43 protein-coding genes and 1 pseudogene (1 of these 44 only partly in view) are annotated in these 54,296 nt (G+C 35.0%); 9 read left to right on the top strand and 35 right to left on the bottom strand.

Features of this window, described 5'->3' with window-relative positions; translation table 11 throughout:
• Window positions 1–1,657, top strand: partial view of a molecular chaperone DnaK gene (gene dnaK / locus GWR14_RS20460; RefSeq protein ID WP_163411003.1) — the 3' portion only. It extends 227 nt beyond the left edge of the window; only the last 1,657 of its 1,884 coding nucleotides appear in the window; its start codon lies beyond the left edge, outside the window; its stop codon occupies window positions 1,655–1,657.
• Between the two features lie 79 nt (window positions 1,658–1,736).
• Here the strand turns inward: dnaK and GWR14_RS20465 are convergent, their stop codons facing one another.
• Complete coding sequence (locus tag GWR14_RS20465) at window positions 1,737–2,420, bottom strand: hypothetical protein (RefSeq protein ID WP_163411004.1); 684 nt, start codon at window positions 2,418–2,420, stop codon at window positions 1,737–1,739.
• A gap of 153 nt (window positions 2,421–2,573) precedes the next feature.
• On the opposite strand from GWR14_RS20465, the gene corA reads away from it, so the two are divergent.
• The 7 genes from corA to GWR14_RS20500 all read left to right on the top strand — a co-directional run bounded on the left by corA (window position 2,574) and on the right by GWR14_RS20500 (window position 10,810).
• Window positions 2,574–3,647: a magnesium/cobalt transporter CorA gene (corA, locus tag GWR14_RS20470; protein ID WP_163411005.1), complete on the top strand. Its 1,074-nt coding sequence runs from the start codon at window positions 2,574–2,576 to the stop codon at window positions 3,645–3,647.
• Window positions 3,648–3,694: 47 nt separating this feature from the next.
• On the top strand, window positions 3,695–5,788 hold the full coding sequence (pta, locus tag GWR14_RS20475; protein ID WP_163411006.1) for a phosphate acetyltransferase: 2,094 nt from the start codon (window positions 3,695–3,697) through the stop codon (window positions 5,786–5,788).
• 87 nt (window positions 5,789–5,875) lie between these two features.
• Window positions 5,876–7,063, top strand: a complete 1,188-nt coding sequence (locus GWR14_RS20480) for an acetate/propionate family kinase (RefSeq protein WP_163411007.1) — start codon at window positions 5,876–5,878, stop codon at window positions 7,061–7,063.
• Window positions 7,064–7,077: 14 nt separating this feature from the next.
• Window positions 7,078–7,500, top strand: coding sequence for a DUF3995 domain-containing protein (locus GWR14_RS20485; RefSeq protein WP_163411008.1), 423 nt, complete (start codon window positions 7,078–7,080; stop codon window positions 7,498–7,500).
• Window positions 7,501–7,649: 149 nt separating this feature from the next.
• Complete coding sequence (locus tag GWR14_RS20490; RefSeq protein WP_163411009.1) at window positions 7,650–9,038, top strand: M20/M25/M40 family metallo-hydrolase; 1,389 nt, start codon at window positions 7,650–7,652, stop codon at window positions 9,036–9,038.
• 124 nt (window positions 9,039–9,162) lie between these two features.
• Complete coding sequence (locus GWR14_RS20495; RefSeq protein WP_163411010.1) at window positions 9,163–9,957, top strand: DUF7003 family protein; 795 nt, start codon at window positions 9,163–9,165, stop codon at window positions 9,955–9,957.
• Window positions 9,958–10,081: 124 nt separating this feature from the next.
• The gene (locus GWR14_RS20500) at window positions 10,082–10,810 is read left to right on the top strand and encodes an SH3 domain-containing protein (RefSeq protein ID WP_163411011.1); all 729 of its coding nucleotides are present in this window, start codon (window positions 10,082–10,084) and stop codon (window positions 10,808–10,810) included.
• 43 nt (window positions 10,811–10,853) lie between these two features.
• On the opposite strand, the gene GWR14_RS20505 is transcribed toward GWR14_RS20500, so the two are convergent.
• From GWR14_RS20505 to GWR14_RS20530, 6 genes are all read right to left on the bottom strand, one after another.
• On the bottom strand, window positions 10,854–11,159 hold the full coding sequence (locus GWR14_RS20505; RefSeq protein ID WP_163411012.1) for a hypothetical protein: 306 nt from the start codon (window positions 11,157–11,159) through the stop codon (window positions 10,854–10,856).
• Between the two features lie 4 nt (window positions 11,160–11,163).
• On the bottom strand, window positions 11,164–11,616 hold the full coding sequence (locus tag GWR14_RS20510) for a hypothetical protein (protein ID WP_163411013.1): 453 nt from the start codon (window positions 11,614–11,616) through the stop codon (window positions 11,164–11,166).
• 229 nt (window positions 11,617–11,845) lie between these two features.
• Window positions 11,846–12,523 carry a YiiX family permuted papain-like enzyme gene (locus GWR14_RS20515; protein ID WP_163411014.1) on the bottom strand — a complete coding sequence of 226 codons (678 nt, stop codon included), beginning with the start codon at window positions 12,521–12,523 and terminating at the stop codon, window positions 11,846–11,848.
• Window positions 12,524–12,675: 152 nt separating this feature from the next.
• Entirely contained in the window at window positions 12,676–13,167 is a 492-nt protein-coding gene (locus GWR14_RS20520; protein WP_163411015.1) for a TlpA family protein disulfide reductase, read from the bottom strand.
• Window positions 13,168–13,317: 150 nt separating this feature from the next.
• Window positions 13,318–14,118 carry a polysaccharide deacetylase family protein gene (locus GWR14_RS20525; RefSeq protein WP_163411016.1) on the bottom strand — a complete coding sequence of 267 codons (801 nt, stop codon included), beginning with the start codon at window positions 14,116–14,118 and terminating at the stop codon, window positions 13,318–13,320.
• A gap of 139 nt (window positions 14,119–14,257) precedes the next feature.
• Complete coding sequence (locus GWR14_RS20530) at window positions 14,258–16,876, bottom strand: glycoside hydrolase family 3 C-terminal domain-containing protein (RefSeq protein ID WP_163411017.1); 2,619 nt, start codon at window positions 16,874–16,876, stop codon at window positions 14,258–14,260.
• A 207-nt stretch (window positions 16,877–17,083) separates the two neighbouring features.
• On the opposite strand from GWR14_RS20530, the gene GWR14_RS20535 reads away from it, so the two are divergent.
• Window positions 17,084–18,115 (top strand): LacI family DNA-binding transcriptional regulator, encoded by a 1,032-nt coding sequence (locus GWR14_RS20535; RefSeq protein WP_163411047.1) that lies wholly within the window; start codon window positions 17,084–17,086, stop codon window positions 18,113–18,115.
• A 518-nt stretch (window positions 18,116–18,633) separates the two neighbouring features.
• Here the strand turns inward: GWR14_RS20535 and GWR14_RS20540 are convergent.
• The 28 genes and pseudogenes from GWR14_RS20540 to GWR14_RS20675 form a co-directional block, all read right to left on the bottom strand.
• A complete protein-coding gene (locus tag GWR14_RS20540; RefSeq protein WP_163411018.1) occupies window positions 18,634–19,638 on the bottom strand; it encodes an FAD:protein FMN transferase in 1,005 nt (334 codons plus the stop codon).
• Between the two features lie 13 nt (window positions 19,639–19,651).
• The gene (locus GWR14_RS20545) at window positions 19,652–21,835 is read right to left on the bottom strand and encodes a PepSY domain-containing protein (protein WP_163411019.1); all 2,184 of its coding nucleotides are present in this window, start codon (window positions 21,833–21,835) and stop codon (window positions 19,652–19,654) included.
• Window positions 21,836–21,862: 27 nt separating this feature from the next.
• Window positions 21,863–22,345, bottom strand: a complete 483-nt coding sequence (locus GWR14_RS20550) for a DUF2271 domain-containing protein (protein WP_163411020.1) — start codon at window positions 22,343–22,345, stop codon at window positions 21,863–21,865.
• A gap of 59 nt (window positions 22,346–22,404) precedes the next feature.
• The gene (locus tag GWR14_RS20555) at window positions 22,405–23,913 is read right to left on the bottom strand and encodes an ankyrin repeat domain-containing protein (protein ID WP_163411021.1); all 1,509 of its coding nucleotides are present in this window, start codon (window positions 23,911–23,913) and stop codon (window positions 22,405–22,407) included.
• A 358-nt stretch (window positions 23,914–24,271) separates the two neighbouring features.
• Window positions 24,272–25,177 carry a hypothetical protein gene (locus tag GWR14_RS20560; RefSeq protein ID WP_163411022.1) on the bottom strand — a complete coding sequence of 302 codons (906 nt, stop codon included), beginning with the start codon at window positions 25,175–25,177 and terminating at the stop codon, window positions 24,272–24,274.
• Between the two features lie 39 nt (window positions 25,178–25,216).
• The gene (locus GWR14_RS23750) at window positions 25,217–26,593 is read right to left on the bottom strand and encodes an eCIS core domain-containing protein (protein ID WP_187356552.1); all 1,377 of its coding nucleotides are present in this window, start codon (window positions 26,591–26,593) and stop codon (window positions 25,217–25,219) included.
• A gap of 110 nt (window positions 26,594–26,703) precedes the next feature.
• A complete protein-coding gene (locus GWR14_RS20570; RefSeq protein WP_163411023.1) occupies window positions 26,704–27,135 on the bottom strand; it encodes a hypothetical protein in 432 nt (143 codons plus the stop codon).
• A 17-nt stretch (window positions 27,136–27,152) separates the two neighbouring features.
• Window positions 27,153–27,707: a hypothetical protein gene (locus GWR14_RS20575; RefSeq protein WP_163411024.1), complete on the bottom strand. Its 555-nt coding sequence runs from the start codon at window positions 27,705–27,707 to the stop codon at window positions 27,153–27,155.
• Window positions 27,708–27,709: 2 nt separating this feature from the next.
• Window positions 27,710–29,077 carry an ATP-binding protein gene (locus GWR14_RS20580; RefSeq protein WP_163411025.1) on the bottom strand — a complete coding sequence of 456 codons (1,368 nt, stop codon included), beginning with the start codon at window positions 29,075–29,077 and terminating at the stop codon, window positions 27,710–27,712.
• The gene (locus tag GWR14_RS20585; protein ID WP_163411026.1) at window positions 29,067–29,987 is read right to left on the bottom strand and encodes a hypothetical protein; all 921 of its coding nucleotides are present in this window, start codon (window positions 29,985–29,987) and stop codon (window positions 29,067–29,069) included. Before GWR14_RS20585 ends, GWR14_RS20580 begins: the two co-directional genes overlap by 11 nt.
• A gap of 66 nt (window positions 29,988–30,053) precedes the next feature.
• Window positions 30,054–30,884, bottom strand: a complete 831-nt coding sequence (locus tag GWR14_RS20590) for a hypothetical protein (protein WP_163411027.1) — start codon at window positions 30,882–30,884, stop codon at window positions 30,054–30,056.
• Between the two features lie 25 nt (window positions 30,885–30,909).
• The gene (locus GWR14_RS20595; protein WP_163411028.1) at window positions 30,910–33,405 is read right to left on the bottom strand and encodes a hypothetical protein; all 2,496 of its coding nucleotides are present in this window, start codon (window positions 33,403–33,405) and stop codon (window positions 30,910–30,912) included.
• Window positions 33,406–33,466: 61 nt separating this feature from the next.
• Window positions 33,467–37,192 carry a contractile injection system tape measure protein gene (locus GWR14_RS20600; RefSeq protein ID WP_163411029.1) on the bottom strand — a complete coding sequence of 1,242 codons (3,726 nt, stop codon included), beginning with the start codon at window positions 37,190–37,192 and terminating at the stop codon, window positions 33,467–33,469.
• Window positions 37,179–39,950 (bottom strand): hypothetical protein, encoded by a 2,772-nt coding sequence (locus GWR14_RS20605; RefSeq protein WP_163411030.1) that lies wholly within the window; start codon window positions 39,948–39,950, stop codon window positions 37,179–37,181. Before GWR14_RS20605 ends, GWR14_RS20600 begins: the two co-directional genes overlap by 14 nt.
• Before the next feature lie 6 nt (window positions 39,951–39,956).
• Complete coding sequence (locus GWR14_RS20610; protein ID WP_163411031.1) at window positions 39,957–43,676, bottom strand: hypothetical protein; 3,720 nt, start codon at window positions 43,674–43,676, stop codon at window positions 39,957–39,959.
• Complete coding sequence (locus GWR14_RS20615) at window positions 43,677–44,111, bottom strand: GPW/gp25 family protein (RefSeq protein WP_163411032.1); 435 nt, start codon at window positions 44,109–44,111, stop codon at window positions 43,677–43,679.
• Window positions 44,104–44,403 carry a PAAR domain-containing protein gene (locus GWR14_RS20620; RefSeq protein WP_163411033.1) on the bottom strand — a complete coding sequence of 100 codons (300 nt, stop codon included), beginning with the start codon at window positions 44,401–44,403 and terminating at the stop codon, window positions 44,104–44,106. Before GWR14_RS20620 ends, GWR14_RS20615 begins: the two co-directional genes overlap by 8 nt.
• 127 nt (window positions 44,404–44,530) lie before the next feature.
• The gene (gene vgrG, locus GWR14_RS20625) at window positions 44,531–46,327 is read right to left on the bottom strand and encodes a type VI secretion system tip protein VgrG (protein WP_163411034.1); all 1,797 of its coding nucleotides are present in this window, start codon (window positions 46,325–46,327) and stop codon (window positions 44,531–44,533) included.
• Window positions 46,327–46,998 (bottom strand): CIS tube protein, encoded by a 672-nt coding sequence (locus GWR14_RS20630; protein WP_163411035.1) that lies wholly within the window; start codon window positions 46,996–46,998, stop codon window positions 46,327–46,329. The genes vgrG and GWR14_RS20630 overlap by 1 nt, the downstream gene beginning before the upstream one ends.
• An 11-nt stretch (window positions 46,999–47,009) precedes the next feature.
• Window positions 47,010–47,177 carry a DUF5908 family protein gene (locus GWR14_RS20635; RefSeq protein WP_163411036.1) on the bottom strand — a complete coding sequence of 56 codons (168 nt, stop codon included), beginning with the start codon at window positions 47,175–47,177 and terminating at the stop codon, window positions 47,010–47,012.
• A gap of 2 nt (window positions 47,178–47,179) precedes the next feature.
• Window positions 47,180–47,653: a phage tail protein gene (locus tag GWR14_RS20640; protein ID WP_163411037.1), complete on the bottom strand. Its 474-nt coding sequence runs from the start codon at window positions 47,651–47,653 to the stop codon at window positions 47,180–47,182.
• The gene (locus GWR14_RS20645) at window positions 47,640–48,110 is read right to left on the bottom strand and encodes a phage tail protein (protein WP_163411038.1); all 471 of its coding nucleotides are present in this window, start codon (window positions 48,108–48,110) and stop codon (window positions 47,640–47,642) included. Before GWR14_RS20645 ends, GWR14_RS20640 begins: the two co-directional genes overlap by 14 nt.
• 45 nt (window positions 48,111–48,155) lie before the next feature.
• Window positions 48,156–49,733, bottom strand: coding sequence for a phage tail sheath family protein (locus GWR14_RS20650; RefSeq protein WP_163411039.1), 1,578 nt, complete (start codon window positions 49,731–49,733; stop codon window positions 48,156–48,158).
• A gap of 36 nt (window positions 49,734–49,769) precedes the next feature.
• Window positions 49,770–50,603 carry a hypothetical protein gene (locus tag GWR14_RS20655; RefSeq protein WP_163411040.1) on the bottom strand — a complete coding sequence of 278 codons (834 nt, stop codon included), beginning with the start codon at window positions 50,601–50,603 and terminating at the stop codon, window positions 49,770–49,772.
• Window positions 50,600–51,169, bottom strand: a complete 570-nt coding sequence (locus GWR14_RS20660; protein ID WP_163411041.1) for a DUF4255 domain-containing protein — start codon at window positions 51,167–51,169, stop codon at window positions 50,600–50,602. Before GWR14_RS20660 ends, GWR14_RS20655 begins: the two co-directional genes overlap by 4 nt.
• A gap of 289 nt (window positions 51,170–51,458) precedes the next feature.
• A complete protein-coding gene (locus GWR14_RS20665; RefSeq protein WP_163411042.1) occupies window positions 51,459–52,328 on the bottom strand; it encodes a helix-turn-helix transcriptional regulator in 870 nt (289 codons plus the stop codon).
• A gap of 622 nt (window positions 52,329–52,950) precedes the next feature.
• Window positions 52,951–53,364 (bottom strand): hypothetical protein, encoded by a 414-nt coding sequence (locus GWR14_RS20670; RefSeq protein WP_163411043.1) that lies wholly within the window; start codon window positions 53,362–53,364, stop codon window positions 52,951–52,953.
• A 668-nt stretch (window positions 53,365–54,032) separates the two neighbouring features.
• Window positions 54,033–54,231: pseudogene (locus GWR14_RS20675) on the bottom strand (RHS repeat domain-containing protein); the annotation flags it as partial.
• Window positions 54,232–54,296: the final 65 nt, after the last annotated feature.

Consider the following 54,296-nt stretch of genomic DNA (forward strand, 5'->3'; position numbering starts at 1 on the left):
TTTTGCTGAAACTCAGGAAGAGGCAAAAAGAGTTCCTTACAGTGTTGTAAAAGGTGACAACAATACGCCACGTGTGGATATTGACGGTCGTTTATACACTGCTCAGGAGTTGTCTGCAATGACACTTCAAAAAATGAAAAAAACTGCTGAAGACTATTTAGGTCAAACAGTAACTGAGGCAGTTATTACAGTTCCTGCTTACTTTAACGATGCTCAGCGTCAGGCTACAAAAGAAGCTGGTGAAATCGCTGGTCTTAAAGTTATGCGTATCATCAACGAGCCAACTGCTGCTGCACTTGCTTACGGATTAGATAAAAAAGGAACTGATCAAAAAATTGCTGTTTACGATTTAGGTGGAGGTACTTTTGATATCTCTGTTCTTGAATTAGGAGACGGTGTATTCGAAGTATTATCTACAAATGGTGATACTCACTTAGGAGGTGATGATTTTGACCAGGTTATTATTGACTGGTTAGCTGACGAATTCAAATCTGAAGAAGGAATTGATTTACGTTTAGATCCAATGTCATTACAGCGTTTGAAAGAAGCTGCTGAGAAAGCTAAAATTGAATTATCTGCTTCTGCTGAGACAGAAATCAACTTGCCATACGTTACAGCTACAGCTTCAGGACCAAAACACTTAGTTAAAAAATTAACTCGTTCTCAATTTGAGAAATTAGCAGATTCTTTAGTAAAACGTTCTATGGAGCCAGTTGCTAAAGCTTTAAAAGATGCAGGTTTATCAACTTCTGATATTGACGAAGTTATCTTAGTAGGAGGTTCTACTCGTATCCCAAGAATTGTTGAAGAAGTTGAAAAATTCTTCGGTAAAAAAGCTTCTAAAGGAGTTAATCCTGATGAGGTTGTGGCTATTGGAGCTGCTATTCAGGGAGGTGTATTGTCTGGAGATGTAAAAGATGTATTGTTACTTGACGTTACTCCATTAGCTTTAGGTATCGAAACTATGGGTGGTGTAATGACAACTCTTATCGATGCTAACACTACTATCCCAACTAAAAAATCTCAGGTATTCTCTACAGCTGCTGATTCTCAGCCATCTGTTGAAATCCACGTATTACAAGGGGCTAGAGCAATGGCTGCTGATAACAAAACTATCGGTCGTTTCCACTTAGACGGTATCCCGCCAGCACCAAGAGGAGTTCCTCAAATCGAAGTATCTTTCGATATTGATGCTAACGGTATCATCAAAGTTTCTGCAACTGACAAAGGAACTGGAAAATCTCACGATATCCGTATCGAAGCTTCTTCAGGTTTAACAGCTGAAGAAATCGAGAAAATGAAGAAAGATGCTGAAGCTAATGCTGATGCTGACAAAATCGCTAAAGAAAGAGCTGAAAAATTAAACGAAGCTGACAGTACTATCTTCCAGACTGAATCTCAATTGAAAGAGTTAGGAGATAAAATCTCAGCTGACCACAAAACAGCTATCGAATATGCTTTAACAGAATTGAGAATGGCTCACCAGTCTCAGGATCTTGACGCAATCCAAAAAGGATTAGACAATGTAAATGCAGCATGGAAAACAGCTACAGAAGCAATGTACGCTCAGGGTGGTGAAGGCCAACAAGCAGCTCCACAACAAGAGCAGGCTTCAGGAGACAATGTTGAAGACGTTGAATTCGAAGAGGTAAAATAATTCTTTAGTATTAAGTAATTAGTACAAAGTATTAAGATGAAAAACCGGGTCAGAAAATGACTCGGTTTTTTTTATGATTTTAATTTTTATGAAAAAGACGATACCAAAAACTCCTTTTTACAGCAATAGCTCCACCAACAATAAACTTTTCCTTGCAGTTTTCTTTTTCTAATTCGATGGCACCTATATAGTAGTTATAAACTTTAGTAGAGTAATTTATGTATCCATCTTTGTAAATTGATATTATAGTACCTTTATTTGCCTTTATACAAAATCTTCCTTCTGAATCGGGATGAAATACGGGATTTTTGCCATCAATAAAAATATTAACCTCTTCAAAATTTGGATTTGCTTCTTCAAGAAAAATTCTCCCTTCAATTTCTATTTCTTCATTTTCACTATCTATAGAAGGATTTATTTCACTTGTTTTTTTGGATGTCTGTTCGATTCGTATTTTTCCTTGTGCTTGTGCTGTTTGATTTCCTAATCCTAAAAAAGCAATTAATGAAGCAGCTGCAATTGTACAGATTGATTTTTTTTCTTTTTGGATTACTAAATTTCGATTTATCTGAGAGTTATTGAAACGCCCGCATAATTTATCATTTTCATTAAAAGCCAAAACAATTTCTCTGTCGGATGATTTTGTAAAGTCTATCACATTTTTTTGACAAGCACTGCAAAATTTTCCTTTTTCGGTTTGAGACATATCGAACCAGTTTTCATGGCAAGGTTCCGGAATTGAAATTTTTATTTTGGTTGTCATTTTAATCTTCAATTGGTTAATGAAATTTAGGAATTATAAATTTATAAATGTAATTGTTTTTTTGAATTGCTAACAATATCTTCATGTCAAACTGATATTTGTCATTTCCTATCCCGATTCTTTTTCGTAATATTACTATGTAAATTTTTTTGAATGAGAAAGATCAAATACAAGAAAGGCCGTAAACTGCAGCATACTAGTTTAGAGTATACTGGCTCTCACAAAGATCATGAAACAGAGATGCAGCTTTTTGTATATAACGATACAGATGTTATCGAATATGAAAAGTTTACGGTTTTAGCCTTAAATTCCTGTTTTGATTATACTAAGAATAACTGGCTGAATATTCACGGGCTAAACGATATTAGCCTTATTAAAACTATCGGAGACCATTTTAAGGTAGATGATTTTTTACTCGCTGATATTTTAAATACAACCAAAAGAACCAAACTCGAGGAACAGCCGGATATTTTATTTTTTAATATCAAATCGCTTTTGCCTTCAGAATATTCAGATGATCTTAAAGTAGAGCAGCTTAGTTTTATTTTGAAAGACGGAATTCTGATTTCATTTCAGGAAAAAAGAAGTGATTTTTTTACACACATACGTGAACGTCTGCGTACACATGCCGGAATCGTAAGAACTAAGAAGGTTGATTATCTGCTTTATTTATTATTGGATGCCGTAATGGAAAATTTTTACATTACCATAGAAGATGAAGAAGATAATATTGAAGAGCTAATAGATTTAACTAAAAAAGGGGCAGATCCTGTTATTCTGGAGAAAATTGAAAATCACCGTGATAATTTTAATTTCTTAAAACGTTCTATCGTACCGCTTCGGGATTCTTTATATTATCTGAAAACCATTAAAGATGATAATGAGGCAAATGGTCTTATTCAAAAAGAGACTTTTAATTTCTTTGTCAGATTACATCAAAAAAGTCTCGAACTTTTAGAACAAATCGAATCGGATATGAGTTCTTTGGAAAGTGCCTCAAATTTCTATTTCTCGGAACAAAGCCGGAAAATGAATGAGATTATGAAAACACTGACCATTATTTCGGCCATATTTATTCCGCTTACTTTTATTGTTGGGGTCTACGGAATGAATTTTGAAAACATGCCGGAACTTAAAACCGAGAATGGCTATTTTATCGTTATGGGAACTATGTTTTTATTGGTAATAGCCCTCATTATTTATTTCAAAAAAAGGCGCTGGTTTTAGCTTTTTAAATTAAAAATTACAATATGTTTCGTTTTAAAATATAATTTATGAGTAAAGCAATATACATAGCTACAAGCGATCAGAATAGCGGAAAATCAATTATTACACTCGGTTTAATGAGTCTGTTAATTGGCAAGACCGCAAAAGTGGGCTATTTTAGACCAATTATTGAAGATTTTGTCGATGGCGAATCAGATAATCATATTGAAACTGTTCTTTCGCATTTTAACCTTGATATTGAATTTGAAGATGCTTATGCCATTACCAAAAGCAAATTAATCAAGAAAAAAAATAAAGGTAAAATAGGCGAAGTTTTAGATCTGATTATTGAAAAATATAAAAAACTGGAAGAGCGTCTTGATTTTGTTTTGGTAGAAGGAACCAGTTTTACCGGCGAAGGAACGTCAATCGAATTGGATCTGAATGTTCTAATTGCCAAAAATCTTGGAATTCCGACCATAATCATTGGTTCAGGAGTTGGTAAAACCCTGGATGAATTAGTAGACAGTTTGTACCTGGTCTATGATTCATTTAAACTAAAGGAAGTTGAGGTTTTATCGGTTTTTGCCAATAAAGTGCAGCCTGAAAATATTGAATTGGTTACAAAGGGACTGCAAAAAAGTTTACCTGCGAATGTTTTGGTAAATACGATTCCGCTGATTTCAAGTCTTAATAATCCGACCATGCAGGAAATTGTAAATGCGCTGGATGCCAAAGTTTTATTCGGAGAAAATTACCTGAATAATGAAATTGGTCATTACAGCGTTGGTGCCATGCAGCTGCATAATTATCTGGTTCATCTGCACGATAATGCGCTTGTAATAACTCCGGGAGACCGTTCCGATATTATTTTAGGAGCTTTACAGGCAAATGAATCTGCTAATTATCCTACTATCTCAGGAATTATTCTGACCGGAAATATTTTTCCTGAAGAAAGTATTCTGAAACTTATAGAAGGACTTTCTCCTATCGTCCCGATTATTACAGTTGATGGCGGAACTTATCATATTACCAATAAAATTGGAGCTATTAATTCGGAGATTTATGCCAATAACACTCATAAAATAGAAACGTCCATCAGTACTTTTGAAAAATACGTTGACATTGCACCTTTATCTGAAAGGGTAATTACTTTCGAACCCGAAGGTATGACACCAAAAATGTTTCAGTATAATATGGTAAAACGTGCCAAACAGTATCGCAAACATATTGTTTTGCCGGAAGGAAATGACGATCGAATCATTACGGCCGCTTCAAGATTATTAGCAATGGATGTTGTCGATATTTCAATTATTGGAGATAAAAAACAAATTGAGAATAAAGTTGCCGAACTAGGACTTGCTTTGGATTTTTCAAAAGTAAAAATTATTAATCCGATTGAATCTGAATTTTATGAAGATTATGCCAATACCTATTATGAGCTTCGAAAGGCGAAAAATGTAAGCATTACAATGGCAAGGGATTTAATGGAAGATGTTTCCTATTTTGGAACTATGATGGTCTACAAAGGTCATGCAGACGGAATGGTTTCCGGAGCAGCACATACAACACAGCACACTATTTTACCAGCATTGCAATTCATTAAAACTAAGCCGAATTCATCTGTAGTTTCATCAGTGTTTTTTATGTGTCTGGAAGACAGGGTTTCTGTTTTTGGAGATTGCGCTATTAATCCAAATCCAACAGCTGAGCAATTGGCAGAAATCGCTATTTCATCGGCAGAGTCAAGTGCTGCTTTTGGCATTGAACCAAAAATTGCAATGCTTTCTTATTCATCAGGATCTTCAGGAAAAGGAGATGAGGTAGAAAAAGTAAGGGCTGCAACAGAAATCGTAAAACAAAAACGTCCGGATTTAAAAATTGAAGGACCAATTCAGTACGATGCCGCCGTGGATCGTGCAGTAGGAAAAAGCAAAATGCCGGATTCTGAAGTGGCAGGGCAGGCGAGTGTGCTTATTTTCCCTGATTTGAATACCGGAAATAATACCTACAAAGCCGTTCAGAGAGAAACCGGAGCTTTGGCAATCGGTCCGATGCTGCAGGGATTAAATAAACCTGTAAACGATTTAAGCCGAGGCTGTACCGTAGATGATATTATAAACACAGTCGTAATTACAGCTATTCAGGCGCAGGGATTGTAAATTACAATTAAAAGATTCAAATATTTAAGGATTTAAAAATTAATCTTTTAATATTTAAATCTTTTAATCATTAAATAATTTTTTTAAATGAAAATATTAATAATAAACTCAGGAAGTTCATCAATTAAATATCAATTAATGGTTATGCCGGAAAACGAAGTGATTTGTACCGGTATGATTGACAGAATTGGCTTGGAAAGTTCAAATGTTACTTTTAAGGCTTCGTCTAATTCGTATGAAGAAGTAGTGCCAATTGCAACACATAAAATAGGTTTACAGAAAGTAGCTGATATGCTTTTAGATGCAAAAAAAGGCGTTATCAAATCGACTTCTGAAATTGATGCTGTAGGACATCGTGTAGTGCATGGTGGAAGCGAATTTAGTGAGACGGTAAAAATTAACGAAAAAGTAAAAGCAAAAATCAAACAGCTTTTTGAATTGGCACCATTACATAATCCTGCAAATTTAGAGGGAATCAATGTTGCTGAAGAAATTTTTAATTCTGCAGAACAAATTGCTGTTTTTGATACGGCTTTTCATCAGACAATGCCCGAAGTGGCTTATAAATACGCTATTCCGAATAGTTTTTTAACAGAAAATAAAGTCCGTGTTTATGGTTTTCATGGAACAAGTCATAAGTATGTTTCAGAAAAAGCAATTGAGTTTTTAGAAAACAGTTCTAAAATAATTACCATTCATTTAGGAAACGGATGCAGTATGGCGGCTGTTAAAGACGGAAAATGTATTGACACGACAATGGGGTTTTCACCTTCGAATGGTTTGATAATGGGAACCCGAGCCGGTGATATAGACCAGTCGGTTATTTTTTATATGATTAAAAATTTAAATTATACACCGGATGAAGTAAATGCTGTTTTGTTGAAACAAAGCGGTATGCTTGGTTTGACAGGTTATAGTGATTTGCGTGATATTGAAGCACAAGCCGGAAAAGGAAATAAAGATTGCCAGTTAGCACTTTTAATGAATGCTTACCGAATCAAAAAAACAATTGGGGCTTATGCCGCAGCTTTAAATGGTTTGGACGCTATTATTTTTACTGCCGGAATTGGAGAAAATTCGTCTTATATGCGTCAGTTGGTTTGTACCGATATGGATTATTTTGGAATCGAACTGGATAAGGAAAAAAATCAAATCCGTTCAAAAGAGGTCAGAGAAATCAACCAGGCGAATTCAAAAGCAAAAATTTTGGTGGTACCAACCGATGAAGAATTTGAAATAGCTAATCAGGTATATCATTTATTGCAAGGTAATTAATTGTATTTCGCAAGATGATAAAAGTCACAGCACTTATTTTGTTTCTGGTATTTCTTTTTCTTTCATCTATCCATTTTTATTGGGCTTTTGGAGGAAAAAGGGGATCGCAGGGCGTTTATCCTACAAAAACAGACGGAAGTCCAATGAAACCGCCAGGGATTTTGGCTACATTGATAGTCGCTGTCGGGTTATTGTGTTTTGGTCTTTTTTATTTGATAAAAGGAGGGTTTATTTTAATAGAATTACCCTTATGGCTTAATGAAAAAGGACTTTGGATACTTTCAGGTATATTTATCCTAAGGTCAATAGGAGATTTTAAATATTTAGGTTTTTTCAAAAAGATAAAAAATACCAGATTTGCAATTAACGATACCAAATTTTATTCGCCATTATGTTTAATAATAGGAATACTGACTTTACTAATAATCGCTAATTAAAGAGAACATTATCATAACTAACTCCCGTAATTGGGAGTTTTTTTGTGTCAATATTTAGTTACAAATTATATGTTTTAATGTGTAGAGAACAACATGTTAATTCATTATCTTGCGAATTCATTTTTTGAAACTCCAAATCTTTTATTTTTATGAAAAAAACAAATCTTCTGTCTGTCTTGATTTTAAGCAGTTTAATGGCTTTTGCACAGTCAACTGATGAAAAAAACATTAAATTATTTTATAAAAAAGCTTTAACCGATTCTAAATGTTATACATGGTTAGAGTATTTGTCCAACGATATTGGAGCACGTTTATCAGGTTCTCAGAATGCACAACTGGCGGTTAATTATACCAAGTCACAATTAGAAAGTCTAGGACTTGATAAAGTATATTTGCAGGAAGTTATGGTACCGCATTGGGTACGTGGTGAGAAAGAAACTGCTTTTATCTTAAATGGAAAAGTAAAAACTGCAGTACCAATTTGTGCTTTGGGTGGTTCTGTTGCAACCCCAAAAACCGGACTTACGGCTGAAGTGATAGAAGTGCAGGGTATTGAAGAGTTAAAAATGTTAGGAGATAAAGTAAAAGGCAAAATTGTATTTTTTAACAGACCGATGAATCCTGAAAATATTGAAACCTTTAAATCTTATGGAGCGTGTGTAGACCAGAGATTTGCAGGAGCAAAAGAAGCTGCTAAACTTGGGGCTGTAGGCACAATTGTTCGTTCGATGAATTTGCGTTTAGATGATTTTCCACATACAGGAGCTCAAAGTTATGGTGATTTGCCAAAAGAACAATATATCCCGACAGCGGCCATCAGCACAAATGGAGCTGAATTATTAAGCACAACTTTAAAAAACAATCCTGCTTTAAAATTTTATTTCAAACAATCGTGTGAAACACTGCCGGATGTATTGTCGTACAACGTAATCGGGGAATTGAAAGGAACGGTAACACCTGAAAACATTATGGTTGTCGGAGGACATTTGGATTCCTGGGATTTGGCTGACGGTTCTCACGACGATGGAGCAGGAGTGGTGCAAAGTATGGAAGTGGTTCGCATCCTTAAAAGTTTCAATTACAAACCTAAAAATACAATTCGTGTCGTTTTATTTATGAACGAAGAAAATGGCGGAAAAGGCGGTGCGAAATACGAAGAAGTCTCCAAGCAAAAGAACGAGAATCATATTTTTGCTTTAGAAAGTGACTCAGGCGGATTTACGCCAAGAGGTTTCTCAATTGAAGCCGATGATGCCAATTTGAAAAAAATACAAGGTTATAAAGATCTTTTCGAGCCATATTTAGTACATAGTTTCACCATTGGGCACGCAGGTTCAGATATTGGTCATTTGACATCTAAAGCTATCGTTAAAGCAGGTTTAAAACCAGACTCTCAACGTTATTTTGATTATCATCATGCTGCGAACGATAAATTTGATGCCATCAACAAAAGAGAACTGGAACTTGGTGCGGCTACTATGACGACTTTGCTTTATTTGATTGATCAGGGAGGGATTGTGCTTCCTGTAGTTAATTGATTTTTTAAAGGAATGTAGAAAGCTATGAACTATTTTTGATTGTATGAGACAATTGTCAATAATATTAATCTTTTTAATTGGCTGTTCGAGAACGCTGAAAAATAAAGATATTGAGATAAAAAAAATGACTTTTAACGAAACAGAAATCTTAGAGCAGTTGGATTTAGCAGCTAATGGAACTCCAAGCAAATATTATCCTATTGGACAACCACAAGACATTAAATACAACTTTTTCCTAGACCTTGAACATGGTTATTGTGAAACTGCAGGAAGTAGAATTCATTTGTATGGAGATTCGACAAGATGGGCTGTCGTTTTTGAGAAAAGTGGCTATCAAAATCGTGGAACTTCAGCAGAAATCGAATTAGACTATGTTGGAAACTGTATTGACTATCCTGTAGATAAATATCCCGAAAGAAATTATATAACAAATTCAGGACGTATAATTCTGATTGATTCAGGTGAGTTTGAAAGGATAGAAAACAAAGATGGTGTGGAAATGGAAACATTTGAACTTATTGACAAAGGAATAAAAGATATTAAAATTCGAGATGAATTCATTCCATTTGACAACAACTATAAAAACTATGAAAAAGTGGGAATTCAAATACGGGATTATGACAATCCTAAAAGTCTAATTGGTTTCGGAGATTTAATTCGATACTTACATGAAACAAATCCAAAACTAATTAGTGCTAGAGAAAATGAAATACGAAAACATATTCCTAAAGATATTCCAAAGCTTATGACGATTGACGAATTTCATTTTGTTAGCCCCTACGATAAGGCTAATCTGCCAAGTAAACAAGAAACATACAAATTAATAGCAAAGATTTTGACAACAAGAGATATTACAAATTGGAAGCCGACACAAAAAACTAATAATAGTTGGAAAAATTGGGAATCGGGAAATCTATAACAGCAAAATAGCTAGCACTAACGTCTACAACGGATTTAGGTAATAGGTTTAATTGAAAGTTGGTTTTGCATTTAGGATGATTTGGAAAATATGTAAAACCATATGAAACAGAATAAGAATCCATATGAAAAAAATAATTTTTGAACTAATACTTTTTTTTCCATTATTAGTTTTTACACAGAATGCTAAACGAGGCATTATTGTTCCGGCAATTGACAGTTTGAAAACTTCCGAAAAATATTGTTGTGTTCTTTCTCCAGAACAAGGATTTTCAGTTTATGACAACCCAAAAGGTAAAATTATCGGAACACTAAAAAGAGTAGGTGACATAAAAAAAGATGACCAGGTTCCGTATAAAATCTATTTTGTGACTGGCAGTAAAAAAGTACAAATTGAAAATTATATAGAAATTGGTTATGAAATTTATGCGATAAATTACACCGATTCAATTCAAGGGTTTGTAAAAGTTCTTGACGCATCAAAAAATTATTGGCTAAATATTACTGAAATTAGAAAACAAGGCTTTAAGCCTCTTAGTTGGTTTGATCATTTGATTAAGCAAAGTAAAAATGAGTTAGGCTATTATGCCAATGAGCCAGGGTTGAGGTTACGAAAAGAACCAAAATCTGATAGTGAAATAATTGGTTCTGTCCGGGGAGATTTATTTGAAATTAAACTTACATCAGAAACCGTAGGGCAATGGTGTAAAGTAAATGTCATAAAATATAAAGAACATCCCTGCAACACAGAATTAACTGAGGAGCAAAATTTAGAATACAATACAGAAGGTTGGTTAAAAGTTATTGATGACAATGGAGAACCAAACCTATGGAGTTATACGAGAGGTTGTTAATTCTGCTTTAACATCTGTATTCATAATTTTTGTATTTCAATAATCATGATTTCATCGCAATCACATAATACAAAAAGGCAATAGGAATATTACTCAATAGCAACAAAATTTTTACAGATATATCTTTTCGTTCATTATATAATTTTATAAAACTATCTGTCAGATGAAACAGCATAATTCCGTTTAGAAGCAAAGCTGAAACAACAAACGGAAAAGCAAATACCAGAACATTAGTATTTTTGTTGGTGAACATATAAAAAGCAAATAAGAGAGTACTGATTATAAAAGTTCCAATTACCAATTCAATAGTCCGGGTTTCCTCTGAAAGTTTTTTTTGGATCGTTTGCATAAGGTTAAATATTAAAAATGTGTTGAATCGTTTTAATGGGTACAAAAAGCATATTTGAAAAATTCAGATAATGAAATGAATGTGCTTTTTTGCCTCTTTTGTATTGTTCAATAAAATACTTGATTTGTTTAGGATAGAAGGGAGTTCCCGAAAAGATTACCAAAAACAAATACATACTTCTCTTTCCGTTTCCTAAAAGATAATACTGCATCCCGATTTCATCAATAACTGAAATTCCGGTATTCGTTAAAACATGAATGACATCATGATCTTCTAATTTGGGCTGCATATCAAAATGATTTTTATCAAGAAAGTTTCCTAAGCCAAATCCTAAACTGCCTTCCGGATAGTTTAGGAGCGTTGCTTTGTCAATTTCCCAGGGTTTGTTTCTTTTAAAGTATTTTTGATAAGGTACTTTGGTACATTCATAAAGTTTTTCGATCAGGTAGTCTTTCATGGTTTTATATTTTAAAGCTCTTTGAAATTCAAAGTTAAATAGGGAATAAAAAAGCTAAATTGAAATAGCTTTTAATAGTTATTGGTTTTTGGTTGTTTGTTGTTGGGTTTTGAACATGTCAGACTGAGTCCGTTCGGCTTCGCTCAGGATAAACTCAGTTGAAGCCCTTTAAATTAAAAGCTCTAACTCCCCACAGTATAACATTTCTTTTATAAATTATTAGTGTTTCTTAATAATTATCGAAAACCGTTGTCAAAAGTTTAGAATCGGCAAGGTCAGAAGGGGCAACGACTTTTTCGTTAAGCGGAATCTCATTGCCGTAACGTTCTTTCAATATAGTTTGAACTCTCGGATCGTCTAAACTAAATTCTTTCAGTTCTCTAAGTTGTGAAAGTTCAATTCCGGCTCCGTTTTTATATATTTTCCAGACTAATTCAGAGCAATAGATTCTGTTGTCTGTCCATTCAAAGTAAGCATCGTATTCTTTGCCGATAAATTGATTTCCGTAGGATTTCATTTTTTGAAGCGTTTCTGCATTCAAAACTGCTGAGGCATTTTTTAATCTTTTTACAACATATTTGGAATTTCTTCCATGCCTGATCCAGTTTTCCAATGGTGTTACTTTTACAGGCTGAACAGCTTCAAAGACAAATTGTTTACCGTTTTCAGTAAAAATTATACCACAGTGGGAAAACTTCGATTTTGTTGCAATTCGTACAGCTTCAAATTGAGCTGATTCAGAGGTCTGAAAAATAATATCGCCATCTTTGAATTTGTCTGAAGTAATCTTTTCCGGCTTAGTTCCTGTAAACGGATTATTAGGAAAAACTTTTGTTGCCACAAACAAGGCACATCCAAAACTTAGGATGAAAGTAATAAGCGTAAATAAATATTTCTTGTTTTTCATAAAGTGTAAATTAAAGTACTTTGAGTTACAAAGTAAGTAATAAAAAAAATAGCTGCCAAATAAATCGACAGCTATTTTCGGAAATATAATAAAAGTGGTTTTTCGGGATTAAATTCTTCTGACTGCCTTATTTTGCAAGAGAAGAATAAAGATTAATTACTTGTAAGTTGTTTTACCAGCTCGTTTAGTTTGACACCGTGAATGTTTTTTGCTATGATAATTCCGTTTTTATCCAGTAAAAAGTTATAAGGGAGCGCCTGTACCATATAGTCTGAAACAACTGGCGAACTCCAGTATTTTAAATCACTTACCTGTGTCCACGGAAGTTTCAGTTTTGTAATTGTTCCGGCCCATGTTGGTTTTTTTGAATCTAGAGAAACGCCGTAAATAGAAAGTTTATCAGGATAGGTGTTGTATAATTTTAGTAATTCCGGCTGTTCTTTTATGCAAGGACCACACCATGTAGCCCAGAAGTCAACTAATACCAGTGTCCCTCTTAAAGATGAAAGAGCAACTTTTTCTCCTTTTGTATCCGGAAGGTCAATTTCCGGGGCGATGTCACCAATTTCAAGACCTACAACCTGTGCCTGAGTATTATTGATAAAAAGAGACAATAATAGTGCAGTAAAAAACATTTTTTTCATAATTCAGCGATCAATTTGGGGAATGAATCCTGTTTTTATTTTCGCACAAATATAAATAACAGTATTTAAATTTTCTCAATAAAAGTAAGTATTTCAGGATAATTTGTTTTAAATATCACGAAGACAGAATTTTATTTTTATCTCAGAGCTTTAATTATTTTGATTTTCCCTGATATATTCTGCCACTTCAACCATTGGGGCTGTCCAGATATCTTTTTTTCTTTTCTTTAAATATTCCAGTAATTTTTGATGTTCTTTCAAATCGATATTCAAAGGATGTTCGCCGCCTACGCCATGAAAAAGAAAAACAATAAAAGAGCCTTTTTTCTCCGCTTCTTCAATTTGCGCTATCATTTGTTCGGCGGTACTTCCGTTTTGGAAAAACGAATTTACATTAGAAAAATCAACATCCTTCATGTTTGCATAGCCAGAAACAACGCCTCTGGCAGCCACAAAATCATTTTTTAGAAAATTATAATAAAGTGTATCCTTAATGGTTAAATCTCCGCAAGGATAAGCAAATGTACGTTCAGTTTTACCATCAATTGCATTCAATAAAGTATTTGTAATTCTGATTTCATTGACCGCCCTTGCAACTGTATATTTTGATAAATCAGTTTCTGCGGTAACAAAACCTCTTCCAGGCAAACTGCCGTCACATGGATGGTTGAGAGTATGATTGCCCAGCTCATGTCCCTGTTTTGCAGCAATTCGCCATTCGGGAATTCTTTTTGAAACAACAGGGGAGTTGCCTATCAGATAAAATGTTCCTTTGAACTGATACGAATTCAGCATCGGAATAACCTTGTCAAGATGAATATTTAGGGCATCATCATAAGTCAGTACAACGGCACATTTTTTACCATTCCAGTTTCGGCTTTCTGACTGGGCAAATGCCGAAGTATTTATTAAAGATAGCACTAAGAAAGCGATGCAGTTTTTTAGATTCATATTTTGGTTTAATTGATTAAGTTACCAGATTTTTATTTGTATCGTCGTTTCATTCTTACCATTTTTCAATTGCCATTTTCAATTGCCATTTTCATTTTCATTTTCATTGCCATTGAAATTGTCATTGAAATTGAATTTGTTATTGTATTTCAATAGTTTTAGTTACAATGTTTCCACTGGTTTTATTAGACTCATCGGGCTGATTTCCTCCAACAGCAATTTTTACTTTACCATTGTATTGCTGCTGATTTCCTTCGACGGTAATGTATGAAAGATCTTCAGGTGAAAGTGTAAATGTAACTGTTTTGCTTTCTCCGGCTTCAAGACTGATTCGCTCAAATCCTTTCAAAGTTTTCAAAGGTGCTTTTATCGATGCATTTTCATTAATAACATACAACTGAACGACTTCTTCACCCGAAATTTTACCTGTATTAGTTACTTTAATGGAGACAGGAATAGTTTTGCCTTTTGCTATTGGAGAAGCAATTTTTAAATTATCATACTTAAATGTGGTATAACTAAGTCCGTATCCAAATCCATAAAGAGGAGCTCCTTTAAAATAGCGATACGTTCTGTTATCCATTTTATAATCAACAAAGGAAGCTAAGTCGGCGTCGCTTTTATAAAATGTAACGGGCAATCTTCCCGCCGGATTGTAATCTCCAAAAATAATATCTGCAACAGCGGTTCCGGCTGCTTGTCCGCCATACCAGGAATTTACAATTGCAGGTATATTTTCAGCTTCCCACGGAATGGCAATGGCACTTCCGGTCATCATGACAAAAACGACTGGTTTTCCGGTAGTTTTCAGCGATTTCAACAATTCAGTCTGAATTTCAGGCAATAAAATAGAGGTTCGGTCGCCTCCTTTGAAACCGGGAAAATTAACTTTCATTTCTTCGCCTTCGAGTTGAGGTGATATTCCGCCAACAAAAACAAAAGCATCGGTATCTTTTATACGATTGGTAAGTAAATTGAAATCAGTTTTCTCATAATTTCCTGCGTGTAAGGCTGCATTGGCTTTTCCGTCTCCCTGCCAGTATTCGACCACTAAATTATAAACAGAACCTTTTTTCGTTTTTAGCTGATAGGTTTGCCCTCCCCAGCGATTTTTTTTCCAGGCATTCAAAACTTCTTTTCCGTCAATCAAAAATCGGTAGCCATCATCTGCGGTAAGCTCAAATGTAATACTGCCATCTTGTAACGCTGTAAAATTGGTTGTGTAGCGTGCGGAAAAATTATTGGCTTTTATCGATTTTGTAACTACTTCGCCTTCCTGCCACAGGTTATTGATTTCTGTTTCAGTCCGAATCGTTTCAGGATCACCTGAAAGGTTTGTGTTACTGAAATATTCGGCTTTAAAACCTTGTTTTCCTTCAAACGAATATTGGTTTTTAACATTCGCATAAACCAATAAAGTATCATTCGTAAAATTTACGGCTTTCTCATAAACCACTTCTGTATCTTTCCCTACTTTTTCTTTGATGCCTTGTAAAACGGTTGTCAGTTTAGAGGGGATTCCGTTGTAATTTCCTAAAATAGCAATTGAATTATCTGCATTTGGGCCAAGTACCACAATTTTTTTTAGTTTTTTGCTCAATGGAAGGGTTCTGTTTTCGTTTTTAAGCAACACCATGGATTGTCTTGCCATTTTTAGGGCATGTATTTTATGTTCATCACTTTCTAAGACTGTTGCAGGCGTCTGAGCATATTTTACCATTTCGACAGGATCAAACATTCCTAATCTGAAACGGATCATAAAAAGACGTTTTACGGAAATATCAATTTGTTTTTCAGAGATTTTTCCTGATTTTACGGCCTGTACCAAAGCTTTATAGGCATCAGTTCCGCAATCAATATCGGTTCCGTGGAAAACAGCATCAGCAGAAGCAGATTCAGCATCTGGGTGGGTTTTATGGTTTTTAAAGAAATCGTCAATCGCCCAGCAGTCAGAAGTTACATAACCGTCAAACTTCCATTGTTTTCTTAAAATATCAGTCATTAGAATATCACTCGCACAACAAGGCTGGGTTCTAAAAGCATTGTAAGCACACATAACTCCGGCAACTTTCGATTCGGTTACCAGTTTTTGAAAAGCAGGCAAATAGGTATCCCAAAGTTCATAAGGCGTTACATCAACATCAAAAGTATGGCGCAGAGGTTCCGGACCGCTGTGAACGGCATAATGTTTGGCGCATGCAGCTGCTTTTAGGTATTTTGGATCGTCTCCCTGTAGGCCTTTTACAAATGAATCGCCTAAAACAGCTGTCAAATAAGGGTCTTCACCATAGGTTTCCTGTCCGCGTCCCCATCGTGGATCACGAAAAATATTGATATTGGGTGTCCAGTAAGTAAGTCCGAGGTAACGTTCATTGGTCCGGCCTGATTCGACAGCTTTGTTATAAATAGCTCTTCCTTCGAGCGCAGAATAATCGGCCATTTTAAAAAGTGAATTTTTATCAAAAGTCGCCGCCATGGCAATAGCCTGCGGATAAACAGTGACTTTAAAAGGCGTTCTTGCCACTCCGTGAAGCGTTTCATTCCACCAGTCATACGCAGGAATTTCGAGTCTTGGAATAGCAGGAGAGGAGTTGAGCATTTGTGATACTTTTTCTTCCAGCGTTAGTTGGCTTACAAGATCATCAACTCTTTTTTCAAAACTTAAATTTGGATTCTGAAAAAGAAATTTTTCTTTTTTTTCCTGACTGTTTGCCTGTAAGGCTGTAGCCAAAATTAGAAGACAAAGAAATGGTTTCATATAATTGTAGTTTTCAAAAATGATGGTTAGATAGTTTATTCAGATAAAAAATAAAAATAACACAACCGATTGTATAAAGAAAATATTTTTTAAATAATAAAGTTAAAAAATTAGGGAAAATAGTTACAATCCTAAAAGCTGAAAATGTTTTTGAAGATTGTTTATAGGAGAAATTATTATATTTACACTACAATTATTACTTATTCCATGGAAGAAAATAAATATGTCACAATATACGATATTGCAGAGAGGCTAAATCTGGCTACTTCAACCATTTCAAGAGCTTTAAAAGATCACCACACTATTAGTGAAAAAACGATAAAAAAAGTAAAGAAAACCGCTGAAGAAATGGGTTTTGTGCCTAATACGCTGGCAGCAGGTTTAAGAGGAAATAAAACCAAAACTATAGGTGTTTTGATTCCGACCGTTACGCAGCCTTTCTTGTCTTCGTTAATTAGTGGTATCGAGATTGCTGCTCAAAAATCGGGTTATACCGTAATTATTATGCAGTCACATGACTCTTCAGAAGAGGAGGTAAATATGGCTAAGTCTTTGTATAGTAATCGTGTAAGCGGCGTTATTTGCTCTTTGGCTATGGAAACCAGAGATACCTCGCATTTTTTGCAATTTTCGAACAACAATATTCCGCTTGTTTTTGTCGACAGGGTTCCTAAAGATTTTAATACTTTCAGAGTGGTTATTGATAACTATTCTGCGGGTTATAAAGCTACTAAACACCTTATTGATCAGGGCTGTACCCGAATTGCACATTTAACTGCAGGATCTGAATTTGGTAATCTGTATAACGAAAGAAAAAGAGGTTATACCGAAGCCCTCAGAGACCATAATCTTCCTGTGGATGAAGAATTGATTGTGAACTTAAAGTCGGTTACATATGAAGCGGGCGTAAAGGCAAGCAACAAATTATTTGATTTAAACCCAATCCCGGACGGTATTTTTGCTCCCGGGGATATTATTGCCGTAAGTGCAGTACAGACTGCCAAAAAAAGAGGCCTAAAAGTTCCTGAAGATGTTGCTGTAATTGGGTTTAATAATGACCCAATTTCTGAAATTATTGATCCAAACCTTTCAACCATAACGCACCCTGCTGAAAAAATGGGTAAGGCTGCCGCCGAAATCATCATTAAAAACCTAAAATCTGCTAAACAGGACGAGGTTAAGGAAATTACTTTTCTGAATACTGAAGTTTTGGTTCGGGAGTCTTCGGCAAGGAAATAATTTATTTAATTGTCATTTCTAATTGGTATAAAAGCTTTTATTTTTAAGAAATTTGCATTCAGTTTGTATGACCTTTAGATAATCAAACAATGAAAGAAAAATATTTAAGAAATCTTGTTTATAGTTTGATAATTATAAATGTTTGGACTTTGTACTGTTTATTCAGTTCATATGAAAAACACGTTTTCTATGGATTTATACTCCAGAAATATTTTTTAAAAAGTATTATTTGGGCTATATTTTTTGGAATTTCAATAATTGCGTTGAGATTAATTTTATACAAGTTGGTTAGATTTCAAACCGTCGTGAAAAGCAGCTTTGTCTATTCTTTTTTTGGTGTATTAAATCTTTGGCTTTTTGCAATTTGGTTGATAATTATGTTTATGAGAATTAATACTTTCGGTTTTTTTGATTTATTCGAAATATTAATATTTATATCTCCTTTATTCATTTCGATATTCATATTTACAGACTTGTACATTTTAAAAAAAGTTGAATTATAACACCTTATAACAGAATTATAATTTAGAATTGAATTTACGAATTTTAAAATTTTTAGATTTAATAATTTTACCATCATCCGTAATCATAATACAGCTGTAATCAGGATATTGATTAATCAATTCCATTCCTGATTTTTTTCCTAAAACCATTAAAGAAGTACTGAATCCGTTTGCAGTTTCTGCTTTAGGACCAAAAACGGTTACACTGCAAAGTCCTGTAGCCGGATATCCTGTTGCGGGATTGATAATGTGAGAATACCGTTTGCCATTAAATTCAACAAACTTTTCATAATTGCCGGATGTCGTTACGGCACCTCCGTTTAAAGGAACCACAGCAAAAACAGCATCAGGCTGAAAAGGGTTTGTGATACCGATATTCCAGTCTTTTCCGTTAACCTGTTTGCCCCAGGTGGTCATATCACCAGATGCGTTTACAATTCCGGATTTTATTCCTTTGGCAAGCATCATATCACGACATTTGTCGGTGGCGTATCCTTCTCCCAAAGCTCCAAAACCTATTTTCATTCCTTTTAGTTTTAAGAAAATGGTGGATTGAACACTATCTAAAACAATATTTTTATATCCGACTTTCTCAACCGACTTTTTTATAGCTTCTGCAGAAGGCATTTCGGTCATTGAGCCGTCAAATTTCCAGATTCTGTCCATTGCAGCAAAACTGATATCGAAAGCGCCATTGGTCAGTTGGGATAATTTTATTGCTCTTTGTGTCAATTCAAAAACTTCACGATCCACTTTTACAGGTTTGATTCCCGAATTCTGATTCACTTCAGAAACCTGAGAAGTTGGTTTCCAGTCTGAAATCAGGTTTTCGATACGGCTGATTTCTGCAATTACCTCGTCTATATTTTGTTCAGCTGTCAGGGAATCGTTGGCAACAATGCTGATGTCAAAACGTCCTCCCATCAACAAAGTGGTTCTTTTGCGTAATATCTGTGAATTTCCTGAAATGCTCCAGACAAGAAGAAAAAGAAATAAAATTTTACAATAAGAGAGCTTCATTGATATAAAATTATTAATAGCAGTCAGTTAGTAATTGTCCATTTTTCTTGTAATCATAAAGATTTTTGATGCTGTTTATCAGACATAATTCGTTTAAAATTGCTTCTACATCGTTTTGCATAACAAGTGAGCCACAAATCATAATAACGCCGCCCTCTTGTAATAAATTAACAAAAAAGGATGCATCACGTTTTATTAAATCCATCACATAAATATGTTCTGCTTCGCGGGAAAGAGCCAGATGAAAACTCGTAAGTTTTTGTTTCTGAATCATTTCGTTCGAAAACTTTTTGTAGCCGGAAACGGTTTCGGTTTCCATTCTAAAACCGCAGTACAAGTGAGTTTCTGTTTTTTTTCTGTTTTGCTCAATCATTCCAAGGAAAGGAGCAATTCCGGTTCCGTTTGAAATTAAGGCCACTTTTGGAGCTTTGGCAGGAAAATGAAAAGCCTTATTATTAATGATTCGGGCTTTAATAGTACTTCCTGTTTCAAGGTCATTTAAAAATCCGGAGCCCAATCCATTTGGATGCAGTTTTACAACCAGTTGTATGTTTCCGGAATGATTTCCAATTGAGTAGAGGCGTTCGCGGGAATCGTTTGCCGGATAAACAGCCAGCAAATCTCCGGAAGAAAATTTAACTCTTGAATTAGCTCTTAAGGTTACTATAAAAGTATGTTCAGAATCAGAAGTAGCTGTTTTGTTTAAGACCATTAATTTCTGCAGCCCTTTTGGAACATGATTGTATAAAGATGGAGTCGTAGCTAATGTAATTCCGGTTTTTTCGCTCCACAATTTTACCCAGTTTACAAATTCTACAGCCGATTTATCATTAACAGTTTGTAATTCCAGAAAGCGTTCCGCCCAGTTTTGAGTTTCTAAAAGCTGATCTATTTCTATAGCAAATCCGCAAAAATCAGGATATGATTTTGAACCAAAACCCACTACCGAGAAACTGATTTTTTGATGTTGCTGCTGTTTTTGCAAAAGTGCTTTAAATTTATTTGCATTTGAAGGCGCATCTCCCAAACCATGTGTCGAAGAAAAGACAATAATATGCTCTGCTTTCGGATATGCAGAAAAATGGTTTAATTCTGTTATAAAAGCTTTGTGTCCCTGATTAGTTAATTGTTTAAGAATAGCACTGGCAAATCTTAAAGAACTTCCGTTTTCAGAACCTACTAAAAGGATTATATTGCTTTCATTGGCTTTGAATTTATTTTTTACACGGCCTGAACGTCTTTTTAAAGTTATCGCAAATCCTGAATATATAAAGAAAAGGATGTTGATGCAGGCCAACCCCAAAATAACTGCCCATACAGCATTGATTCTTCCGGTATGAAGATCAAGGCTTAACGCAGATAACTGAACTGTTACAGGTGAAAGCTTTTCTGAAACAACAGTACCATTGACCTGATTTACTTCAATTTCACGGTCTTTTAATTCGATGATGTAATATTCTTCAGGATCATCTGTAAAAGGGAATTCGATTTTTTTTACATCTGATAAAAGTGTGCTTTTAAAGATCGAAGTTTTTTGATCTTTTTCCGAAAGTTCTGTTTTTACAGGTTTTGCTTTTTCTTCACCCATAAAAAAGTTAAATCTTTCAAGCGAAAGATAAGTTCCGGTAAGTGCAATAATCAAAATCGGAATTAAAGCCAATCTGCCTAAAACAACATGATAATACTGGGCAAAATATTCCCTGATTATTTTTGAAAAGAAATTTCGGATGCCGCGCTGTCTTTTTAAAACAAGCACGAAACCCGAAATTGATATTAGTAATAAACAAAAAGAGATTACGCCAACAAAGAATCGTCCTGTTTCGTGAAGAAACAAAGAACGATGAAAACCGGTAATCCATTGAATAAATTCACTTTTTTTTACTGGAGTTCCTAAGACTTTACCGGTTTTAGGATCGATATATGCATTGATATCATTTCCGTCTTCATCGATTGCCTGCAGTGTGACAAACTGATTATAATCGATGCTCAGTTCTGTAATTTCCGTGTACGCTTTTTTTAATACCGGTAGTGTTTCGCCTAAAGTTATCTGATCAAAATTTGCTGCTTTGTACGGCAATGTTTTTTCCTGTGCCGCATCGACCGCCAGAATTATTCCGGTTACCGAAGCTAAAAACAAAAATACTGAAGAAAATAAGGCTAAAACCAGATGTGCGTAACGCCAGAAAGAAAGAGTCATTGAGTGTATTCTAGAAATGTAATCGTATTATATTTTGTTCAGCCTTACGTATCTAATGTATCCTTTGCCTTCTGTTTTTTCAGCAAGGCCTTCGGTTGTAAGCGGAATTTCAAGATCATTTACATAGTATTTTTGATCTTCAACAGCCGACTCAAAACGCAATTTGTATCCTTTGTTAATTTTAGAATCTTCAATTTCTATAGTTGTAATGCTTCGGTCACCACCTGTAACAGATGCTCCTGTTTTGGCACTGATATCGGTAGGTTTCTGAGAATAAAATTTATTCCACTCTTTTAATGATTTATACCATTTCTTGTCATCACCCATTACATAAAGCGTTTTTTCATAATCTCCTTTAACGTTGATAAGTGATACCACTATGTAAGCTCCTTCACCCATGTAGTTTGACATTTGGAGCATACATTTATATTTTGATGACTGTGCATTTATATTAAAAGAAACAAGGCATATAAGGGCGCCCGTAAGAGCAGTTTTAATTATGGATTTCATTTGAAATTAATTTATTTTATTGGAATTTTGAATTTAAAAAATTGAAATTTAAAGATTATTTACTTTAAAAACTCAACAGAAATATTACTTTTTGTAAGTGATTCGTTTTCTTTTGCCAGAGCATAAGCGCTTTCGTCAAATTCGGTTGTTACCTCTTTTTTCGCACCTGCAGAGATAAGATATTTTAAGATTGCATCGTCTTTGGCAACCATTGCCGCTTTGTGCAGAGCTGTTAAGCCGTCTTTGTTTTTGGCGTTGATGTCGATATTCAGATCAGCAATTTTTTTCAGTAAGGTTAAATCATTTTTGATAATAGCCAAATGATATAATGTGTTTCCGTCTTTTTGAGGAACTGCAAGGTTAAGTCCTTTGTCCTGTAGTAATTTTATTTTGGCAGCAAAAGGATCCTGTTTTGCGTTAGCGCCTTCTGGACCTCGTCCCATCATTTGTGGACGATATGACTGTACAAGATATACACCTAAATTGTTACCATCTTTATCTTTTATATTTACATCAGCACCTTTAGCCAAAAGTAGACTTACAGCCTCCTGAGTTCCATATTTTACAGCATTTGTTAACGCAGATTCGCCTTTTAAATTTTGAAGGTTTACATTTTTTGTTGTAGAAAGAAAAAGTTCCAAAGCAGAAGTTTCTCTGGCAGAAGCAGCAGCCATTAACGGAGTAGTTCCTTCTTTATCAGCTTTATTAGGATCAACTCCTTTGCTTATGAAATATTTGATGATTTCAATCTGGTTTGGTTTTCCTGCCAAAATGTGTAGTACGTTTTGTCCTGATTGATTTACCGCAGTCGGTTTAATTTTTACTTCTTCAACCAGATATTTATAGGTTTCAATTGTATTGCTTTCTCTACGGCTTCCCTGAGCAGCAGTAAAAAGTGCATTATCATTTGGTTTAACGCCTTTTTCAAGAAGTTTCTTCAAAAGCGGAATATTTCCGGATCTTGCAGCATATGTAAAGGCGGTATTTCCCTCGCTATCCACATCTTTTAGGGACATTCCTTTTGTAGCAAAATAGTCGGCTGCTTTTAGTTCTTTATCAGATGAAATGGCTAATAATAATAAATTAGCACCATTTTGGTATTTTTTCTTAGGATCAACACCAGCTTTAAAAAAAGCTTCATAAAGTTCCGGATTGCTTTGACCGCTGCTGGCTGCTGCGGTTATAGGAAAAGAGCCGTGGCTGTCTTCTAAGTTAACATCAGACCCTTTGGCAATAAGATATTTTACGATTTCTAAATTCCCTTTTCCAGAAGCCCAGTGAAGATAAATCCTGTTATCATGAGTAGGTTTGTTCACTTCATTACCTGGTTGCTCTAATAAAAATTTAATTGTTTCATTAGGAGCATCATTATTAATTGCCATTACAACAACATCAAAAGCATTGGCTGTTGCTGCAGAAGGGATATTGCCTTTTGCAATTTCAGCTTTAATGGCGTTTACATCTGGATTAGTTTTCCAGAAAGATTGTTCTAACAGCGTATTTTTTTGCTGTGCGCCTGCAAAAAATGATGCAGTGAGAGCAATAGAAATAAAAAGGGTATTTTTCATAAATAAACAGAGATGTTTTTTGGCAAAAGTATTTGGCAACTGTAAGATACTTTTAAGTCCAAAAGGTTTAAAATTTGCTGAACTTTTATTTTGATTAATCTATTATTTAGAATAAATAAAAATAAAGCAAATATAAAAATAAATAATAGAATACCAATGTTTATTTGGGTTTTAAGGAAGTTTTAAGGCTTGTTGAGATTTATAAAAATTGATTTAGAGAATATTCTTTAATTGTTTTAGTTGCTTATTTCAATTTTTATTGAAAAGATATTATGAAATATTTTAATTAAAGAGATGGATACAATGTTTAAGCTGTTTAAAATGATTGATTTTATCAGGGTTGTTTCGGACTATGAAATTATTTTCTGGTACGTGCCGGGCTAACAGATCTTCCTCTATATTTCCCTGGATTCCATTCATCGTCAGCAGGTACTTCCGGACCTCTTCTTCCACGCACATAATCTTTGAAATCTTCGCGAAGATTATGGACTTTGTCGGCTTCTTCTATTTCTGCAGGTGTTGTGAATTTTTTAAGACTGTTTTTAGCATAAGGAGGCTGTGCTCCATTATTCATAGAGTATGCAATTGCAGTCTTAAGTGCCTTAACAGGTTTTTTTATTCCTAATACCAATTTAGCCCTCTCGCGGTCAAAACTGCCGTGCGCCAATCCGCGTCTGCCATAAGTTTGTGTATTTGCAGATGTTGGATGCTGAAACCTGGACCCCGGCACATAATGTCCCATGTGAGATGTAGGGAATCGGGCTCTGTCTGAAAGGCGAATTAAATCTTTTGCTGCTTTGAATTTGCCTTTTTTGTAAAGTGTATGGGCATGCGCAAGGGTAGTTGCAGTACTCATCATTTCATCCATAGCTTTGTGTCCATGAAAATAGCGGTTGAATTTTTTTGCATCAACGACTCCATTTTTTCCAAACATTCTTCTTGCATTCCTTGACTGATTAGAATTACGAATTCCAAGAAGATTGATTCTCTTAATTCTTCTAATTGCTTTTGCTCTGTCTTTGCTGTTTCCTGACCTCATAGAAGTGAGAGCCTGTAAACGACTAACTCTTTGAAGTACTTGTTGTCCTTTTATAATTATAGGTTTTAGTGGTACAGAGGGTTGACAGTTATCAAGGACCTGTTTTCTTTGTATAGTTAAAGAATTACGGTTATCTGCTAAGGTACGTCCATTAGAACCTGCGCCATATTTAGCAGCTACTGTCTGATTGTCTTTTGTGAATATTTTTTGCTGATAATAGTCCATAAATATAGTTTTGAATGAGCATTTATCTTATTTGAATACTTACGATGTCTTTTTGCCTCTTTTACCTCTTTTTTTCCCGGTTACTTTTATCCATGGTTTTTCTTTAGGCTCTGTTACTATGTTTGGTTCTTCTGCTATTTCTGCTACTTTTGGTTCTTCTGGTATTTTGGATACTTTTGGCTCTTCTGGTACTTTGGCTACTTTTGGTTCTTTTATTTTATTAGCTTCTTCAGCTTTTTTAGCACGTCTTGCTCTGGCTTCTGTCTCTTTTTTTAATATAGCTGCTCTTTTATCTTTTTCACTTTTAGTTCTTTCTCCAACAGGGGTGTGATCACGGCGAGCGTATTTTCTGCCACTATTCCTTCTTTGTGCATCTCTTCCACGGCTATACATGACATTATGCGGTACACGGGACATTCCTCCAATTTTTTTCAGGGATTCTGCTACAGCGCCTTCATCATTGTCATGTACAATCATTGGTTTTTCACCTCCCTCATCCCAATGTCCCATAGTACTTTCAGCCAATGCTTCATGTCCCACATTCCAATCGTAATCACTTCCGTCTTTGTATTTTTCGCCGGGTTTAGGAGGTCCAAAATTTCTAGGTGGTCGCTTAGGACCAACAGCTCCTCGTTTCCCTGTAATAGAACTGCCGGCAATAGTTAGGTCTGGTTCTACAAATCCGTCTGCACTTCCTACTTTTTTCACATGGGCTTCAAATGCTGCAGTCCTTACAGCACTGGCAAGTGGCCTAGTTTGGTCTCTAAAGGTTTGATGGTTGTCACCGTATCCTATTGGTATCCTACTGCTTATGGCAGCGGCTTCAGCTGCTTTTTTTGTTGGAAAAAGTCTGTCTCCCAATTCAGAGGATTTCCAGTTTTTTCCAGATTGGGTTTGGTATACGGCTCTTTGTACAGTTGCATTATTAAATGTACTGTTTTTTTTTCGTTGAATGGGAACAGATGAGCTATGAGAAGTAGCCTTTGAACCCATTACATCAGCCTCACTTTCTAAACCTTTATTATCATTAATATTTACTTTACCCTTCATCTGCATTGTCGGTTTTACCCGACCTTGTTTTTGCTGTACGACATGCCAGGCTTCATGCGGTAAATGTTTTTCCTGACCAGATGCAATATGGATATTTGTACCCTGTGCATAAGCATGTGCATTTATCTGTGCAGGTTTGTCAGAGTTGTAATGTACTTTTACATCATCCATAGAATATCCTGAAAGATTTTCTATTCCTGATTTTAAGTTATCCGGCAAACCTGTTTTGTTTGTTTTTTTTTGTAAAATAGATGCAGAACGATTATCCTGTAACGTTTTTGCTTTATTCTGAATGGTTTTATCATTTAAATTGGCTGCTGGAGATTGGGTTTCTTTGCCATTTGTTTTATCATACAACTGTTTCATAATTTTATAAATTAAGTTACTTTAAAGATTTATTTGATAAAATTTGCTTATTACAGATATGCTTTTGTCTTCAGATTCTGAATCTTTAGATAGTTTTTTAAATTATTTTATTACCATTTTAAAGAGGGTAACTTAGGTTTTTTACCTGTTTGCGCCTGTGTATTTATTCCGGAAATTTTTGCCTGACGAGTCTGAATTTTTTGATTTAGTGTTTGTATAGCCATAAGATGGCCTCCATCCTGATTAACATGCATTCTTCCTGCAGACTTACGTCTTCGAATAGCAGATTTGTAATGATTAATAGCATTTTGATGGTCTTGAGCTTTATGGCTGGTTATGCTAATAGCATCTCCGTTATCTTCATCTGCATGATATTGGCTAATTAGGTTGGCTTCAACTGCCGGATTTTTTCCGGGTTTGAGGACCATTTGAATTGTTGAAAATTCCCTGTTATCTTTTAATTGAATCGCTGTTGTTCCGCTGTTCGTACTTGCAGCAGTTGCTTTTGTTTTATTTTCAGATATATTTTCCTGATATTTCATCTTTTTAAAATTTAAATTTAATCATGGAGTAATCCAACTTCAACAGGTCCAATAGCTCCAGAATAATCAATTGCAGAACAAAATGGATGATTTCGGATCAATAACTTTAAATCTTCCAGTTTTCTGTCAAAATAGGTAAGTGTTACTTTTTTTCCTGTCAGCAGCTGAATTAAATGTTCATTTTTTAACGGATATATTTTAAATAATGGTTTTCTAATAGAGAAAAACGTGTTTTCATCATTTGTTTCAAAATTATATTTGTCAATGCTTTTCAATTCTTTTGTATGATTTTCAAGTAAAAAATGAATATGGTTTTCTATTTTTTTTATGGATGAATCAAATGTTTTATCATTAGTTTTTACTATCAGATAAAGGGCTTTATCTGTAATTAGATAACCATTTACTACCAAGTCATTATTTTCTGTGCAGTAGTTTAAAGCCATTGCAATAAGTGTTTTTACATAATCGAGATGAAACTGATTTTTCCAGTCTCCCAATTTTAATTCCGCCTCATGTGAATAAAGTTGCTTTTTGATGATTATGGATATAGATTTGTCGTCTGTCTTCTTCATAATCAATTCATTTGTGTCAGACTAATTGTTTTGTTTTCCTTTTTAAATTCGCGTCGAATTCCTTCAAGCAAATCCTGATAACCAACAAGAGTTTCATTTTTTTGGATGGCTTTTAGGGCACAATATCTTAAGACATTGATAATTGCTCCACCAGCGAGTTCATATTGTTCAGCAATGTTTTCAATATCAATATCGGGATCTAACTGGCATTTTCCTGAAAAGGCATTTTTCCATAAGATCATACGTTCTTCAGGACTTGGCATCGTAAAATGAATCATCGATTGAAACCTTCTCGAAAAAGCTTCGTCCATGTTTTCTTTTAGATTTGATGCCAGAATGACAACTCCCGGGAAATCTTCAATTCTTTGTAATAAGTAACCAGTTTGCTGGTTGGCATGCCGGTCGTTTGATGAAGATGTCTGTGTTCTTTTTCCGAAGAGCGAATCAGCTTCATCAAAAAACAAAATCCAGTCTTTATGCTGAGCCACATCAAATATTTTCGAGAGATTTTTTTCGGTTTCTCCAATATATTTAGATACAATCATAGAAAGGTCAACCCTATAAACTTCCCGATTGGTACTTTTTCCCAATAAGGATGCAGTGAGTGTTTTTCCTGTACCCGGAGGTCCGTAAAAAAGAGTCCGGTAACCGGGTTTAATTTTGCTTTCAAGACCCCATTCGGACATTAAGGTCTGGCCATGTTTTAACCAGGCATCAATTTCTAAAACCTGCTCCATCACATGATTTTCCAAAACAAGATCATCCCAGTTCATTTTTGTTGAAATTTGCTGCGCCGGAAACGAAACACTATGCTCTAATTTGGGTAATTTCCCTGTTATAAAATAATGCAGCCAGCGTTCGTTAATAGAAATGGTCTGATTTAAAAGCGGTGTATTGGATTCTGTGTTTTCTAAAATTAAAATCTGTTCTTTTGAAAGAATGTTATTCGGGCTCAGGATATTCAGCATTTCAATTCTCAATTCAGGATTAACAGCTGTAATTAAAAATGAAAAGGTCTGACCTGTGGGTAAAAATCCGCTGTGGCTTTTGTTTATTACTCCTCCAAATTCTGTAAAACCCCGATCGTACATCGCATTTTTGCTAAAAAAAATATCCAGTACTTCCGGTCTTATCTGAGGGGCTATAATCAAGGCCAGACATAGCCTTTCGTATAGATTCAGGTTCCATTCTTTTAATTTTTGATAATAAGCACTGTCTTCTGTATCTTCTTCAGTTTCGGGAAAAGGAATATCCATCCAGTGATTTTCATGACCTTCCTGAAGCAGATAACTGCAGATAACCTGGTCGATTACTTTTTGCAGCCAGTCCATTTCCCTATACAGAGCGATACTATTTTGTTCAGTTTCCATAGCTTTCAAATAGTTTTTCTACATCATCCAGATTAGCATCCGACCATTTAAAATACAATAACGCCGTGTTGGGATTTAATTCACCGGATTGTAACATGTCCAGAAAATAACCTTGCGTGTTCTGCATGATCATTTGCGAACTGTAATCTGTTTCATTGTGAAAATTAGAATCAAAAAAAGAATCTGTCCATTCTCCTGAATTATAATTTTTATTTAAAAAATCACTAATGAAATAAGCCAGTTTTTCATCTTGTACAACCAGTTTTTTAGCTTTAAAATAAGCAGGTCTTCTTTTGGTCTCCAGATGGTAATAGTCAATATCTTTCGACTGAATCGTTTTGGTGGTCTGATGCCCGAAAATATCAACTAAGCCAAAATTTTCCTCATCGCTTGCCAGTTCCAGTTCGGCATTTGCCTCACCTGCAATAGCTAATGTTGTTTGGGTTGCGGTGGCGCTTTCTGTAACTACATATAATTCGCGGAAGGAAAATAGGGTTTGAGTAAGTTTTATAATTAACTGCTGCTGAATATCATTCCAGTTGTTAATTTTTATAGATTCGGGTTCTTCAGCTTTAAAAATAAAACTTCCTTTATTTGCAAAAGCAAGTATTTGCCTGCTGAATTCAAATTGCCCTTCGATTGCATTATTAGCCTGACCTCTTCCGGAATAAGGTTTCGAAATTCCATCGCTAAAGTTCCAGTTTGATGGATTCTGTTTAATTACAGGGCTTAATTCAACATCCTCGGAAGCTATAACACCATTGCGGTATATGTTTCCCAAAAGGGTAATCATACCGTTTTTAATTTGAAAATAATCTCCCGGAAACAGATTTTGATTTAGTGGTTTAGTGGGTAAAAATCCGCCTGTTTTTAAATAAAACTGTCTGTAAAAATTTTTATAAAAATCCATAAAACTGAAAATTAGCAGATTAATAGTCCACTGTAAATTTTACTGAACAGTGGACGTTTTAAATTTTTAAGAAGCCAGAGCAGCAGCATTTGCAGCAGCCAAAGCAGCCTGTAGAGAATTAAGTTCAATTTGTGCTTTGTTTAAATTAATGGTTGCCACATTTAGCTGTCTAGTGGTTTCATCATTTGCACTGTTTGCCTCAAGATAATTGGCTTTTGCCTCGTCATTTGCTTTGTATATCAGAGCCTGAATCGAATTATTTCCTTCTAATACCAAGGCATCGTTTTGATTCTTTTTACCTGTAAGTGTCAGATAAAGATTCAAAGCCTGTTTTTGTTCAAGGGCTGTAGCAGCTTCAGATTCCAAAGACAATGACTGTGATGCGAATATTGATTTTAAAGCAACCAGTGTAAGTGCAACTGCATTGTTGGCATCGGTACCGGCATTGTTGATTTTAGTAATCAAATCATCTGATATAAGCGGATTTAATACTTTTTTGCGAATAACAAGATTCGATAGTTTATTGATTATTTCTACAGAATAAATCAGTTTGTTAATCAAATCTGTAACTTCTTTTGCAACTTCTTCTGTAGCATCATTTGCTATTGTCATTTTTGAAAAAGCAATTTCAGAGTTCTGAGATAAATCTAATGCGTTCTGAACGACTTGATCTACAAGCTGCTTGTTGCTTTTTGCCTGAGTTCTGTAATTTTCTGCATCAACTAAATATCCCTGATATTTTATCGATTTTTGATTTAAAGAACCTACAACTGTCGTTTGCTGGTCCACAACAGCCTGAGCGTCTGTTACCTGAGCGGTTAATAAATCGATATCAGCTTTTTTCTTTTCGGTAATTCCATATCTCTTCGGATTTGAATTTAATATTGTAGCGTCCATATTTTCGGATTTAATAAGTTAGTGTTTATGAATTGTTGTGTATGGCGAAAGTGAATGCTTCTTCGTTTTCCCAATCTGATAAATTATTATTGTACTGCTTTTTAGTTGTTTCAGCTCCTTTGTAAGAAGACAGAACTACAGGGATATATGACTTAGAATCTATCAGCGCATTACCAAAATTATCAGTTGTTGCAGGATCGATTTTTACTTCATAAGTCAGCGAATTTTTTGAAATTGGTGCAGCAACAGTATAATTGCCGGAAGGAACGTTTTCTGCTAATTTTAAATTGAAGAAAAAAGCTTTTGTATTTTTGATATCACCTGTTTTTCGGGTCAATATTTTTGTAAGCCCAATGTATAAATGGTTCAGTCTGGTTTGTGCGATTTCCAAACGTGAATTAATTTCTGCCTGAATCTGACTATAACTGTTTTCCTCAGTTTTAATTCTTGTTGTTTCAGCTTCAAATTTTTCATTATCAGCTTTATCAAGTGCTGTCAGCTCGTTGTTCAAATCCTTATTTTTATTTGCTAAAGAACTCAATTCGGCATTGTAGGTATCAATTTCGTTTTTTAAAGATGTTATTTCAGCTGTTACGACAGATTCCTGAATAGATTCTTCAAAGAGTTCCAGATTGTGTTTTGTAAAGCTGTTTTCGTTATAAGGCAAAAACATACATCTGTATTCAGTAATAGCATCATCATTTTTATTTACTGTAAAATTTATGGCATAAGGTGAAAGTATTGGCTGACCAGCAGGATTACTTTTTTCCGTTTTTTGTACAATGCTGATGTCTTTTACAGCTTTTAATGTTTTCTTTAAGCTAAAAGTTTCAGATGGAGCCGACAGAAAATCATCATAGGTGTTTATTCCTTTTTTATAATCGTCTGTAAAAACAGTCAAAAGGAAAATCACATATTTTTCTCCTAAAACAAGCATATCATTATCTGAGTCCATTAATTCTAATGTTTTAATGGTTTTAAAGACCTCTTTTGTTCCTTTTAAAGCAATTTCAGCAGTTTCAAGATCTTTTTCGTTTTTGGCAACCAAAGCTTCTGCTTCTGCTAATTCGATTTTAGCATTCGTTGCGTTGGCGTTGGCAATTTTCAGGCTGTCTGCAGCTACTTTAGCTGAATCTGTTGCTTTTATTTCGATAAGTTTAGCAATTTCGTGTTCCTGATCAATTTTTTTCTCCTTTTTGGCAGCTTGTACCGAAGCTTTGGCAAGTTCTTCGTTTTTAGGCTCTTTTTTAGCTGCTTCTGCTGTTTTAGCCGCATCATTTTTGGCAACAGCTAAATCTTTGGCTAATCTGTTAACATTGTTTTTTGCATGTATTGCAACAGCATCAGCATCACTTTTTTCTTTTGTTGCTAATGCTAAAGCAGCTTTAGAATCATTCAGATTATCTTTTGCTTCAGTTACACTTTGTTGTGATAATCTTAGATTTTCTGTTGCTTTAAAATAAGCTTCGTAGTTAGAAAGTATAGCCTGACTTGTAGTTAAATCTGCTTTAGAAGGAGAACCGGCAGGAGGAGTTAACTGGGCAAGTGGAATAATCTCAATATGCTGAAGTGGATTACCTATTAATTCTTCTGCTACAGATGCTGAAAAAACAGACTTTTTACTGTCCTTCACCAAAAACAGGTTGTAGCTTTTTACCGGGTTATCTAATCCAAGAGGAGGGGTGTTTGTGCCTTTTTCACCGGATTTAAACGGTGCTTTGAAATAGTCAAATGAAACGGTATAAGAATCGGCTGAATTCTTAGGGACATCAACTCTTAAATTGTAATTAAGGCTTTTGTTGTTAAGAAGATAAGCTACTTTTGCTGCTTCAAGTTCTACTTTGTTGGCTTCGATTGCTCCCTGTGCACTTTTTGTATTTACGCTGGCAGCTGCTTTTGCATCATTGTCGGTGGCAACTACTGTTGCTGTCGCTGTAAAATCTGAATTGGCTATCTGCAACAGATTGTTTACAGAGGTGTCTGTAGCTTTTGCCTTATCCTGTACTGTCGATGATGATACTTCGGCTATTGCTGCAGAAGCCTCCATCGCATGCTGAGAAGCCACTTCGGCAAGATAAGCTGTTCTGTTCATCAGGTTATAAGCTTCGATACTCTGCTGATAAATCTGAGTTCCGTAATCTGCTGCATTGATAATACTAAAAATGCTTCCCATATCACTTGCCAGTCTCACAATTGCATTGGTAGCAACCTGAATATTGGCAGCACTTACTGCCCCATTCGTTACCGATTGGGAAGTGTTGGTGTTTTGAAGTGTGGCAGACAATACAATATTTGTAGAAATATTTTTGTTCTTAACGGCCTCTTCTTTAACCGCCTGTGCCTGATTGTATTTTTTCGTTGCCGATTCTAGTTTATCATTGGTAACAATTTCTGCTCCTTCGGCATAATAAAGTGTAAACATGGATGAATTTAATTGTGATTCCAATTTTTTCTGATTCACCTCCTGGCTTTCTAATGAAGCCAATACACTGGAATGTAAATTTTCACTGTAGCTGTTCATAATTGATTTTTTAATGATTAATTTTTAATTTAATAGATCGTATTTGTAATTTTTAGATTGATTAATAAGGCCAGTTTACATGCAATGGTTTGTCCATCCATGGATATTTTATAATCGAAAAGGCGAAAGGCGATTTACTGATTAAGATATCATAAGCCCTTTTGTCTACCGTGAGTTCCCATCTGTCTTCCAATTCTGTCAGGATGCCGTCACGAACAAGCCAGTTTCCTCTAAAACCATCAACAGAGCAATCGCCAATTACAGCCCAGTAGGAAATAGCAGCTGTGATCAGACCGTTTATCAGTGTTTTTTCGGCTGTCGAAATTTCTATTTCATCCGGTATAGCATGCATCATGGATAATCCGCAGAGAACTTTGTTTAGTGGCAAATAAGCTTCTTCGGTTGTTGTTAATCCGGTAACCACGTATTGCAGGTATTGTGCAGCACGAATCTGGTTTTCGGTACTCGTAAATTCGTTGTCTCTTACCAGATTAAGCCGCTCAAACAGCATAACAATATAACTGTTCAGGAGTACGATTCCGGCATTTCTTACCGGAATGCCTTCTTTAATTGGTGTTTTTACACTTTTATTCATTTTTATGGTTTCTATTTTTTCAATCATTTCAATATTTTTTAAGGCCTGAATGGTTTGCTTTTCAGAATTGATTAGTTGTTTGAAACTGAGCTGCAAGGACAATGGAAACTGATAAATATGTTTTTCAATATCCATTAGGAAACTTTTCTTGTCAATTCCTTTTTTTGTCACAATTTCCCAGATTAGTTCATTCCAGATTTTATCAATTGAAATGATTTTCCAGTTATCATTTGCTGCAGCTTTCAGTAGTTTCCTTAACAACAGGACTTGTATTTCTTTTGATGCAATCCCTTTGATAGTAAGTGTTCCCAAAGCATAATGAAATTTTTTCAGGATATTTAAATACGATTCCTTATTTTTATCCAATTCACTGACAGCTTTGCATAAACTATTAAAATCAATACTTCGGCAGAGCCAGTCCATTTGTGCCTCGGCTATGAATTCTTTTTTGATAATCCTGAAGAATATTTTAGGATGTTTCAGGATGATTTCGTCAAGTAATTCTTTGATATCAATGGTTCCCGGAATACCAAAACCAAGTGGAATTTGTTTTTGGCAAATAATAAGTGAAAACCATTCCACTTGTTCCTTTTCGGATAATTTCCTTTGAGGCAAAAGGGGTTTGTTTTTCGCTTTTTTATCCTGAATGATATCATTATCAATCCTGTCATCCTCAGTAATGTCTTCCTCGTATTCCTCTTTTGGAATTTCTATAAAAGAGGGTAGAAACCTGGCTTTTAAATCTTTTTTATGAAGATGTTTTATATGATTTATGAGAGGATTTTTATTATTTTCAATATTGGTTTTAATATAGTTTTCAAGAGCCTTTTCAAGCATTTTCTGAAACAGGATTTCGTTTCCTTTATACGAAGGATATTTTAAAACAGTAATCCAGAATAGCTCATTCAGTTCACTGGTAATTTGCCCTTTTGAGTGTTTTTTTAGTTTTTTAGCCAGTATAGATGAATGTTCTATGACCCAGCTGTTTTTTAAGGCTATTCCGTTCTTTAAAAAATAATGCATGATAGCCAGACTTTCTTTTTCATCTTTTTTTCGAAGTAAAACAAATTTAGAATCATCAAAATTTAGAATCAGTAAATGTGACAACTCAGACTGTGCTTGTTGAGAAGTACTCTGAATCAGAAGGGCGAGTTCTAAAATATCTATAGAATTATTGTTTTTTAACTGATCTAAAAAAGTGTTTTTCACCGCAACGCCAAAAGATTTAATTTTTTTGGACTGTAGCAATTTCATGATAAACTGAAAGTAATTTTTACGTTTTGTATTGGTTACTTTTTTTGATAGCTGAATAATAATGGTTTCAAGAAATAAAGATGAATTATGCTCCGGATGAAGCAGTATTTCCTGAATACCCAAAAGCAGCAAATCATCGGTAAGAAGTTCTTCGGGGAAATTGTATTTTTCTTTGGCATTCAAAATTTCGTACACAACCTGAATCGTTTCTACCAGCTTCGTTTTCTTATAATTGGCTGTTTTGACCAATAATTCTAACAATTCTCGGTTAAGAACCAGAGGGAGTATTTTTTTTAGTAAATCTTTATTGCCATAAGAAAGCATTACCTCAAAAGCCATTTTGGGGTGCAGTGTAATATTTTTGATAAGTGACCTTTGCAGATCTATAAAAAGTTCGTTTTTTGATGATGTTTTTTGTAATTGTGTTTCCAGTTTTAGCAACAGGTTTTTAAAATGAATAGCAGGATAATTCGAATTTTTAAGTTCAATTTCGTTGCAATAAATAGTATTCAGGCTGTTGTAAATTATTTCAGAATTATTGTTTTTTATAGCTGAAGGAATTCTGGCGCTGGTAAAAGATTCCAACAGCTGTTCCGGATCAAGATTATTTTTTTTGCTTAATTCTTTTATACAGTGCAAAAGGAAGGTATTGTGATTTGCAGTTTTATTTTTTAGCAGAAAAACAATTCCAATTTCCCATAATATTTTACTGTTTGTTTTTAGTTTGAGAGTACTGCCCAGTTTGTTCAGGCAAATTATGGTATCCAGATTCAATAATGATGAGGTCGTATCCAGATTGGAAAATAATATGCTTAGTGAGGTTTCATTTAAATCCTGAATCAGTGCAATAAGGATATTTTCGTTATTTAAAGAACGATTTACAATGGTGTTAAATTTGTATATATTTTCGTTACTGAGCGCTACAATGAGTTCGTTTAGGTTGTTTTTATCGGTTTGAGATTTTCTATTGGCTTTGTTTTGTAATAATTGTTCGAAAATAGTCCAGTAATCTGCGCTTTTTTCAGGTTTATAATATTCCTTTTTTTGCGATTCAAATTCCTGAGTAAGCGTTTTCAGGGAAGCGATAAAATTGTTGTCCTGACTTGTTTTGTCCGAAAGTTTATCAATCGTATTTTCAATCAGTAAAATAAGTTCGGCATACGAAATATTGTAATGATTTGCCATTTGAAGAATACTGCTCTTCATGAATGCCAGTTTATTGAAAAGTGTTCCGCGTTCCAGCAGCAGAAAGTTGAATATAAAAAACCAAAGATTTTTTTTGAAATTAAGAGCACTGGTCTGAATAATCGTTTCCTTTACCTGAAGTTTCGTCATAACCGACGTAAATTCAACTATTGTATGACTGTTATTAGGTTCAAGAGCCGCAATTATTTTGGTTATGTTGCTTTCGTTAAATTGCCAGGCAAGTCTTTTTCGTACCTGTTCATGTGTAATTCCGGCTTTTTTGATAACAGTAATAACTTCCCCTAAATTATTCTGAAGCAGTTCGGCCATTATTTCGTTGATCGACCCTTCTTTATTTTGATAATTCCACGGAAGATAACCTTCCATTAAAAAAACAATAAGATTTTCAAGAATCGATTTTTCTTTGTTGTAAACCGAAATCAGGTTTTTCTTCTGATTATTTTGGTAGATAATCATTTCGGCTATTTTTTCTTTCAGCTGATTGCGTATTTTGATGCTCAAATCAAATTCAAGATCGTCATAATCGCAGGTGCCAAGGTCTAATTCTAATGATTCGATTCTCCAGCTTTGCTCAGGCGGACAAAGCTCGTTAAAGATATTGGCGGCTTCTCCCGGCAATGAGATCTTGCTCCAGGTACTTAAACGGTCCTGAAGTTTGTAACCTTCTTCTTTTTGGTCAAAAGTGGTATCCCACTTCAGGCTTGATACAATATGGCGGTTAATTTCTTCCATTTTTTGTTTCTAAAATTGAGGTTAAACTGTTGATAAGATTCATTGCAGACTGAGCAGGATTTATAGCCGCTGTTTTCTCAGAGGATTCTACAGACGGATTTTCATAATCTGTTTTTATTGGAATCGATTCGTTTTTGTATCGCAGACTTTCGTACCAGAACATATAATCAGGAATAAAACTTTCCAGTTCCTGACTGCTTAAAAAAAGACACTCGCAGCTCACGTTTACAGGGAGATTGATTTTAAGAAACTGTTTTAATCGTTTTTTAAATTCAGCAGTTTGAAATAGCGGAATAAAATTCGGTAAGATCAAAAAGGTGCTTTTTTTAAAGATTTTAGAGTTAATAGTTATTTTGTCATTATCAGATACAATGGTGATACGGAAAGAATAATTGGCAATTGCCGTTTTTACAAAATCGGTTTGATCGTCAACGGTTTCGTTGCGGGCAATAAAGAAATATTTTGTGTCAGAAAACTGTAAGTACTCTTGCTGTAACTGTGCATCCAGTGTTGCGTCGTCCGTCGTGTTTAAAATATAGTTTATATTGGTTACCGATTGAAAATCAATGTTTTCAATGCTGTAAGTCGCATAGTTTACCTGATTCTCTTTTATGATTTCGAGATTAAATTTTAATTGTTTTAAGAGTAGCACCGTTTCCAGAAGAAGGCTTCCGTGTCTTTTTTCGGTAAACCACAACGCTTTTCGGATAGTTTTGGATGTGTCACTGTTCAGTTGACTTTCCAGAATACTTTTTTGAAGATCCAATTGCGTTGAAATGAAATTGGAATAGATATTTTTTAAGCCAAATAGTAAATTCAGTTTTAATTCCAAGCCCGAAAAGTTATTGAAGTCGTCTTCGTGTAGTTTCTCTTTTTTATTAATTTGTTCAGATTTAAATATAAAATCAGAAGTGTTTTCATTAATAAGACGGAAATGTTTTTCTTTGATTTTTGGCAAATTAGTATCAGGTTTTCCATCTATAAAAGGTACTATTTTCGAAGCGCTCAAAAAGTCATATCCTTTTTGTCTGTTGTATGATAAAAGCCCAAGATTCTGCAAATACAGGCTTTTTAAGATAATCTGGTCTTTTCTTTTATCTCCGGTGTAAACGGTATCTTCGATAATAGAATCCATTACTATAGGCGATTCGCCATGACGGGCAAGTAAATGATCCAGTAACTTATTTCTTCGGTCCAGATTGATGTTTTCCTGTTCCATAAGTTTCATTAATCCAAATATGTATGGATTGTAAGGATCCTGTTGATATTCGAGCCAGCTTTTTTCTTTTAATTCAGCTGGTGATTCATTGCCGTAGCTATAATTAAAAGTTGTACTGTCTTTCAATAAAGGCTGAATATGAGGAACAGTGTATAATGACTGATAGAAATAACTAGGTGAAAACATTTTGTATGGCGCAGGATATTCCAGATGTGTCTGTTCGTATTTATCTTTTACCGCATAAAAGTTTTCTTCATCGGATGGAGCTCCGCAAACCGCATTTTTAAAAGAAAACAATTTGGAGATATTAGCCAATTGCGAAAATTGATTGGCCAATATTTGGTCAAATAAGGTCAAATAGCCTTTTAATTGACGTGACTGTGCTACCTGAACAGGTTTTGACTCATCCACAACAGTATCGTCTCCAATATTGTACTGCGCCGGAAATGTATTTTGAATGGAGTAGTAGGTGTTAATATCCCTGAAGTAACTTTTTGGCAATTTTAAACCTGAAGCATTGTTGATAATACTTGTAGTTTCTTCAAAATTATCAATGTTTACCAATAAAGGTCTAAAGAAATCAACAGGCAAATCTTTTCCGTTACTGCTCAATATCAGTTTATTATTCTGATATGAAGCCAGAATATCAATAGATAAAATTTGGTTTAGGGCAGCCTGAAGTACAGAAACAATATTTCCTTTCTGATAAAGCTGTAAACCTGATATTGAAACAATTCCGTCTACAGATTCTATTACCGAAACCAAATCTATTACCTGCAAAGTATCGATTTTGTCAACTAATGATTCGGTTATAATCCAGCCATTTTTTAAATAGGGACCGTCATAAATTTCAGCAGGATTATAGCCGGCCAGTATTAAATTATCATAATTGGTCTGGGCTATTTTAGGAAATATATAAGTTCGTACAGCCTCCTGAAGGGCCAGTAAAACAGTATATGGGTTAGCCTCTTTTTCAAGTTCGATTCTTCCGCCAATCCAGCAGTTTACAGGCTGTAATGCTACAGGTTCATTAAATATTTCGCCTAAATTCCGACTTTTATTCAGCAGATAAAATGCCGATTTACAAATACCTGCAATTTGTATAGGATCTGCAATATCAGGATTTACATAAAGATAGACCTGATATACTTTGTTAAAGGGAAAAATATTATTGTTGTAGCAAATGATATTTATGTTAAACACATCCTCAATACCATCAATCAGATATTTTTTGTAATCGTCGATAGTGTATGGAGCGGTCGTAAGGATTTCATTAGGCAGATAAAACTGGTTTTTAATTTCAATAGTTCCGTTAGAGTCCGTTAAAATATCCGGGATACTAAAATCAATACAATACCCTAATTCGGTAAGGGCATAACAAAACTGATCCAGAATCGTCATTCCGGGATCGCTTGGGTTAAAGTTTGTCCATTCACTTCCAACATGCTTCTGGATATAAGTCATAGCTTCATTTTTCAGAAAAGAAAAATTCTGATGCGAAGGAAGCGGTGCTTTTGTTATGTAATTAACTGTATCCATTGCTGATTAAAAAGTGATATTATGTTGAGGAGCCGAGACTAAAAGCGTCGTTGCTCCATAAGCTTTGAGTGTTGATTTATCTGTTTTGCAATTTGTCTGTATGCCTGTTTCTGAATTGATAAAATAGCTGGAAAACGATACATTTTCTACTACAGCAACTCCTTCGATACTTTGAATAAAGGTGCTTACTTTAGCATCAATCAGTGTAGTGTCAATTTCTGTCTGGGAAACATCAGTGGTAATCCACGGTGACAGATATAATTTTAAAGCCTGATTTATATTTTTTTGAATAAGAACGGGCTGATAACCGCTTTTAATTACTATTTTGGCAGAAACAGTAACATATTCCAGATTAAAATTTGAAACTGAAATGTTGGCAAAAGGAGAGGAGCTTTCTTTTAAAAAAGCTTCGACTTCACTTTCAAGGCAACTGGAAACTAAAGGAACAAAAGCATTGCTATCTGAATCACTGACTACTTTTTTTACCAGATAAACATTGCAGCTATTGTCGTTTTTTTTAGTTACTACTTTTGAATAATAAACTTCATCAAATTGCTGAGTGATTAAAGTGTAATAATCAGCAGTTGTAATCACCCTGTTTTTTGTTTTGATCGAATGACTGACTCTCTGGTTTTTATGGGTTTCATTTTCGGCTGCTTTTCCTCCAAAAGAAGGAAATGGCTGAATTAACGCAGCAATCTGCGGAATAGCATTTTGTGGTTTGGTTATCGTACCGCTGATTATTTGAGGAATCTGTGAATCTGCTAAAAATTCAGTTCCGGTTCGTTGTACAGCAAATCCGTTTGTCTGTAAAAATGTTGTGTTAGAGTAGGAGTCAGGGTTTCCTGAAACTACAACTGAAATCCAGTTGTTTTTTCCTCCCATGTAAATTCCGTTATTATTGCAGTCAGCAGGAATAGGAAGCTCAATAATTCCGGGACATTTAAACTGATTTGTTTCGTCTGATAATGGTTTTATTTCATTCCAGCCCGAGTTGTTCAGATAAAAATAAGTAATACTTTCGTCCTGAGCTATTGTGGCTGAATTTCGGGCTAATTCAAAATACAAATTCAAAGTGCTGTTGCAAATTAAATTTTCGAGTTCTATAAATAATCCGCCAGAATAATCAAAAGAAGGATAAAGCGGTAAACCTGCTGTAGCCGATGATGAGCCAACTATAGCTGTATTGAATGCTGTTGCATCTGTTTGATACGCCACAGAATTATCATATATCTTATAATTTGTAAATGGCGAATACAGAAAATAGTCCAACGGATATTCCCCGGCAGTGTTATCCAGTTTATAAGTTACACTGGCCGAATAATTGGCTGAAAAAGTTTTAATTTTTGGAGCAAAAGGCAAATTTGCAGACGGAATAAATACAGCATCTTTTTTTCCTCTTGCCCTTGCGAGACTATTAGCATTTTCCAAAGCGATATGAGTCACGACATTCGGATATATTTCTGACCCAAAACCATACTCAGGTCCTGATAAAACCATCTTTATAAATCCGGATGAACTGGTGTCAGTGAATTTTAAAGGTTCATTCTGAATATTAGGATCAACAGAAAAAGAATTGTCAATGACCACCTGAGAAGCAGATGTATTGGTTTTGGAATACATATAATAGCTGTTCGAGTCTGTAACGTAAGGCATTGTCGGATCTCCGTCTTCAGGATCAAACAAAAAAACAGGATTTGGATTATAGACAGCGGGAGCAAAAACTTCATTACCGTTTGTACTGTACACTTTATCCAGTTGAAGTTTTTGCCACGATTTACTTTCAAGAACATTAAAGTCCACAGTAAAACTGGCGTTGGTAAAAGCGCTGTTATCCACAGCATAGACAGGTTCTTTATGGAATCCGATTATATTTCTTAATTTTTCTCCCAGAGTTGGAGAGGCAGTCGCTGACGCAGGAACAGGCCCGATGTAATCATTATATTGTTTGTAATACGTTTTAAAATCTGAAGGGCGCTTATCCCAGTTGATTTCCAATATAAAATTATCAAGCGGTTTGCTGAATATTTCATTATTTCCAATAATAAAATTGGCATTTTCTAACGGAATAGGTCCAAAAGGAGGAAAAGGGTTTTTAGTATTTAATTCTCCAAAATCATTGTACAACTGAAATGTTTTAACATCAATAACCTTAACCTCAATTCTGATAGAAAGTACTTTTGGAGGTGTATTTGGGTTGATAACGGAATTGAATAAAATTTTAAATATTGGCCATTTGGTTTCTAAATTATCAGGATTAACCAAAAAAGGTTCTATTGCGACCACGGCAGGGTCAAGGCCGATGGTTATAGTTGCAATATTGTTTTGCCCCTCTATTAACTGAAAAGCCGAAGGTTTCAGGTTTAATTCCAGCCAGTCTTTTTGAGTACTCAAGAAATAATTGGCACCTTGTAATAAGGTTAAATCTAATGCTGAATCAAATTCAAGGGTAAAAGTAATATCTCTTTGTCCTTCGCGTAATAATAACATTGGAGAAGCAAATGCAAATCCGATTTTTGAAGTAACTGCATTTGGATTTGCTTTTCCGAAAGTTGGCCAGCTTATTATTTTACCATCTTCATCTTTTTGAATACTTGTAGGCTGAATAGGCTGCAAATTATAAGAAGTCAGATTTGACTGTTTTTGGCCGTAAAGTGTGTTTACGCTCACAATAGCAGCCGGATTTAAGGCTGTATTTTTTTGTGAAGCAAATACAATAGGATTCTTTTGGGCATCGGTACCGGCATTAAATAAAGTCCCGGCAGGTAAATTAAATACAGAATCGGTTTTGGACAGTGTAGCACATAAAAAGGCATTATCTGCCAAAGCAGGCAATTTGGTTTGTTTTAGAATATCACGATAGTAAAAATCAAGATGTTTTTGCGAAATTCCGTTTAACTGATCCTGCTGTATTTTTAGGATTTTGATAAAAGAACGTAAAAGTGTCGTATCAGGGAATTTGCTTTTTTTCAGACTTAACTTTTTATATTCATTGGAAGAATGATGAATAATTGTCTCTAAAGAATTAAATAGCTGATCTCCTTTTTTTGTCAAAACACCCAAGCTGAAAGGAACAATTGATTCTGATGCATTGAGGACGATTTGCTCACTTTCGAATCCGAAAATTTCCCAGAAAGGAAGTTTGTCTTTGTTAATATTCCACAGATTACTGTCAAATGAAATAAACTCATTTTCAGGCACTGATTCAATAAAAATGTTTTTTAGAGGAGAAGTGAATAAATATTGTCTAAAGGACTGAATAGCCCAGAAATCAATACTCAGTTTTGTCTGTACTTCGTGAAAAATATAATTTTTAAGATCATATTTTTCACTTGATTTCAGCATATAATTTGTCCAGCTTTCTATGATTTTATAGATTTTATTAAGGTGGTCAAATAATTTATTCAAAGCTTGTGAATTCAGGCTGACATCAACGGTATTTTGTGAGGATTTTTGAACCTCATTACAAATTGTCTTGTAGACAGTGTGCAGGCTTTTGTAATTTGTTTTAGATATAGAAGCCATTAAAAACACAGGATCTTTTAGTAAAAAAGGATTCCAGTTACCTTCAATGGTATTGGTGTCATTGTAAAAATTGATTAAGCGGCTAAATTCGGCAACAAAATGCAGCCAGTCCTGCTCAGTCCTTCCGTCTATTAAAGCCGGAGCAGGAATGAGAGACTCATTTAGTGAATTTATTGCGCTATTTTGATCAATTATAAGCATTTATTTTTGGGTTAAATTGGTTCCTTCTTTCAAATGAAAAGGAAAAACATAATTATGTCTGGTATTCGTTTGGGCGTAGATGTAAATAATTAATATCTCGATGATACCGTTTATTACATCTGTGGCGGCAACCCGAACTTCCTGAACTATTATTCTTGGTTCATATTTTAATAAGGAAAACTGAATAGTTTCTACAATTTCACCTTTAAGAGTATTGTCGATTTTTCTAAACATAAATTGCTGTAATCCTGATCCGAAATTTGATTCAAGGACACGTTCTCCTTTACGGGTATTCAGGATGATATTGATAGATTCGTTTATATTGGTTTCATTAGCTGATAAATTCAGCTGATGATTACCCACAGAAAATGACACAGGAAACGCCCATCCTGATCCCAAAAAAACATTTTCTTTCTGATCTGCAATCTTATCCACCTATCATAACATTAAATGCTCCAAGGACAATTGATCCCCCGTGAGCAGTCTGATCACCTATTCTTGCGGCGGGCATTCCGCCAATCATTACTGTTGCCGATCCTTTTATTATAGAATCCGGCGGTCCTACACAAACCAGCATATCACCAACCCTTGCTGCCGGTAATCCTGCGATTAAAACATTCGGCTGTCCGGGTCCCACTATTGGTCCGCCAACATGCGGAATAGGAGGTAATGCCGGTGTCTGCATCGGGCATTCGTGAAAGTCTGTAAGTCTTGCTGCTGGTGGCATATTTTTTTGTTATTTGTTTTCTGTAAAATGTTTTTTGTGAAATGTAAGATGTTTGTTGTCCGTTTTTTGTTGGTTGTGAAATGTTTACAATTCACATCTAACAATTCACATTTCACAAAAACAACAATTAGTTAATCATTACCATGGCGCCTTTGAGTGTTAATTCCATTCCGCCTTGCACCTGTGCCATTTGTCCGCCCTGAGCAGAATACTGCATATCTGCAGATTCCTTAATATTAAGCCCTTTAGTTGCAACATCGCCTCCGCTTGACTGAATCGAAACGCCCTGTGTTCCTTTGATAGTTACACTTTCCTGAGCCGAAATATTGATGCTTTTCTGACTCGAGATATCGATACCGCTGTTAGACATGACAATACTATTTTGATTTTCATCCTGAATAGTGATTTTTTTGTCTTTATCGCTAATAATCACAGTGTTTTTATTAGGCGTAGCCACAGTCCAGATTTTATTTTCATCGTCAAATTCTACTGAAATTCCTGATTTGGAAACAATAGCTTTTATGGAGTTTTTCTCGTTAGGAGTCAAACCCGTAAAAGGTTTATTTTTGGTTCCACTGTATAAACTTCCCAAAATCACAGGATAGCGTGGGTCTTCATTTAGAAAGCCGAGAATAACTTCATCACCAACTTCGGGTAAAAAAAAGGCTCCCGCACCACTGGTAGAATAAAAATTGGCAAGTCTTGCCCAAATTCCGGCGCCATTGGCATCAAATAATGGTACATTGACTAAAATTCGGAATTGAGAATCAGGATCTTCATACATTTGTTTCACCGTTCCGTTAAATAAACCTCTTGCTCCGGGCAAAAGACCTGAAGCCGGAGGAGACATAACATCGGGTTCTTCAGTAAACCAAAAAGGCGAAAGACCAAAAGAAGCTTGAGTAACCCAGTTCCCCAGTGATAAATCATGAACGACTCCTGAAATAATATAATCTCCGTTAAATCGGTCTCCAACGCCATCAAATGTCATGTATTTACCGGGATCTACTAAATTTGTCCCCTGAAATTTGGCTTCACCAATTATTTTCGAATATTCACTTTTAATAATTTGGGCTTTTGACCAATTGGTTAAATCTGCAGTTTCTAATGGGGCAGAGGTCTGCAATTGAAAAGTTGAAAGACCTACAACCCCGGATAATTTTTCAGATGATAAATTTCCGGCTCCGGTTACATTTGGAGTTGCATTACTATTAGCAACTGCCTGATTTTTATAGTCCCAGGTATTTGAAGTAACACTTCCTAATTGTGTTGTTGCGTTTAGTTTAGCATTAAATTCAAGCAGGCTGTTGCCATAGGTTACCGTAAGTACAGAGGTTGTATTGCTGTCGGGGGCAGTAACAGAAACTTTTCCGTTTATAGTAGTTACGATTAATCCGTTTGATTCAGCAAGAGATAAGATATAATCCCAGTCGGTTACATAATATTGCACCTGTTCCGGCCATTGTGTAGTTGTTGCGGTTACGTCTGAAGATAATCCATACGTTCCGATAATGGATGAAATGATATCGCTGTCTTTCTGTTTAGAATAGGTAAGGCTTTTTCTTCCAACAATCATTTTTACTGCAGCATCTCTGCATTCTATTTCTAAAGCAGATCCGACTAATTCATCAATCCGTATGGACTGCCCCATGATTATACCCGAAAAAATAACGGTATTTGTATTATCATAACCGGCTTCTATACTTACTGTTGCACCGGGAACAAAAGTATCTGATGAACTTGCAGGAAATGTACCTGTATTGGCTTCTCCGTCTAAAATTACAATTTTAGCAAGAGCAATACGGTTTACTTTTTTTTCTATATGAACAGACAGCACACTTAGTTCGTCAGGAATGGTACTTCCGTTGACTTTTACTGCGAATGTTGCAATTCCGCCACTTGCTATTTCGGTTGAAGCACTCATTATGATGGATTTATAGGTGGAAAAATTAATTTATTAATACCGCTGAGGTTTCTGAATTTGTTCAGGTTGTTAAATTGTGCAACCTGTATATAAAGCGAGTCGTCATCCCAGGTTTGTAAACACAGCTGAGGCAGTGACATTCCCTCTGTTACATTGACAATATGTGTTAAATCGGGCGATTGCGGAGCGTCAATCATGGTTACTGATTTGGGAGAAATATACTGGCTGAATGCCAGAGCTATTTTTGCCCGTAAAGGACTTCCGTCAGGTCTGAATAAAGTATATGAAATATCTATAGAGTCAAGTACACCATTGAAAGTAATATTCTGTCCCCATTGTACTTTTACAAAATTTGGACGGTGAATTTTACCATTATACGTATAAATAATGGTTTCAAGAGCTTTTATTTCTTTAGCCATATCAATACGCTTTGTATCAACAATACCAGAACAGTCTATTACCATTTCAAAACTTAATTTATCACTCGGGGTGCTTTTATATTTTTGAGAAGCAGAGCTTGTTGCAGGCGCCTGCTGTTCATTATATTCAATGCTTTTTTGTATTTTGATGGTATCAGGATTAATCATAAAGGTATACGGGGCTGCTGAGAATTTGTTTTGAAATTCTTCATCGGTATATCCTGTTATTTTCATTAATTCCAGACTGGCCATTTGTTTCGTATTTAGCGTTTATAGGTATTCTCTTTTTTTTCGGCAATTAACCTTCTGCATTCTTCAAGCACCTGTTTTCTTAAAACCGATAATTCTTTTTCTTTTACTGCCGAAGAGTTTTTAGAATTGGCAGTGGTGATTTCGGTTTTAATAATGAGTTCTCTTATTTCTATTGGCATAATTATTTAGTAAAAAGGTTATCAAATGTTTTATTTGATGAAATGTCAAAATAGGTGTAGGCGAGTTCGATAGACTCTATCGCAATATTGCTTTCCTGAGAGTTTAGGTCAGAAACAGCATATTTAACCGGATAAGCATTATTGAATGTCCATTGCATGCATACGATACCATTGGCATTCAGTAAACTTAAAATCACATTTTGTGGCTGAATCGTATTAGCCAGTCCCTGATCAATACAGCTCGAACACCAGTTCACCAATTGGGATCCGACAGGTACAACTGCTCTTTTAAGAACAAGGTTCTGGCTGGTAGAAACGGTTGGGAGGCGATATTTAAAACGATTTTCGCCTCCGCAAACAATTTCTTCAACACTTAATTCTTTTGAGATTCCCGATACCTCTTTGAAAGCCGCATCTACACCCGAAAAAGAGAGTGTAAAATAAAAGCTTACCGGATAATCACTACTTACCACCATTTTTGATGATTAGCTGTTCGTGTGCAATTTCTATAGTGTCTACAGCAACCTCGTTTCCGTCAGATTTTAAATCCGTACTGGTGATTTTGGTTGGCCAGGCATTATTGAGTGTCCATTGCATGGTTACACCGCCTTTTTCGTCCAAAAGCTTAATGATTACTGTTCTTCTCTTAATGGTATTCATAACCACCTGTTGGTGCCAGTCCCAAAAAGTATTGTCGTTTACAAAAATGCCTCGCTTCATGGTAACGTTGCCGTATTTTGTAATTCCGGGCATTTTTTCTACAGAAAAAAGCGGACTGTTACTTTTACGATACTCTATAATTTGGTTTTCGACATCCATTCCTGTAACTTCCTGAAAAGCTACTTTTGTTAATTCGGTTCCCAGGTCTACTTCAAACCTGAACTTTGGCATGGGCCATGTTGCGCCTTGTACGCTTCCGTCATCTGTTGCCATATTATTTTATTTTAAATTAAATATTTTACGGGATTATTTATTTGATTAACTTGAAGTTGCCATTTGCTGTTGGAATGTCAGCACGATAAACTCGGCAGGATGTACAACAGCTACTTTTACGGTAACATTCATAAATCCGTTCAAAATATCATCTGCTGTCATTGTAGAACCTAATCCACAGGCAACAGAGAAAGCATCTGATGCACTTGCACCCTGCAAACCGCCTTGTTTCCAGATAGAGGTAAGGAAACTGCTGATCATAGCAATTACGGCTTCCCAGGTGTTTTTATCATTTGGCTGGAATACATAAGCCTGAGTTGCCAGCTTACAAGATTGTTCAAGGAAAATCATAGTTCTTCTTACCGGAATATATCTCCAGTCCTGGCTGTTTCCATCCAGCGTTCTTGACCCCCAGATTAAAATACCAAGTCCGTTAAACATTCTGATTGCGTTGATAGATTTACCCGAAACGGCATCAACGTTTAAGTTTGCCTGCTGGCTTTCAGAAATACTGATTGGCAAGGAAGCTGCACCTACAATAGAGGTATTTGCCGGAGCCTGCCAAGGGCCTACTGCGTTGTCTGTAGTAGTAATAACTCCCGCCATAGCACCACTTGGAGGCAGAATATTGGCATCGCTTAATACGTGTTTTACAATTAGTGCATATACCGGACTGGCAATTAAAAGTGCATTGTTATTTTGAGTAACACTTAAACCACTATCCGGGTTTTGAATATTGGCAATAATTGTAGCTACGCTTTGATTTGGTGCGCTTGGCGGATTAAGAATCGGTGCGAGTTGTTTGATATCTCCGCCAAATAAATTCGTGTAATCAATATCCGAATTTTGCATGATGGTAGTTCCGATAAATGGATAGTAAGCCATTCCGTAATTCAGACCCTGAGCACCTGTGTTATTTCTGAAATTTGTAATGTCCTGAGTGTACAAAATCGGATCCGGATCGTCGCCCCCAATAATATCAAACAAACACATGGCCGTCTGCATTTTGGTAGCCTGAAGAAGCATTGACTGCATAAGGGTACCATTGTCTGCAAGATTTAATAAAGTTGCTTCAGGGCAGATATAAATGGTTGGTTCCGGCTCGTTTAGCAGTAAGGAAAGACCATTAGATAAGTCATTTAACTGTACATTCGGATTCACAATGGGTGTACCAGGAGTCATTGGCTTTTGAGATGGAGGTCCATATGAACCAACAGATACGATATAAGCATCGCCGCCGCCATTTTCATAAAAAAGCTTCACGCTGTTATACAGATAATATACCGTATTGGGATCCGGAACTATAGAATAGTAAGATCCGTTGATCAACATATAATCTCCTTTTGCAGGCTGACTTTTTTGTTGTACTAAATAATATTCAGGACTATATTGTTTAGCCGGACTCGCAGGAAGCGGTGGGTCTGGTAAACAAAAGAACGCCTGAAAATCAGAGAACGATGTGATTCTTACCGGTACATTCGTATACGATTTACCCTCGTAAGAAGCTTGTGGTGTGTATCCAATAAATGCCGGTACAGCCGTAGCAACTGCCACAACTGAATTTGGAAAGGCATTTAATTCTTGAATGTAAACACCAGGAGTTTGGATGGTAGATAAATTCATTGATTTTAATTTTTAATGTTCATTTTAATTTGCTTTTTATATATAGATATACATGGGTGATGCAACTTGATTTTCTTTACCGTTTTCAACTATCATTCGGGAAACATCAGGAATAGGTAACCCTTTAATAATTACTTTGTTATTTGAACTCGTTTGACCCGATTGATTAGGCGGGCTTTTATTGATTAAATCGAACTTATATTTAGGTTTTTCGCTAAGCTGAATGTTGGTATTATTTGATGTAAAAAGAAGTGCTTTTTCCCCCGTTTGGAGCGTTACCTGCTGAGGACCTTCAAACTGAATTGCTCCTTTTTCAGTTATGGCCGGATTGTTTAACGGAATTGAATTTTTATTGATAAAATAGTATTGCCACTGGGTTGTCCTGGCTTTAAAACTGATTTCAAATTGAAGGGGAGTGGTGTTTTGATTTTTTAAGATATCATCAAAATAAATTTTGAAACATCCAAAATATGGAGCCATTGCTTTGGTTTCTAATGTTGGATTGAGTGCGATGACACCATTATTATCCTGGTTCTGATTATCCTGGCTTGAGAATGTAATTTCGCCGAGCCAGTTGATTGGCAATGCAGAATATAGAATAAAATTTGGATCACTGCACTTGATGTCAAATTCAAAATAATTCTGTGTAGTTGTTTTTGAAATATAATCGAACAGGCTTGATAATGATGAGGTTGTATTGCTGAACAAATCAAATCCGTTGGAGATTTTATTGATTTTAAAACCGAATTTTCTCAATATTTTTTCGGTTTTATGGTTTGGAACAAAATGCAGGCAATTGCATTTACCATTATCAAAATAAGTATTATACACCAGAGTAGTAAAAAGCTTTATGTAATTACTCTGTATCATACGGCTACGCTGTTATTTGTGTTAGTTGCTGCCGGTATGATTTCGATCGTTTCATTACCCTGAATTTTTATCAGTTTCATTTTGTAAATGATCGAGGGCTGGTATTTTGCCCCCATGGCAGTCCATAAACTATGCATCTGATGGTATGAAATCTTTTCGTACTCAAATTCCAGTTTGGATAAACCTTCCGGAATCGAAGAGGAACTAGAAGCATCCAGATAATTATTAATCTGAAAAAAATAGATAATGGCGTCCAGAAACTTCAGTGATTCTGTATAATCTTCAAAATTACTGCTGATTAAGATGTCGAGATTATATCTTTCGACAGGGTTGAAACTAGAATAATTTCCGCTGTTGAGCTGTCTGTTTTGAATATAAAAAGGCTGATTTGTTTCTTTCTCAATATTAATTAATGATAAAACCACTTTGTTTTGGTTCATTTTAGGAAAGTTACCATTTACATCTACAAGATAATTCAGGGCGATTTTATCTTCGTCCAGTCCGAAACGGTTTTTTAAAAACTGTCCCAGTAATTTACTCGTAAATTGTAGAGATTGGTTTATCATTTTTAGTTTGATTTAAATTTCATGCTATTGATAAAATAAACAGCTGTAAATAGCACAGGTAAAATTACTTTACAATTAAACTGAAATAAGATTTTAAGAATGTACTTTTCGTGTACATCTTGTAAGAATTTTGTTCTTCTGTAGACAAAATGTAGACAAAACCTCTTAACCTTTTATATCACTAAGTTATGACTATCATTTAGTAAATGAATGTAGTATAAAACAAAACTGATTCAGTTACAAAATTGTAAATGAATCAGTTGTATATTGTTGTTGAAAGTTATTGTGATTACGAAACAGTTCTTAAATACGAAACAATATCCTGCTCTTTATCAAGTGTGAGTTTTTTTTTCAGGCGGTATTTGTGAGTGCGGACACTTTCCTGATTAATGCCCAGAAGATTGGTAATATCGTTATTGCTCATGTTCATTTTGATGTAGCAGCAATATTTTAAGTCTTTAGGACTAAGGGAAGGATGTTTTTTGGCAAGCGTGAGTAAAAAATCAGGATTTGACTGTTCAAAATAAATTTTAAAATCATCCCAAAGCTTGTTGTCGTTTGCAACTGTTTTAATAGAATTTACAATAGACATTAATTCTCTTCGGATTGTATCATTAACATTTGGATACAGGTAAGAAATACGTGTTTTTATTTTTTGAAGTACTTCTACCTTTTGGTCAAGTTCCATTACATAATGACTTAGCTCTCTGGTATGATTGGTATCATTTTTTTGCAAAGCCGCTTCCGCAAAAGAAGTCCCCGGTTTAGTAACAGATTCTGTTTTTTTTAAGAGAAATATAGATCGGATTCTGTAAATTAAAAAATCGGCATTATTGATATGTTTATAGGGATGGGTAAACACGATACAGTTTTTAGACCAGCACAAAGACTCGCATTCGTAACTTTGAGTTAAGCATAAAATAGGGATATCTATTTTGTTGGAATTGAAATTGGTATCTTTTATAATAGGCTGGTTTCTTTTAAAGCCCAAAATAATTAAGTCCGGTACCAGAGATCTTGCGGTATTGTTTAAATCGATAGCTCTGGAAACAGTTACCGTAGAAAAAATAAAATCAGACATTGAAGACAATATATTTAACACCTGGGTTAAAACGAAGGTATCATCACATCCTATCAATATTGATTTTTTTTCAGGCATTTTGGTAATATTTTTGGGGTTGGTTAGTTTTTATTTTGGAAGCTTAAAATTAAAAATCTAATAAGCGGGATAAGAATAATATGTTATGAAAGGCTGTTTTTTTGTCATGAAAATTATTTTTAGCGTTGTTTTATAGGTTGGTTAATTGACATTTAAAAACACGTTTATTAAAGCTCACAGCATTTTTACGATTCTTTTCCTGCGCATAAACCAGCCAAATAAATACCAGTGCCCGCATTTTGGAAGTATCTAAATTTGAACCCGAAGACCGCAATCATATTTTTTCTGTGATTGATGACTTTATCGCCAAAAGAAAAATTCAAAGTATTCTATAAAAAACTAAAGCCACTCCGTTATTGAAGTGGCTTTGTTGTTTTAACCGCGTTACAAACGCTACGATTTATCTTTTAATTTAAGTAGGCACTCGCTATAAGCAAGCGCCAGAGTTGTCGACAAACGAGCACCAGTGGGTGTTTTCAAAATTGAGAGACTTTCAGTCTCTCGTCAAACAAACCTCTGCACTTTCAGTGCAGAGTGGTTTAGTTCTAAAATTTGTTCAATTCCAAAAGGTTAGAATTCTAAAATTTCATATCACTAACTTTGAAACACTACCGTTACCGATTTAATATTTATAAATTTTTTGTTTAATCATTAATAAAAAACCTTTAGAATCTTCTTTATTAATTCCATTAACTTGTATGTCAAAATGTTCTCCCATACAAATGGTATCAATAATTTTATCATTATGATAGATAATCTGTATTCGAACATCAATATTTCTTTGGTCTTTAGATGTTTTTAATGCTTTATACTTTTTATCAAAATTTTTAATAAAATCTTGATTGTCTATCTTTTCATATTTTACATTTTTTTTCATTAACTCACTATGAAGGTAATTACAATTAAGTTGAATTGGATACCGCAAACCTTCCTTCAAATAGAATACTTCAATGTATTTTCTATTTTCATAGCTATTTTTTTTAGAAATACAATTGAATGTTAAGAATGGAATTATTAAGTATAGTAGTAATTTCATATTAATATAGATTTATTTTTTTTTATACTTTTCGTAAGAAATTGGTGAATATAGATTTTGACTATTTAAATTTTGATTAAACTTTACTGTTTTACTAGCATTTATATTAGTGGAAATAGGAGAAGTTGTAATAACTGGTAAACCTTTATGGTCATTTCTTGTAACTTCTGGATAAGATATTTCTCCATTTGCAATGGCGGTTTTTTGCTCTGTACCTGTAATGACGGCCTTTTCTCCTTTATTATCATAACTTTTATCTGGGCTCTCTAAAAGTTTATTAGAAGCCATTTTGCCATCTTTTGCATATTTTAATGCATGTCCAGCTTCATGGTCTGCCATAGTTGCTGGAGACAGAATATTTCCATTTGTAGTTTCCAACCCCATCTTTGGATTCCAATTAACAACATTATAATCTCCCGAATTAGCTGCAGAAGATGGCTGGTCAGTAAAAGTCAATCCATTTGTTTCTTGAACGTCAACCATTAAACTAGAGTTTTCCGCAATTTCTTTCATCGCTTGTCCACCACCATTATTAACATTATAATTATATGCATTTACAAAATCCCTTACAAATTGATTGTCTGGTAAAGCTGTTGCGCCACCATTAAAAATAAATTCTTGACTTTTCCCTTGTTTATCTACATAATTTATTCTCCAATCATTAGGAGCCATTCCGTCAGGGTCTATAAAATAAATAGGGTTATTAAACGCATAATTATAAGGACTATGACGTCTCATTTGTTCTGCAAGAGGATCAATATTCATCCATCGACCAAGTGCAGGGTCATAATTCCTTGCTCCATAGTCGTACATGTTAAGTCCCAGCTCGTCTTGCAGTTCTTTACCGTTGTACTTATACTTGTATGCGCCTGCTCAATATTTTGCCTCGCCCGAGCGTCTGTTTTCAGCTCCCGCGAGCAAGACCTTTTTTG

It is taken from the genome of Flavobacterium ajazii (genome assembly GCF_010614725.1).
Lineage (GTDB): Bacteria > Bacteroidota > Bacteroidia > Flavobacteriales > Flavobacteriaceae > Flavobacterium > Flavobacterium ajazii.

Coding starts and splice junctions, on each gene's coding strand:
- GWR14_RS20465 (WP_163411004.1), bottom strand. CDS start 2,420: ATGACAACCAAAATAAAAATTTCAATTCCGGAACCTTGCCATGAAAAC.
- corA (WP_163411005.1), top strand. CDS start 2,574: ATGAGAAAGATCAAATACAAGAAAGGCCGTAAACTGCAGCATACTAGT.
- pta (WP_163411006.1), top strand. CDS start 3,695: ATGAGTAAAGCAATATACATAGCTACAAGCGATCAGAATAGCGGAAAA.
- GWR14_RS20480 (WP_163411007.1), top strand. CDS start 5,876: ATGAAAATATTAATAATAAACTCAGGAAGTTCATCAATTAAATATCAA.
- GWR14_RS20485 (WP_163411008.1), top strand. CDS start 7,078: ATGATAAAAGTCACAGCACTTATTTTGTTTCTGGTATTTCTTTTTCTT.
- GWR14_RS20490 (WP_163411009.1), top strand. CDS start 7,650: ATGAAAAAAACAAATCTTCTGTCTGTCTTGATTTTAAGCAGTTTAATG.
- GWR14_RS20495 (WP_163411010.1), top strand. CDS start 9,163: ATGACTTTTAACGAAACAGAAATCTTAGAGCAGTTGGATTTAGCAGCT.
- GWR14_RS20500 (WP_163411011.1), top strand. CDS start 10,082: ATGAAAAAAATAATTTTTGAACTAATACTTTTTTTTCCATTATTAGTT.
- GWR14_RS20505 (WP_163411012.1), bottom strand. CDS start 11,159: ATGCAAACGATCCAAAAAAAACTTTCAGAGGAAACCCGGACTATTGAA.
- GWR14_RS20510 (WP_163411013.1), bottom strand. CDS start 11,616: ATGAAAGACTACCTGATCGAAAAACTTTATGAATGTACCAAAGTACCT.
- GWR14_RS20515 (WP_163411014.1), bottom strand. CDS start 12,523: ATGAAAAACAAGAAATATTTATTTACGCTTATTACTTTCATCCTAAGT.
- GWR14_RS20520 (WP_163411015.1), bottom strand. CDS start 13,167: ATGAAAAAAATGTTTTTTACTGCACTATTATTGTCTCTTTTTATCAAT.
- GWR14_RS20525 (WP_163411016.1), bottom strand. CDS start 14,118: ATGAATCTAAAAAACTGCATCGCTTTCTTAGTGCTATCTTTAATAAAT.
- GWR14_RS20530 (WP_163411017.1), bottom strand. CDS start 16,876: ATGAAACCATTTCTTTGTCTTCTAATTTTGGCTACAGCCTTACAGGCA.
- GWR14_RS20535 (WP_163411047.1), top strand. CDS start 17,084: ATGGAAGAAAATAAATATGTCACAATATACGATATTGCAGAGAGGCTA.
- GWR14_RS20540 (WP_163411018.1), bottom strand. CDS start 19,638: ATGAAGCTCTCTTATTGTAAAATTTTATTTCTTTTTCTTCTTGTCTGG.
- GWR14_RS20545 (WP_163411019.1), bottom strand. CDS start 21,835: ATGACTCTTTCTTTCTGGCGTTACGCACATCTGGTTTTAGCCTTATTT.
- GWR14_RS20550 (WP_163411020.1), bottom strand. CDS start 22,345: ATGAAATCCATAATTAAAACTGCTCTTACGGGCGCCCTTATATGCCTT.
- GWR14_RS20555 (WP_163411021.1), bottom strand. CDS start 23,913: ATGAAAAATACCCTTTTTATTTCTATTGCTCTCACTGCATCATTTTTT.
- GWR14_RS20560 (WP_163411022.1), bottom strand. CDS start 25,177: ATGGACTATTATCAGCAAAAAATATTCACAAAAGACAATCAGACAGTA.
- GWR14_RS23750 (WP_187356552.1), bottom strand. CDS start 26,593: ATGAAACAGTTGTATGATAAAACAAATGGCAAAGAAACCCAATCTCCA.
- GWR14_RS20570 (WP_163411023.1), bottom strand. CDS start 27,135: ATGAAATATCAGGAAAATATATCTGAAAATAAAACAAAAGCAACTGCT.
- GWR14_RS20575 (WP_163411024.1), bottom strand. CDS start 27,707: ATGAAGAAGACAGACGACAAATCTATATCCATAATCATCAAAAAGCAA.
- GWR14_RS20580 (WP_163411025.1), bottom strand. CDS start 29,077: ATGGAAACTGAACAAAATAGTATCGCTCTGTATAGGGAAATGGACTGG.
- GWR14_RS20585 (WP_163411026.1), bottom strand. CDS start 29,987: ATGGATTTTTATAAAAATTTTTACAGACAGTTTTATTTAAAAACAGGC.
- GWR14_RS20590 (WP_163411027.1), bottom strand. CDS start 30,884: ATGGACGCTACAATATTAAATTCAAATCCGAAGAGATATGGAATTACC.
- GWR14_RS20595 (WP_163411028.1), bottom strand. CDS start 33,405: ATGAACAGCTACAGTGAAAATTTACATTCCAGTGTATTGGCTTCATTA.
- GWR14_RS20600 (WP_163411029.1), bottom strand. CDS start 37,192: ATGGAAGAAATTAACCGCCATATTGTATCAAGCCTGAAGTGGGATACC.
- GWR14_RS20605 (WP_163411030.1), bottom strand. CDS start 39,950: ATGGATACAGTTAATTACATAACAAAAGCACCGCTTCCTTCGCATCAG.
- GWR14_RS20610 (WP_163411031.1), bottom strand. CDS start 43,676: ATGCTTATAATTGATCAAAATAGCGCAATAAATTCACTAAATGAGTCT.
- GWR14_RS20620 (WP_163411033.1), bottom strand. CDS start 44,403: ATGCCACCAGCAGCAAGACTTACAGACTTTCACGAATGCCCGATGCAG.
- vgrG (WP_163411034.1), bottom strand. CDS start 46,327: ATGAGTGCTTCAACCGAAATAGCAAGTGGCGGAATTGCAACATTCGCA.
- GWR14_RS20630 (WP_163411035.1), bottom strand. CDS start 46,998: ATGGCCAGTCTGGAATTAATGAAAATAACAGGATATACCGATGAAGAA.
- GWR14_RS20635 (WP_163411036.1), bottom strand. CDS start 47,177: ATGCCAATAGAAATAAGAGAACTCATTATTAAAACCGAAATCACCACT.
- GWR14_RS20640 (WP_163411037.1), bottom strand. CDS start 47,653: ATGGTGGTAAGTAGTGATTATCCGGTAAGCTTTTATTTTACACTCTCT.
- GWR14_RS20645 (WP_163411038.1), bottom strand. CDS start 48,110: ATGGCAACAGATGACGGAAGCGTACAAGGCGCAACATGGCCCATGCCA.
- GWR14_RS20650 (WP_163411039.1), bottom strand. CDS start 49,733: ATGAATTTATCTACCATCCAAACTCCTGGTGTTTACATTCAAGAATTA.
- GWR14_RS20655 (WP_163411040.1), bottom strand. CDS start 50,603: ATGATACAGAGTAATTACATAAAGCTTTTTACTACTCTGGTGTATAAT.
- GWR14_RS20660 (WP_163411041.1), bottom strand. CDS start 51,169: ATGATAAACCAATCTCTACAATTTACGAGTAAATTACTGGGACAGTTT.
- GWR14_RS20665 (WP_163411042.1), bottom strand. CDS start 52,328: ATGCCTGAAAAAAAATCAATATTGATAGGATGTGATGATACCTTCGTT.
- GWR14_RS20670 (WP_163411043.1), bottom strand. CDS start 53,364: ATGAAATTACTACTATACTTAATAATTCCATTCTTAACATTCAATTGT.